The 56,490-nt window shown below is 69.3% G+C and carries 53 protein-coding genes, 1 tRNA gene and 3 pseudogenes (1 of these 57 only partly in view); 21 read left to right on the top strand and 36 right to left on the bottom strand.

The window, feature by feature from the left end:
• Positions 1-52: 52 nt before the first annotated feature.
• Positions 53-1,450 carry a hypothetical protein gene (locus tag AB0C46_RS21050; RefSeq protein ID WP_362829450.1) on the bottom strand — a complete coding sequence of 466 codons (1,398 nt, stop codon included), beginning with the start codon at positions 1,448-1,450 and terminating at the stop codon, positions 53-55.
• Between the two features lie 142 nt (positions 1,451-1,592).
• Between AB0C46_RS21050 and AB0C46_RS21055 the strand changes: the two genes are divergently transcribed.
• Positions 1,593-1,664, top strand: a tRNA-Val gene (locus tag AB0C46_RS21055).
• A gap of 103 nt (positions 1,665-1,767) precedes the next feature.
• On the opposite strand, the gene AB0C46_RS21060 is transcribed toward AB0C46_RS21055, so the two are convergent.
• The 14 genes and pseudogenes from AB0C46_RS21060 to AB0C46_RS21125 all read right to left on the bottom strand — a co-directional run bounded on the left by AB0C46_RS21060 (position 1,768) and on the right by AB0C46_RS21125 (position 11,400).
• A complete protein-coding gene (locus AB0C46_RS21060; protein ID WP_362829451.1) occupies positions 1,768-2,928 on the bottom strand; it encodes a tyrosine-type recombinase/integrase in 1,161 nt (386 codons plus the stop codon).
• Positions 2,928-3,140 carry a helix-turn-helix domain-containing protein gene (locus AB0C46_RS21065; protein WP_099869306.1) on the bottom strand — a complete coding sequence of 71 codons (213 nt, stop codon included), beginning with the start codon at positions 3,138-3,140 and terminating at the stop codon, positions 2,928-2,930. Before AB0C46_RS21065 ends, AB0C46_RS21060 begins: the two co-directional genes overlap by 1 nt.
• Positions 3,137-4,455, bottom strand: a pseudogene (locus AB0C46_RS21070) (replication initiator). The gene AB0C46_RS21065 and the pseudogene AB0C46_RS21070 overlap by 4 nt, the downstream one beginning before the upstream one ends.
• A gap of 153 nt (positions 4,456-4,608) precedes the next feature.
• Positions 4,609-4,899, bottom strand: a complete 291-nt coding sequence (locus AB0C46_RS21075; protein WP_362829453.1) for a SpdD protein — start codon at positions 4,897-4,899, stop codon at positions 4,609-4,611.
• Positions 4,900-4,913: 14 nt separating this feature from the next.
• Complete coding sequence (locus AB0C46_RS21080; protein ID WP_310718372.1) at positions 4,914-5,108, bottom strand: hypothetical protein; 195 nt, start codon at positions 5,106-5,108, stop codon at positions 4,914-4,916.
• Positions 5,109-5,122: 14 nt separating this feature from the next.
• Positions 5,123-5,314 (bottom strand): mobile element transfer protein, encoded by a 192-nt coding sequence (locus AB0C46_RS21085; RefSeq protein WP_362829454.1) that lies wholly within the window; start codon positions 5,312-5,314, stop codon positions 5,123-5,125.
• Entirely contained in the window at positions 5,314-5,499 is a 186-nt protein-coding gene (locus AB0C46_RS21090; RefSeq protein ID WP_362829456.1) for a hypothetical protein, read from the bottom strand. The genes AB0C46_RS21085 and AB0C46_RS21090 overlap by 1 nt, the downstream gene beginning before the upstream one ends.
• A 15-nt stretch (positions 5,500-5,514) precedes the next feature.
• On the bottom strand, positions 5,515-6,213 hold the full coding sequence (locus AB0C46_RS21095) for a DUF2637 domain-containing protein (protein ID WP_362829457.1): 699 nt from the start codon (positions 6,211-6,213) through the stop codon (positions 5,515-5,517).
• 55 nt (positions 6,214-6,268) lie between these two features.
• A complete protein-coding gene (locus AB0C46_RS21100; protein WP_362829459.1) occupies positions 6,269-7,642 on the bottom strand; it encodes an FtsK/SpoIIIE domain-containing protein in 1,374 nt (457 codons plus the stop codon).
• 5 nt (positions 7,643-7,647) lie between these two features.
• On the bottom strand, positions 7,648-7,998 hold the full coding sequence (locus AB0C46_RS21105) for a hypothetical protein (RefSeq protein WP_362829460.1): 351 nt from the start codon (positions 7,996-7,998) through the stop codon (positions 7,648-7,650).
• 174 nt (positions 7,999-8,172) lie between these two features.
• Complete coding sequence (locus AB0C46_RS21110; RefSeq protein WP_362829461.1) at positions 8,173-9,036, bottom strand: hypothetical protein; 864 nt, start codon at positions 9,034-9,036, stop codon at positions 8,173-8,175.
• Between the two features lie 58 nt (positions 9,037-9,094).
• Positions 9,095-9,823, bottom strand: coding sequence for a GntR family transcriptional regulator (locus tag AB0C46_RS21115; RefSeq protein ID WP_362829463.1), 729 nt, complete (start codon positions 9,821-9,823; stop codon positions 9,095-9,097).
• 108 nt (positions 9,824-9,931) lie between these two features.
• On the bottom strand, positions 9,932-10,375 hold the full coding sequence (locus tag AB0C46_RS21120; RefSeq protein ID WP_362829464.1) for an ATP-binding protein: 444 nt from the start codon (positions 10,373-10,375) through the stop codon (positions 9,932-9,934).
• A gap of 284 nt (positions 10,376-10,659) precedes the next feature.
• Positions 10,660-11,400, bottom strand: a complete 741-nt coding sequence (locus AB0C46_RS21125; RefSeq protein WP_093491460.1) for a GntR family transcriptional regulator — start codon at positions 11,398-11,400, stop codon at positions 10,660-10,662.
• 82 nt (positions 11,401-11,482) lie between these two features.
• On the opposite strand from AB0C46_RS21125, the gene AB0C46_RS21130 reads away from it, so the two are divergent.
• Positions 11,483-12,577: a DUF1152 domain-containing protein gene (locus AB0C46_RS21130; protein WP_362829465.1), complete on the top strand. Its 1,095-nt coding sequence runs from the start codon at positions 11,483-11,485 to the stop codon at positions 12,575-12,577.
• 359 nt (positions 12,578-12,936) lie between these two features.
• The gene (locus tag AB0C46_RS21135) at positions 12,937-14,037 is read left to right on the top strand and encodes a pentapeptide repeat-containing protein (RefSeq protein ID WP_362829519.1); all 1,101 of its coding nucleotides are present in this window, start codon (positions 12,937-12,939) and stop codon (positions 14,035-14,037) included.
• 309 nt (positions 14,038-14,346) lie between these two features.
• Here the strand turns inward: AB0C46_RS21135 and AB0C46_RS21140 are convergent, their stop codons facing one another.
• Positions 14,347-16,026, bottom strand: a complete 1,680-nt coding sequence (locus AB0C46_RS21140; protein ID WP_362829466.1) for a hypothetical protein — start codon at positions 16,024-16,026, stop codon at positions 14,347-14,349.
• Between the two features lie 669 nt (positions 16,027-16,695).
• Here AB0C46_RS21140 and AB0C46_RS21145 point away from each other — a divergent pair.
• Positions 16,696-17,433 (top strand): DUF4145 domain-containing protein, encoded by a 738-nt coding sequence (locus AB0C46_RS21145; protein WP_362829467.1) that lies wholly within the window; start codon positions 16,696-16,698, stop codon positions 17,431-17,433.
• Between the two features lie 418 nt (positions 17,434-17,851).
• Here the strand turns inward: AB0C46_RS21145 and AB0C46_RS21150 are convergent.
• From AB0C46_RS21150 to AB0C46_RS21180, 7 genes and pseudogenes are all read right to left on the bottom strand, one after another.
• A pseudogene (locus AB0C46_RS21150) lies at positions 17,852-18,212 on the bottom strand (tyrosine-type recombinase/integrase); the annotation flags it as partial.
• 12 nt (positions 18,213-18,224) lie between these two features.
• A pseudogene (locus AB0C46_RS21155) lies at positions 18,225-18,353 on the bottom strand (DNA-binding protein); the annotation flags it as partial.
• A 504-nt stretch (positions 18,354-18,857) separates the two neighbouring features.
• Positions 18,858-20,279, bottom strand: a complete 1,422-nt coding sequence (locus tag AB0C46_RS21160; protein WP_362829468.1) for an MATE family efflux transporter — start codon at positions 20,277-20,279, stop codon at positions 18,858-18,860.
• A gap of 8 nt (positions 20,280-20,287) precedes the next feature.
• Complete coding sequence (locus AB0C46_RS21165; protein WP_362829469.1) at positions 20,288-21,313, bottom strand: cysteine synthase family protein; 1,026 nt, start codon at positions 21,311-21,313, stop codon at positions 20,288-20,290.
• A gap of 26 nt (positions 21,314-21,339) precedes the next feature.
• The gene (locus AB0C46_RS21170; RefSeq protein WP_362829470.1) at positions 21,340-22,722 is read right to left on the bottom strand and encodes a Y4yA family PLP-dependent enzyme; all 1,383 of its coding nucleotides are present in this window, start codon (positions 22,720-22,722) and stop codon (positions 21,340-21,342) included.
• On the bottom strand, positions 22,713-23,738 hold the full coding sequence (locus AB0C46_RS21175; protein WP_362829471.1) for an ornithine cyclodeaminase family protein: 1,026 nt from the start codon (positions 23,736-23,738) through the stop codon (positions 22,713-22,715). Before AB0C46_RS21175 ends, AB0C46_RS21170 begins: the two co-directional genes overlap by 10 nt.
• A gap of 20 nt (positions 23,739-23,758) precedes the next feature.
• Entirely contained in the window at positions 23,759-24,811 is a 1,053-nt protein-coding gene (locus tag AB0C46_RS21180) for a TauD/TfdA family dioxygenase (protein ID WP_362829473.1), read from the bottom strand.
• Positions 24,812-25,087: 276 nt separating this feature from the next.
• Here AB0C46_RS21180 and AB0C46_RS21185 point away from each other — a divergent pair, with 276 nt between their 5' ends.
• The 6 genes from AB0C46_RS21185 (at position 25,088) to AB0C46_RS21210 (ending at position 31,715) form a co-directional block, all read left to right on the top strand.
• On the top strand, positions 25,088-26,632 hold the full coding sequence (locus tag AB0C46_RS21185) for an ABC transporter substrate-binding protein (RefSeq protein WP_362829474.1): 1,545 nt from the start codon (positions 25,088-25,090) through the stop codon (positions 26,630-26,632).
• Positions 26,633-26,748: 116 nt separating this feature from the next.
• The gene (locus AB0C46_RS21190) at positions 26,749-27,639 is read left to right on the top strand and encodes an ABC transporter permease (protein ID WP_362829521.1); all 891 of its coding nucleotides are present in this window, start codon (positions 26,749-26,751) and stop codon (positions 27,637-27,639) included.
• Positions 27,636-28,481 (top strand): ABC transporter permease subunit, encoded by an 846-nt coding sequence (locus AB0C46_RS21195; protein WP_362829476.1) that lies wholly within the window; start codon positions 27,636-27,638, stop codon positions 28,479-28,481. The genes AB0C46_RS21190 and AB0C46_RS21195 overlap by 4 nt, the downstream gene beginning before the upstream one ends.
• A complete protein-coding gene (locus AB0C46_RS21200) occupies positions 28,478-29,983 on the top strand; it encodes an ATP-binding cassette domain-containing protein (protein WP_362829477.1) in 1,506 nt (501 codons plus the stop codon). The genes AB0C46_RS21195 and AB0C46_RS21200 overlap by 4 nt, the downstream gene beginning before the upstream one ends.
• A gap of 316 nt (positions 29,984-30,299) precedes the next feature.
• Positions 30,300-31,385, top strand: a complete 1,086-nt coding sequence (locus AB0C46_RS21205; RefSeq protein ID WP_362829478.1) for a DUF1152 domain-containing protein — start codon at positions 30,300-30,302, stop codon at positions 31,383-31,385.
• Positions 31,386-31,451: 66 nt separating this feature from the next.
• Positions 31,452-31,715: a restriction endonuclease gene (locus tag AB0C46_RS21210; protein WP_362829479.1), complete on the top strand. Its 264-nt coding sequence runs from the start codon at positions 31,452-31,454 to the stop codon at positions 31,713-31,715.
• A gap of 390 nt (positions 31,716-32,105) precedes the next feature.
• Here the strand turns inward: AB0C46_RS21210 and AB0C46_RS21215 are convergent, their stop codons facing one another.
• On the bottom strand, positions 32,106-33,005 hold the full coding sequence (locus tag AB0C46_RS21215) for a LysR family transcriptional regulator (protein ID WP_362829481.1): 900 nt from the start codon (positions 33,003-33,005) through the stop codon (positions 32,106-32,108).
• Positions 33,006-33,246: 241 nt separating this feature from the next.
• Here AB0C46_RS21215 and AB0C46_RS21220 point away from each other — a divergent pair, with 241 nt between their 5' ends.
• From AB0C46_RS21220 to AB0C46_RS21250, 7 genes are all read left to right on the top strand, one after another.
• The gene (locus AB0C46_RS21220) at positions 33,247-33,693 is read left to right on the top strand and encodes an ATP-binding protein (RefSeq protein WP_362829482.1); all 447 of its coding nucleotides are present in this window, start codon (positions 33,247-33,249) and stop codon (positions 33,691-33,693) included.
• A gap of 189 nt (positions 33,694-33,882) precedes the next feature.
• Positions 33,883-35,187: an MFS transporter gene (locus tag AB0C46_RS21225; protein WP_362829483.1), complete on the top strand. Its 1,305-nt coding sequence runs from the start codon at positions 33,883-33,885 to the stop codon at positions 35,185-35,187.
• A gap of 88 nt (positions 35,188-35,275) precedes the next feature.
• On the top strand, positions 35,276-36,646 hold the full coding sequence (locus tag AB0C46_RS21230; RefSeq protein WP_362829484.1) for a M20/M25/M40 family metallo-hydrolase: 1,371 nt from the start codon (positions 35,276-35,278) through the stop codon (positions 36,644-36,646).
• Positions 36,647-36,694: 48 nt separating this feature from the next.
• Positions 36,695-37,921, top strand: coding sequence for a CoA transferase (locus AB0C46_RS21235; RefSeq protein ID WP_362829485.1), 1,227 nt, complete (start codon positions 36,695-36,697; stop codon positions 37,919-37,921).
• Positions 37,918-38,715 (top strand): enoyl-CoA hydratase/isomerase family protein, encoded by a 798-nt coding sequence (locus tag AB0C46_RS21240; protein WP_362829487.1) that lies wholly within the window; start codon positions 37,918-37,920, stop codon positions 38,713-38,715. Before AB0C46_RS21235 ends, AB0C46_RS21240 begins: the two co-directional genes overlap by 4 nt.
• A gap of 164 nt (positions 38,716-38,879) precedes the next feature.
• On the top strand, positions 38,880-39,431 hold the full coding sequence (locus tag AB0C46_RS21245; RefSeq protein WP_362829488.1) for a DoxX family protein: 552 nt from the start codon (positions 38,880-38,882) through the stop codon (positions 39,429-39,431).
• Positions 39,432-39,619: 188 nt separating this feature from the next.
• A complete protein-coding gene (locus AB0C46_RS21250) occupies positions 39,620-40,120 on the top strand; it encodes a VOC family protein (RefSeq protein WP_362829490.1) in 501 nt (166 codons plus the stop codon).
• Positions 40,121-40,400: 280 nt separating this feature from the next.
• Here the strand turns inward: AB0C46_RS21250 and AB0C46_RS21255 are convergent, their stop codons facing one another.
• Both AB0C46_RS21255 and AB0C46_RS21260 read right to left on the bottom strand, forming a co-directional pair.
• The gene (locus tag AB0C46_RS21255; RefSeq protein ID WP_362829491.1) at positions 40,401-41,249 is read right to left on the bottom strand and encodes an alpha/beta hydrolase; all 849 of its coding nucleotides are present in this window, start codon (positions 41,247-41,249) and stop codon (positions 40,401-40,403) included.
• Positions 41,246-41,905, bottom strand: coding sequence for a MarR family transcriptional regulator (locus AB0C46_RS21260; RefSeq protein ID WP_362829493.1), 660 nt, complete (start codon positions 41,903-41,905; stop codon positions 41,246-41,248). Before AB0C46_RS21260 ends, AB0C46_RS21255 begins: the two co-directional genes overlap by 4 nt.
• A gap of 156 nt (positions 41,906-42,061) precedes the next feature.
• Between AB0C46_RS21260 and AB0C46_RS21265 the strand changes: the two genes are divergently transcribed.
• On the top strand, positions 42,062-42,472 hold the full coding sequence (locus AB0C46_RS21265) for a hypothetical protein (RefSeq protein WP_362829494.1): 411 nt from the start codon (positions 42,062-42,064) through the stop codon (positions 42,470-42,472).
• Here the strand turns inward: AB0C46_RS21265 and AB0C46_RS21270 are convergent.
• The 8 genes from AB0C46_RS21270 to AB0C46_RS21305 form a co-directional block, all read right to left on the bottom strand.
• A complete protein-coding gene (locus tag AB0C46_RS21270; protein WP_362829495.1) occupies positions 42,435-43,091 on the bottom strand; it encodes a nucleoside/nucleotide kinase family protein in 657 nt (218 codons plus the stop codon). The genes AB0C46_RS21265 and AB0C46_RS21270 overlap by 38 nt on opposite strands.
• A gap of 353 nt (positions 43,092-43,444) precedes the next feature.
• On the bottom strand, positions 43,445-44,641 hold the full coding sequence (locus tag AB0C46_RS21275) for a class I SAM-dependent methyltransferase (protein ID WP_362829496.1): 1,197 nt from the start codon (positions 44,639-44,641) through the stop codon (positions 43,445-43,447).
• Positions 44,642-44,942: 301 nt separating this feature from the next.
• Entirely contained in the window at positions 44,943-45,524 is a 582-nt protein-coding gene (locus AB0C46_RS21280; protein ID WP_362829497.1) for an N-acetyltransferase, read from the bottom strand.
• A gap of 151 nt (positions 45,525-45,675) precedes the next feature.
• Positions 45,676-46,329 carry a VTT domain-containing protein gene (locus tag AB0C46_RS21285; RefSeq protein ID WP_362829498.1) on the bottom strand — a complete coding sequence of 218 codons (654 nt, stop codon included), beginning with the start codon at positions 46,327-46,329 and terminating at the stop codon, positions 45,676-45,678.
• A 324-nt stretch (positions 46,330-46,653) separates the two neighbouring features.
• Entirely contained in the window at positions 46,654-47,118 is a 465-nt protein-coding gene (locus AB0C46_RS21290) for a DoxX family protein (RefSeq protein WP_362829499.1), read from the bottom strand.
• A 79-nt stretch (positions 47,119-47,197) separates the two neighbouring features.
• On the bottom strand, positions 47,198-49,195 hold the full coding sequence (locus tag AB0C46_RS21295) for an FAD/NAD(P)-binding protein (protein WP_362829500.1): 1,998 nt from the start codon (positions 49,193-49,195) through the stop codon (positions 47,198-47,200).
• 206 nt (positions 49,196-49,401) lie between these two features.
• Complete coding sequence (locus AB0C46_RS21300) at positions 49,402-51,126, bottom strand: alkaline phosphatase D family protein (protein WP_362829501.1); 1,725 nt, start codon at positions 51,124-51,126, stop codon at positions 49,402-49,404.
• Positions 51,127-51,290: 164 nt separating this feature from the next.
• Entirely contained in the window at positions 51,291-51,935 is a 645-nt protein-coding gene (locus tag AB0C46_RS21305; protein WP_362829502.1) for an HNH endonuclease family protein, read from the bottom strand.
• Positions 51,936-52,141: 206 nt separating this feature from the next.
• Here AB0C46_RS21305 and AB0C46_RS21310 point away from each other — a divergent pair, with 206 nt between their 5' ends.
• Both AB0C46_RS21310 and AB0C46_RS21315 read left to right on the top strand, forming a co-directional pair.
• Positions 52,142-52,900: an ABC transporter permease gene (locus tag AB0C46_RS21310; protein WP_362829503.1), complete on the top strand. Its 759-nt coding sequence runs from the start codon at positions 52,142-52,144 to the stop codon at positions 52,898-52,900.
• Positions 52,901-53,124: 224 nt separating this feature from the next.
• A complete protein-coding gene (locus tag AB0C46_RS21315) occupies positions 53,125-53,706 on the top strand; it encodes a TMEM165/GDT1 family protein (protein WP_362829504.1) in 582 nt (193 codons plus the stop codon).
• Positions 53,707-53,766: 60 nt separating this feature from the next.
• Here AB0C46_RS21315 and AB0C46_RS21320 read toward each other — a convergent pair whose 3' ends face one another.
• Positions 53,767-54,429 (bottom strand): HAD-IA family hydrolase, encoded by a 663-nt coding sequence (locus tag AB0C46_RS21320; RefSeq protein ID WP_362829505.1) that lies wholly within the window; start codon positions 54,427-54,429, stop codon positions 53,767-53,769.
• Positions 54,430-54,628: 199 nt separating this feature from the next.
• Positions 54,629-55,714 carry a peptidoglycan-binding domain-containing protein gene (locus AB0C46_RS21325; RefSeq protein WP_362829506.1) on the bottom strand — a complete coding sequence of 362 codons (1,086 nt, stop codon included), beginning with the start codon at positions 55,712-55,714 and terminating at the stop codon, positions 54,629-54,631.
• 368 nt (positions 55,715-56,082) lie between these two features.
• On the opposite strand from AB0C46_RS21325, the gene AB0C46_RS21330 reads away from it, so the two are divergent.
• Positions 56,083-56,490, top strand: partial view of an MDR family MFS transporter gene (locus AB0C46_RS21330; RefSeq protein ID WP_362829507.1) — the 5' portion only. Its footprint extends 1,671 nt past the window's final position; 408 of the gene's 2,079 nt are visible here — the first part of the coding sequence; its start codon is at positions 56,083-56,085; the stop codon falls past the right edge of the window.

Here is a 56,490-nt window from a genome sequence, read left to right on the forward strand (position 1 = left end):
CCGGGCCGCATACCGGTCCGGCAGGGTCACGCCCCGAGGAGGCTCCGGAGTCTCAGCCGCCGGCCCCGGCCCCGGCCCCGGTCCCGCCCCTGGCCTCCCGGATCTCCTGCACGACCCGGGCCGCCGTCTCCCGCACCGCCTCGGTCTCCATCAGGAAGTGCCACCAGTCCGGATGGCGCCCCTCCAGGCCCGCGACCGCACGGTCCAGCCGCGCCACCGCATCGTCCAGGGGGCCGGCATGCCGCGGATCGGGGGTGCTGCGCCCGGTCATCGCCAGCCGCTGTGCGTCCCGTACGGCGAAGCGGGTCCGGTCGACCTCCTTCTGCCGGTCGAACGACACCGCATCGAGCCGCTGCAGCCGGTCACCGGCCGCCGACACCGCCTCATCGGTGGTGTCCAGCAGTGCCCGTACGGTCGCCAGCCGGCTCGTGGCATCCGCCCAGCGCTGGTCGTCCCGCGCCTGCTGCGCCTCCCGCAGCTTGACCTCGGCCTGCTGGACGGACTGCGTGGCCTGCTCCGGCACCTGCTGCAGGTCCTGCCAGCACGCCGCGCTGTACCGCCGCCGCAGCTCGCTGAGGACCGGGTCGACCTTCCCCGCACGCGTCGTGATCGCCTGCGCCCGGGTCCGCAGCGACACCAGGCGCTTGTCGATCTCCGCGGCCTTTCCCGGCAGCCGCTCGGCCTCCGTCCGTACGCCCTCGGCCTGGCGCACCACCTCGTCGGCGCGCCGGATCGTCTCCTGTACGCCATGCTGCCCGGCACCCTGATTGAGCTTGGTCAGCTCCGGCGCGAGCGCCGCCAGCCGGGTCGCGAGATCATCGGCCTGCAAGCCCTGCGCACGGACCGCGTCCAGCGCATTGCTCGCCGCCAGCAGCGCCTGCCGCGCCCGCTCCACGGCCGGGGCGAGCCGCGCCAGCTGCGTCTCGGCGGACTGCAGCAGCGGCCCCAGCCCCTGCGCGAACCGGTCCAGCTCGCCCTTGACCCGGTCCAGCTCCTGCTTGGCGCGCGTCAGATCGGCCCGCGCCCGTGACATCGCGGCGCCGTCAAGGTCGTCACGGTCAAGATCGTGGGAGTCGACCGCGGTGATGTACCCCTGACTCACCTCGTCGATCCGTCGGCCGAAGCCCTCGTACTGCTCTGCCGCTTTCCGCGCGGACGGCGACGTGTCGACGGCGGTGATCGCCTCTATGGAGATCCGCAGATCCCGGTGCGCGGTGTCCAGCTCGTAGAACGCCGCCGCCGCGGCATCCTTCGCGGCCTGCGCATCGGCCCGCTGGCCTTCCCCCCGCCCGAACCAGCGACGGGTCCCCCCGCCCGCGAACGACAACGGCGCCATCGCCACCACCAAAGGCAACGGCAGCAACATGAGCGCCACCACATCCCGGACCGGACCCCCACGGGCGCGACGGCGTTCTCGCTGCTCATGCGGCTGAGTGTCTGTCGCCGTCACTTCCCTCTCCCGATCGGATCGCCCCAGGACCGAATATCATTCTCCCACTCACCGGAAACGAACACAGCGGCCGGTAAGTTCGCACTTCGAGCACTGGTTTGCAGTGCAGCCCCGCAGGCAAGGTAGTCTGTCGGCTCGGCCAGGGCGCATAGCTCAGCGGTAGAGCGCTGCTCTTACAAAGCAGATGTCGGCGGTTCAAATCCGTCTGTGCCCACTTCCCACGCAAACGACAAAGGCCCAGGTCATCCGATGTGAATTCGGATTCCTGGGCCTTGATCGTTTTCTGCGGCGGAGGCGGTTCGGGGGGCCCGTGCCACTTACGTGCCAGATGCCCCGTCCGAGCCGCCCCGGTCCGGCTTCGCCTGCCGGTTCGGCTTCCCCCGCCGGATCTGCGCGTCCACATGATCGGCAATCGCTTGATCACGACCGTTGACCAGGTGCTGGTAGATCAGCGCCGCCCGTACGGACGAGTGCCCCATGCGGTGCATCAGCTCACGAGTGGTCGCGCCTCCGGTCGCGGCAAGGGTGTTGCCCGTGTGCCGCAGATCGTGGAAGTGCATGTCCGAGAGGCCGGCCGTCCGCAGAGCCGGGAGCCAAGCCCTACGGAAGTTGTTCCGCCGTAACCGACCGCCCCGCTCCCCGACGAAGACCAGCCCCGCGCGCCCCGCCTCGGCGTAGTGGCTGAGGTGATCGGCCAGTTCCTCCACGAGCGACGCCGGAAACGCCACGGTGCGGATACCGGCACTGCTTTTCGGCGTCTTGATCGTCAGCCCTTGTGTCCTGGTCTCTGCCTGAGAGCGACGGACGGAGATCGTGCGCCGGTCCAGGTCGACGTCATGGCGCTGCAATGCCGCCAGTTCACCGAAGCGCAGTCCGGTGAATGCGGCGAGGAGGACCAGGACGCGGAAGCGAGGTGGAACGGCCTCGGCGATTCGGTAGACCTCCGGCACCGTCAGGTAGGGGCGCTCCGCGGTCTTGGCCGCGCCAGCTCCCTTGATGCGGCATGGATTCCGCTGGATCAGGCCGTCATCCACAGCCGTATTCATGATGGCCCGCAGGATCTGGTACGCCTTGACCACGGTGGACTCACCTACACCGTTGTCGAGGAGAGTAGATCGCCACCGCCGGACGTGGGGCGTGGTGATCTGTGTGAGCGGCGACCGCATGAAGGTCGGCATAATGTGCAGCCGAAGCGCACTCTCATTGCGCTCACGAGTGGTGGCCGCGTAGTCGCGCTCCTTGAGCCATGCGGTTGCGTACTCACCGAACGGGATCTCAACGTTCGGGTCATGCCAGCGGTGCTCGACGATCTCCGCCTCTTTGCGGACGAGCCATACCTCGGCGTCCCGCTGGGTCGGAAAGGTCGTGTCGGCAGTGCGAAGCACTCCGTCCGGCCCGGGGTAGCGAGCCTGGAAGCGTCCGGACGGCAGTTTGCGAACGGACCCGAAGCGTCGGCGCTTTCCCCGTGCGTTGGGCATCAGGCCACCGCCCCAAGACGCCTACCGCCGGCCGACACCGGCTGAACCGTGTTCGCCTCGATGAAAGCGCGCAGAGCGCTCTCCGGAATACGCACGTGACGCCCCACGCGAACGAACGTGATGCGCCGCTCGGCGATCAGCCGGCGAGGAAAGCGCTCTGTGGTGCCGAGCAGTTCGGCGACTTCCGGGACGGACAGATACCGGTCGTTCACGGGTTGACCTCTCCTTCTGAGGCGTTGGTGGCGGCTAGGGACGCGGACAGCCATTGCTCGGTGGGGCTGAGGCCGGTGCCGGCGTAGGTCCAGTGGGCGAGGACGAGCGTGGTTTCGCCTTCCTCCTGGCCGTGCGGATGGCGTGGGGTCTCGCCCCGTGCGATGGAGGCTTGGAGGCAGCGCCATTGGGCGCGGGCTTCGCGGAGGGCGCCCAGGGTGGTGGAGTAGCGGCGGGTTTTGGTGGAGAAGTGGCCGCGGAAGCCGAGCATGTGCGCCCAGGCCCGCAGCCGGAGCTCTTCGAGGTCCTTGCGGGCACCGAGCGCCCAGGCGGTGCGGATGAGGCGTTCGGCGTGCGGGGAGATATCGAGGCTGGCGAGTTCGGCGACGAACTTCAGGGGCCGGTCGAGGGTGCCGGTCGCTGTCTCGGCGCCTTTGGTGGCGTACTTGGCGATGTAGGCGGCAACGGCGCGGTCGGTCAGCGCGGTGCCGCCGTCGAGGTCATTGCCTTTGATGGTGCGGACGTCGATCTGGCGGCCGAAGGCGAAGGAGTGCGCGCGGCCGTCGAGGACCGGGCCGGCCACGGTGGCGTGGGCAGCGGCTGCCTTGATGGCGTCGGTCAGCAGCTCTGCGCTTGCCCAGTGCGGGGGAGGGGTGTCGCCGCCCGCGGGGCCGTCGAGGCGGATGACTGCGTGGAAGTGGACGGCGCCGCGCTTTTGGTACTCGGCGACCTTGGCGAAAGAGACGCGGGCGTGTTGGGCGAACTCCCGCTGGGTCAGTCCGGCCCGGCGGGCGATCTCGCGGCGTAGGTAGATCGTGAAGCGGCGCCAGAGCATGCCCGCGTGCGCGTTCCAGAGCACAGCTGACTCGTAGTCGTAGCGGTCGGGGGCGAGCGGAGTACCGAGTGCGGCGTCCTCCTGGTCGTGGTGCCGGCCGCAGCGGCATGGGCAGGTACGGCCACCGGGTGCGGAGGGGCGGTTGTGGACCGGTCCGAAGCTCGGGGCGGTGAAGGTGGCGAAGACACGGGGATGGGAGGTGACCCGGTCCGGGACGCCTTTGCCGCCGCGGAGTCCTGCGGTGATCAAGTGGTAGGTATCGCGCCGGTAGGTCTCGGCGCAGGTGGGACAGCGGGTGGTGCGACGGTTGCCGCAGCGCACCAGGAGGTCCCCGGCGGGCAGGTCGTTCGAGTCCAGGTGGTGGAGGGCGGGGCTGATTCGCCGGTGGCGGTGTCGATGCGGTGTTCGGTGCGGTGGCCGGCCAGACGGATGGGGCGGGTGCAGCCGCCGAGAGTGGCCAGCTGTCGCACGAGACCGGGCAGGGTGCCGGACGCGGCGAGTTTCCCCAGGTATGTGAGCGGGGGAGGGGTGCTGCGGGTGATGATGGACTTCTCCTTCTCGGCTTCTGGTCGAAGAGGGTTGGGCTACCGGGGCGGTGGATGCTTGGCGGTATCGAGGCCGCCCCGGTAGCCGCTTCAGTGGTGACGCTGGCTGGTGAGCAGGGAACGCAGGACCACCGCGGCCACGGCCACCGAGACGGCCGAGACGGCGACGGCGGTCAGCAGCGCCGTGAGAATCACGCCGCCCACCAGGACGGCCGCCACGACTCCTGCACCGACCGAGGGCAGCGAGCGGCGAGGAGCCATCGCGGGCCCGGCGGCGTGATGGCAGGAACAGACCGGCGTTCGGACGTGAGTAGCGAGACTTGAATCCGCGACGTGAGCGGACGGCGTTGGAGCCGTGGGCAGTTGAGGACGAAAGAGCATGAGGGCGTCTCCCTTCAGTGGTGGGTGCCGTTGACGATCTCGACGCCGCTGCGGGTGCCGGAGTCGATGGCGGGGGCCAGGAAGGTGCCGGCGAGGTAGAAACCGAAGAGCGCGATCACGACGACGATCCAGATCCGGACGCCGAGGAACTTCACGGCTCCCCAGGCGATGAGGCCGAGGACGACGACCAGGGGCAGGCTTACGGTCATGGGGCAGCTCCTCTTCAGCGCACCGGGCAGCGGTGCGTACGGGCGGCGAGTTGGGCGGCGGCACGGGAGTCGTAATCGACCGCGAACCCGCAGCGCGGGGCCGTACAGGCAGCGGTGTGCTTCTCGCGGCCCCGGCCGTCGTAGTAGGTGCCGACCTGGACCGGGCCGAAGCGGACCACGCGACGGAAACGCGGCTGGGCAGCCATCAGCGGGCCCCCTTCTCGGCGGCGAATTCGGCGGCATGGCCGATCAGCCAGGCGCGGATCTCGTCGCCCTCCTGGCGGTCGGCGGCGAGGATCACCGGCTCGGCGACGAGCACGGCCTCGGTGAAGCGGTTCTGGCGGGTGAGTTCAGCTGCGCGCTTCAGGGCGCGGAGCGTGGATCGACGCAAAGTGGCTCCAGTTGGTCAGGTGAGGTGAGTGGCGATGGCCTCGGCGAGCGGGGCCGGAACGCCGAGTCGGGCGCGGAGTGTTGTGGTGTCGATGGGTGCTCCCGTGCGGGTGTGGTGCTCGGTGGCGATCTTTCGGGCGTGGGTGATGAGGGCGGCAGGAACGTGGTCAGCCGGTGGAGGGGGCGGTGCGGGCTCGGCGACGAGTTCGGGCGTTCTCGCGGGGACGGGCGGTTCGACTTCGTGCTCCTCTTTCGGTGCCGGTGCCGGTGCCGGTGCCGGTGCGTCGATGTCGTCCGTTTCGGCGATCACGTCCGCGCGATCGGTGGCGGGGCCGTGGGCGAGCAGGGTGCCGCCGAGAAAGGCAGCGGCCGGCCAGCCGGCCACCAGTACGCGGAGCCAGGGCGGAACGTGGCTGAGGTCGAGGAGTCCTGCGGTGGCGATGTTGGCGCCGAGGCTGGCCGCGAGGGCCACCAGGAACCACGACCACCCGGCCGCCTTGGACTGGCCGGACCGCAACCGTTTCCAGGCGGCGACCAGCAGCAGGTCGACGCTCACCGGGTAGGCCCACGCCTTCCAGCCGTCCTGGCCCGCGGCTACCGCGAGGTCATGCAGATGCGCGAAGGACAGGGCGGCGGCGATGACCGCTTGAACCAGTACGGCGTCGACACGGACGGGCGGCTTGCGCACTGCTCGCCTCCTTCCGGTTTCGGGCATGGCAGGGGTAGGGACTCGGCGTGAAGCGGTCACGCCGGCCGGGGTGAGGAGTAGGTCAGCCGTTGGCGGGACGAGGCTTGGCCAGGGTGACCGGGAGCGTCACGGGCTGGGCCGGAACGTGGGGCCGGAAGGGCTCCAGCGTCGGTACATCAGGTACGAGTTCGGCCGTCTCGCGGCAGGTCGCCGCGGCATCGGCGAGGGAGAGGTACGGCGTACGGATGCGGATCCAGCCGCCGGAGGTGTCGCCGGCCACGGCGAGGCCCGGTACTTCAGCGGCGATGGTCGAGGCGACACCTACCGCCTCGGGTGCGATATCACCGAGTGCCATCTTCGCCGAGGCTTCGTCGTTTACGCGGTGGCAGACGCGTCCGGTGAGCTGGGCCCGGAGCATGGTGGCGCCCTTGCCCAGCTCGGCACCGAAGCGTTGACCGCAGACTTCCAGGTAGATCCCGGCGGCCCGGCCGAGCTGAGCCAGCCGGATCAGCTGGGTCACCATCTCGTCGCGCCGCTCCTCGTCCTTTCTGGTCGCCACGAGGAACAGCTCGGCCACCTCGTCCACGAACATCACGATCGGGTGGGGGCGTTCACCTTCCGGCAGCCCCCAGACGTCCGAAGTGATCACTTCATCCGGCGTGCTCAACGCGATGCCCTGACGGGCCTTGATCAGGTCGTACCGGTCCTCCATTTCCTTCACCAGCACGGGCAGCAGGTTCGCCGCTTCTGCCGGATCCGTTGCCAGCGCGGACAGTCGAGGAGCGAAGGGCGCCAGCTCCACACCGCGCTTGCAGTCGATTCCGACGAGCGCCACGGGCTGTGTGGCCAGCCCCGTCAGCAGGTTCCGCAGGAACATCGACTTGCCCGACAGGGTCGCCCCCAGCACCAGTTGGTGAGGGACCGCCCGGTAGTCGCGTACGAACGCGGTCGCGTCCTCCCGAAGCGCCACCGGCACCGTCAGCAAGTTGCTCCCGGTCCGGCGAGGCATCTTCACCTTGCGCAGCACGTCGAAGCCGACCAGCCGCAGTTCAACGACGCCCGGTTCGAGGCTCACGACATGCACGGCGTGAACACCCCAGGCGTGGCGCAACCTCTCCGACGATGCCGCCACGTCCGCCGGCTCTTGCCCGGGAGCGAGCCGAATCCGGACGCGCAGCCCCGTAGAGGTAGGGCGCGGAATGCCCCGCCTCGGCGGCACCGGCCGAACCTCCCGACGCGTGGTCGCCCGCACGGTCAGAGCCCGCAGTCGAGACGGCTCTACGGTCAGCCCACAGGCGTCCATGGTCGAGCCGTACGAGGCCATCAGCCGGACAACCGACAGCGGAAGCCCCACCGTTGACCAGTAGGCCGCCGGGTGTGCCTTCCGGGCGTAGGCCGCTCCACCTATGGCGGCGATCGGCGCGCCCAGCTCCATCAGCGTCGTGACGTCAGGCACGAATATCAGCTCTCCTGCCCGGCCGGGTACGCGCCGGGAGCGACCGCGGCGGCCCGGTAGGCAATGCCGTGACGAGCCTGGCCGTTGAAGACGCTCTCCCAGGGCCGCGCGACCAGACCCGGCAGGGAGACGGGGGCCCCGACGACCAAGCCGTCGGTAACCCCGCTCTCGGGGACGGTCACCGCGATCAGCGACGACTCTCCTTCATCGATGTAGACAACGCCGACCTTCATCAGCGCTTCGCCGCTCACGGCGTCCTTCGCGATCTCGCCCGTCTTGCGGTCCTTGACCTTGGGCTCCGGTGCCTCGGTCAGCAGGATCGTGGCGGACGCGGTCTCGACACGGATTACACGCACAGATTTCCCCTTCGTTGGGTGCCTGCCAGTCGACCTGACAGGTTGACTTAGCAAGTTCGAAGCTAGGGAACCCGGGTTGACTTGTCAAGTGATTCAGGGGGTACTGCCCCCTCCCGCCTCAAGCGTCCCTGGCAACCTCAACCCACAGGGATCATTCGTCAGTGACAAGGGGCATCAAGTAGCGAGCTGGCTGTGCAGCTGCGTCCTCGCAGCTCGGACGAATTGCACTTCCGCCTCATCGAATTCATGAGCTGCTTCAACGTATTGGTGGCTGAAAGTTGGAGGGAGGCGGGAGTGGCCCGCAACGAGGGCATCGAACTCCTCTTCATCGAGCGCTCCGGGCGTCAGATCGCTCCAGGCGTCATGGCAGGACTGCCTTGCGGCTCGTGCTTCGTGAGTCTCGTTTTCATCCGCCTCAGCCAACATGGATGAGGTTGTCGAACGATGACTGAGACGCAGATGGGAGAGCGTGCGCATGAGCCTCTGCGCAGATGAGTTCACGGCTTCTGACTGATGCTCCGTGAGCCGGGAGAGCTTGCCCCACGCTCTTGTAAAGACGGCCTCTTGCCTGAGGCGCATCGCCATCGTCTGAGCAGCATTGGTCATCACTGCTGCAGGTGCAGCTACGTCATCAGGACCTTCAAGCTCGATGATTGTTTGAGCCGCTTTGAGGGCGGCGAGAACGTCGTCAGCAGCGGTCTTGGCAGCCGCGATCCTCTCTGCTGATAGCTCTTCCTCGCTGTCTGCCGCGAATCGCTCACCCACCTCCCTTGGGCGATGTGCGGCAAGGAGAAAAGATGCGTACACCTCCCGTTGGACACCGCGCTGCCACTGGATGTGAGCAGCGTTCGCCTCGGCCCGGACAGCATCCAGTGCGGCGCGGTATGCAGAATCGGCTTGAGCCATCCCGACTTCGTTAGAGGCCTCCGCCGCACGCAAGGCAGCCTTCAGCTGCCACCGACCGACAAGCATGGTGGCGGGAATCCCGATGAGGGCCACTCCTGCCGCTGATAGCGCGCCTATCCCCTCGAGGTCCATGCCGCACATAGTGCCTTACCTGGCTATGCGTTGAGGTGGTCCCAGCTCGGAGGGACTTCTACCCCAGGCGGTACGTGTCTTCGAGTTCCTGCCGATCGCCAGGCAGCAGCACGTCCGTGACCTGGAGCGCCTGCCCCGAGACATCGCAGGCCACGACCAGCACGCTCAACACCGGCTCACCATTCGGAAGAGCCAGCAGTTCGGCCTCTTCCTTGCTCGGCAGGCGGGCCGAGACGCGCTCGGTGACATGGTCGAAGCGGACGCGCTTACGGGACTCGACGTGCGCGCGCAGCCCCTCGGTCAACGGAGTCGAGTCGGCGAGCGCCGTCCCCTCGACCAAGGCTGCGGGGAAGTACGAGGAAGCCAGCTCCACCGGCTCGCCATCATCCTCAACCAGCAGCCGGCGGACGAGCACTTTGCCGCGCTTGGGCACGCCGAGGATCGAAGCCACCCGTGGAGGGATGGGCACTTGGCCCACCTGGACGAGGCGACCGGATGCAGCCGACTCGTCCCGCTCCAGCGCGTCGCGCCCCCGCTGGTCCTTCTGCTCGACCACTTCAGGGCGACCACGAACGATCGTGCCGTACCCCTGCCGGGACTCCAGCCAGCCGTCCCGCTTGAGGAGTTCGAGCGCCCGGACGACGGTCGGGCGGGACATGCCGAAGGCTTGGACCAGCTGATTTTCGCTCGGCACGAGAGTTCCGGCCGGGTACGTACCGTCCTCGATGCGACCCTGGAGCGTCTGCGCAAGCCGCACATACTTCGGTGCAGCCACTTCGTACGCCATAGCCCGCCGCCTACTCACATCAGCCAAGTCAACCTGTCAACCAGACTACTCAAATGAATAGGCAGTGCATACCCACGCCCCCCGCGAGCGCCGCAGAGCCCAGGCCCATCAAGGCTTCCAAGCCTCATCGACCGTGAACGAGACGACCGTCCCGCCGAAGTGGCTGGGGCCGGCGCTCCAGGAGTCCGCCAGCGCGTCGACAAGGTGCAGGCCCCGGCCATGCGCATCATCGGCGGCAGCCTCGCGCATGCGGACCTTCGCGGGAAATCCGGGATTGTGTACATCCACCCGCAGCGCTTCACCGACACGCCACCACTCCACGCGCACCCGCCAGGAGTCCTCCGCCTCTCCGTAGAGAACAGCGTTGGTCACCAGCTCGGAGATCATCAATACGCATTCGTCCACCGAGCAGGCCAGCTCATGCGGATCTGTGAACTTTCTGAACCAGCGCCGAGCCCGTGCCACGGACTCGGGCACCGGGTACAAGGTCATGGCACCGATGTACACGGGCTCAACCCCCGACCCCTCAGGGCCTCCGATGACGTCGCTCATTCCGTCCTACTCCCTACCGGTGCCGCCGCAGTCCAGACAGCGCCGCTTGGACGTAGCACGGGCGCGAGCGTCAGCCGCGGAGGCCGCCAAGGCCGAGCGGGAGCCGACCCGCTTCCAGCCTCGGCCCCGGCATCCACGACACGCGGCCGCGGCGACGTGTCGTAACTCCGCAGTTGTCTGACTCACGCCCGTGCCCCCTTCCGACGAAGTGGCCTTAGCCACTTACTGGATAGTGGCATTAGCCACTTGGGGTCGCAAGCGTTTCGTCAGAGAACCAAGGCTTTCTACCCGATCGGGTATCCCTGCTCGAACGCCCAACGGCTGGGCGGGTACGTCGCCTCGGCGAACTCCAGAGGGCGATCCTGCAGGTCATAGACGACGTGATGGACGATCAGCACCGCTGACCCCGGCTCCAGTTCCAAGTCGGCCGCCTCGTCATCGGTCGCGAGGCGAGCGCACATCCGGTCCTCGGCGTAGCTGCCCTGGCGTCCGGTCATGGTCTCGACGTACATCAGCGTGCCCTCCTGGATCCGGTCGGGATCCCGGAGCTTCGGTGCGCGCTCGCCCACGTCGGGGCCGAACCAGGAGGTGGAGAGCGTGATGGGTCCGGAGTCGTTCTTGGTGACCCGTCGCCGGTGCACCGCACGGGCGCCGGCGGCCAGGTTCAGTGACTCCGCCACGTAGTCCGGCGCCTCCAGCCAACCCGCAGAGGTGATCACCGCATACTCACCCGGCGTGTAGATCTTGCCCGTCTGCTTGGCCCGCCCGTACAGCTCCCGAGCACGGCGGTTCACCGCCAGACCCCGCACGTACGTGCCCGAGCCCTGCCGCTTCTCGACCAGCCCCTGGTGCCGCAGTGCCTCCAGCGAACGCGCAGCCGTCGGGCGTGACACGCTCCAATCCGCGGCCAGTTGACGTTCCGACGGCACTTCGTCACCAGGCCGCAAGTCGCCCCGCAGGATCTGATCGCGAATGTGGTGCGCGATCTGAAGGTACTTGGGCTGGGTCTCCTCGATCTTTGGCATCCGTTCCCCCTTCCCTAAGTGGCTATTACCTCTGGCCACTATAGAGTGAGTGGCTAATACAGCAGCCCGTACGCTGACGCACGTGACGCGCTTGATCGTGGCAGCAGGAGGAGGCGGCGACGCTGTCGCCGCAGCGATGCTGGATGCCGCCCTCTACGGCGGCGAGACTCCGGCGGTGGTCCTTACCTACGCGTGGGACCGTCTCTTGGTCGACCCCATCCCGGGCCCAAGAGGGCCGGCCAACTTCACCGGCCTTCGCCCCCTCACCCGAAGCGTCCAGACGGTCCCCGCCGAAGCGGCACCGATTGCTCCCGCGGGCTCGACGCTTCCCCGACTGGCAGCAGAGCTCCCGCAGACCTTCGCGCTCATCGACCCGCACCACGGCGCCGAAGGCATCGTTCGCCAACTCGAGGAAGTCGTCCAGTACTTGGAGCCCGACTCCATCGATCTCCTGGACGTCGGCGGCGACATCCTTGCCCAAGGCGACGAGCCCACCCTCCGCAGCCCGCTCGCCGACGCCCTCACCCTCGCCGCATGCTGCGAACTCAACTTCCCCGTACGACTCCTGGTCGCCGGCCCCGGCCTGGACGGCGAACTCCCCGCCGACGCCCTACGCCACCGCTTGGGCCCCGTTGCCCTGACACTCACGGCCGAGCACGTCACCCCCGTCAGCCCGGTACTGGAGTGGCACCCTTCCGAGGCCACGGCCATGCTCGCCGCCACCGCACGAGGCGCCCGCGGGCAGTGCGAAGTGCGGGACGCCGGCCTGCCCGTCCCGCTCACCCACGAAGGCCCTGTCGTGTACGAGGTCGACCTCGACGAGGCCCTGAACCGCAACCAGCTCGCTCGAGCCATCCTCGCCACGGAGAACCTGCAGCAGGTCGAGCAGCACAGCCGGGAAATCTGTGGCTTCTCCGAGATCGACTACGAACGCAACAAGGCCAGTTGGCTCGGTAGCCAGCCGGCCCAGAAGTTCGCCCCGGAGGCCGTGCTCCGCCAGCTCGACGACTTCGAAACCGACGCCCGGTCCCGTGGCATCACCCACACCACGTTCCGCCGACTCACCGAAGCATTCGGACTCAGTGGCAACCAGCGCCAGGATCTCAGAGCACTCCTGCTCGGCAACCGCCCGGAGCAGTACCAAGCCCCGCTCTGGCACATCCCGTCCGGAGCTTGAGTAACAACTTTCTCTACTAGTTCAAGGCGGCTCGCTCACGCTCGCCGCTCGCGGCCCGGCCCCCGGCCGGGCCTGCGCTCCTGTCTCCGCCCCGCTCCAGCCCGGCCGGCGCCCGTACCGCGCGCAAGCAATCAACCGCTAGCAAATTACGGCCCCAACGTCGGGCTTACCGGATAGGTCCACAACTGCGTGGTAATGCCGTCGTCCAGGGCGCCCCACATGCGGCTCGACGCCCGCGAGGCGTCGAGCCGCATGTGGGGCCTAGAGATGCATCAAGTCGAGGATCGGACGATACTGGACAATTGGGGGCGGCGATCTCAACAACAGGAGCTATTGCAGACGAAAGCCAGGAGGCTCTTATGAATGCGGAGGATTGGCGCCATGCGCACTGGCTCGATACGGATTGGCGCCCTTGGGACCCCGACCATCTAGCGCGAATTGAAGAGGGAGACGCCGGATCATGGAACAGATGGCGAGATGCGAATCCCCAGGTTAAACCACGCCTCTGGACCACTAATCTGTCACGAAAAAACCTAGCTGGTTGCAATCTGTCAAACGCCGACCTCAGAAGTGTCTCCCTTGTGGAAGCCGACCTCAGAGGCACCAATTTCCAGAATGCTCGCCTCAGAGGAGCATCTATGAGAGATGCAGACCTTAGAGAGGCCGATCTGCGTGGCGCAGATTTGTCGCCAGCCCAGCTGGAAGAAGGAGATGGCGGGGTCTACTACAGTTCCACCATTCTGACAGGGGCTAAACTATCAGATTGCAACCTCGCCGGAGCAGATCTGAGTAACTCAAATCTCAGCTACTGTCAATTCATCGGAACCGATCTATCAAATGCATCTCTCGACGGCGCAACAGTATTCGGCACTTCCGCTTGGGATGTAAAGCTGAATAACACGAGTCAGCGAAACCTGCGCATCACAAGAGAGAATCAACCATACCTCGCCATCGATCGACTTGAACTGGCGCAATTCATCTATATGCTCATCGAGAACGCCAAACTGAGGGACGTACTAGACACGGTAACCGTGAAAACCGTCCTGATACTTGGCCGCTTCAGCGAGGAAAGAATGACATTCCTCAATCTTACCAGAGAAGCAGTGAGAAGCGCAGGAAAAATACCGATACTATTCGACTTTGCGGTACCAGCGAATAAGGACTTGACGGGCACCGTAGAAGTTCTTGCACGACTTGCGCATTGCGTTGTCGTGGATCTATCGGACCCTCGTTCCGTCCCACACGAACTTGCGACCGTGGTTCCCTTCCTCCGTACAACCCCTGTCGTGCCGTTGCTGGATAGCCGCTCATCAACATATGGAATGTTTCCCGATATAGCAAGCTATCCATGGGTTCTCGATGTCCATGAGTATCGAAGCGAAAGGGATCTCAACACCATTCTCCCTAGCGCCTTGAAGAGCGCTGAGAAGAAATTTATAGAGCTGCGCAACGAGCGCTAAGGGAGTTTGGCAGGTCACCGCTGCATTGTGGCGAGCGGGCGGAATGCTGGCATCTTGGCTGGGGCCAGTGGGGGTACCACGAGCCACACGCGTGCGTGGTCGATCAACTGCCCCACCATTGTGGCTGACTGTCGTCGGCTGAGGTTCAGACAGGGGCACACCGAAAGTGCCTTCCGCCAGTCGGGGGCGGCAAACCTGGGCAGTCTCTGAGTCTTCCAAAGCCGCCTGCGGTGGCCAATGACCTCCATCAGGCAAGTGAGGCAGCGCCTCCTCAGCAGGGGAAACGCGGGTCACCCAGATGCTCTCGGCCTAGGGGGTGAGCCCAACGCCGGTGCCATAACGCGATCCATCCACACGGATGTCTAACGCGGCTTGAAATGTCGGGTGGATCGTGTACGCCGTAGTCGCCTCCAAGTTGCTAGCCCTCTCGGCGTATTCGGGGAACGTGCGCACGTAGCGCACAGATCCCTGCCTGCCGGTGACACACCCAATGAATCCGATGTTGTAGAGCAGCGTCACAAGAGGACCGTACCAATCGGCCCAACTGCCGGCTGAATTGTTCCACATCGCCGATGTCATCCAGTCGAGCCAGTCAGAGCCGCGGAAGTACGGATCTGCGAGCAACAAAGCCGCATCGTCTATACGTCTAGTGAACTCCTCTTGCGACATCGGAATAGTGCTGCCGCCGAATATGGCGAAGACTCTATCAATGTCTGGGTATGACATCTTCCACTCATCCCGAAGTGCAAGCAGCCTCTTGTGCGAGTAGGAGTCTTCGGCTGTCTTGATGTCCTCCCATGAGACTCTCTCCCCTCCTGTGGCCGTAAAAGCCTCATTAACGAAAGCGATAATGTCACGCGGCCGCATGAGGGTTCTCTGGAGCATGTAATCAAAAGCGTCCCCGCGTGTGGCATTTGTTCGAGGGAATACATCAGCAATCGAGTCAACCGGCATGCCGCGCTTCGTGGATGCAACTCGCAGCCGGTCATTGATCAGTTCACGCAGTTCACCAGGGCTCCAGCGCATATGGAGAGCCAGAGATCGGAACTTCTCCTCTTGGCCGCCACTTCTGTGACCAAAGTCCAGATTCTCAAAGATATTGGTCCTCAAGGCAACAATAACCTTAAGGTTCTTGACCCGCTGAAGGTCGAGCACCGCCCTAAAAAGGCATCGGACAAGCGAATTCGCGAGTTTTTCGTCGACCCAGTCGCGATCCAAGTCGTCAATCACGACGAATGTGAAGTTCTGGCGACTCTCGAGGATGTCCTCATCCAGAACTTTCAACATCTTGTTTAGTCGAGCCATCTGAGTCTCGTTCACAATGCGCTGGAACCGTTCGGAAAGTTCCCGCCGCGTCTCGGTCGAGAAAGTATCGGCGGAGCCCCCACCCATTGTCGCTGTTGCAGTGGCCGCCGGGTTACCAGTCAAGCCAAGAGTTCCCTTTGCTTCCGTGTTGATCTTTTCTTCGAACTTTTCAGTGATCTCCCGGACTCGCTCATCCGCTTCGACCCAGAACCTATCTTGAAACTCTTCCAGGTAATCAAGGGCTGCGCGCTTTCCTGGGTCGCGCTTTATCTTGTCGCGAAGCGCAGTCAAGAAATTCACTTTGGCCGTGTACGAGTCGACCTTATATCTGTGGCGAATCAGTTCTACGAGAAGCACGTGCTTCCACAGCGCAATAAAAAGCGGGTCGAGGCTAACTTCAAGGTCATCCAAAAACTTCATCACGCCAAGATTGGTGATGTAGTTCAGAGAGAGATCTTCCGGAGCGATTCTGACCACACGTTCAGAGTTATCTTCCTCGAGTCGCTGCAGAACAGCCGACTTACCGCTACCGGTTCGCGCAATCAAGAAGCACCGTGCGTCATCCCGATCTGCGATCGTGTTGTAGTCGTCTGATTCATAGAAGGCTTCCATGAGGAGCGGGTCGGCCTCAGCCTGCTCGCCACCAATGCTGAGGTTGTTACGCCGAGCCGCACCACTAGCCATGGGGTCCCCTCCCGTGTGTGACGTAGGTCGCATTGTAAGTCAACTGGCCACCTTGTCTGGGGCGTTCGGCGTCAAAACGTCGGGGCGGGAGAACAGGACGCCCCAGTCGCCTAAGGGTGCGGTTTCAGAGTCACCCTCGCCGAGCGACCCTCATGGCCCTCGCGGAAGCCCGTATGACCTCCGATGGCCGATCTTCAAAGCTACGGATCAGAAGGCATCTGACATCCACAGCTGACATCAACGACGCCAGACGGAGGCACACACCAGCGCCTCTGTCCAGTCATCGCACCAGTCGACTGCCGCAGCCTGAACAGGCTCGGATCGAACTCCTAAAGCGGATGTCGCAGGTTCGAATCCTGCCGGGAGCACCAGCTCAAAGGCCCCTCACGTACCAATCTCGGGGTGCAGCGTCGGCTGGTTACGGGGCCTGAGTGGGGCCAGGCGCCGTACCCCCGTCGTCATGGATGGCGGGAGCGTGAGGCGACCGCACCACCGAAAGTGGGTTGCGGGGAGCAGCTGCTGCCGCGATGTGGCGCAGGCCGGTGTGGTCGCTCCGCGTCGGTGCCGGCACCGACGTAGCTCAAGAGCGTTTCGTCCGTCGATGACCCATCCAGGCGATCACCGTTCGCGTCGGCCGCCATGACGCTAGCCTGCAGAACCATGGCCCAAATGAGTCGAGTTGGAATCACGCATCCCGTGATCTGCCCGCACTGCGAGAAGCCCACGCTCGCCACAGTCAGAAGCGAGGCAGCAGGCGGTGGCGAGATGGAGCCCCCCTACCTGCTGGAGCTGGCTACGTGTGGCACGTGCCACGACCCCTTCCTGATGATCGAGGAAGACTGGGGCGGAGGGTGGGATGGAGAGCCTCTGGTCGTCTGGCCAAAGCAGCAGAGGACTCTGAGCACCAATGTCCCCGAGGCTCTACGTCGAGAACATGAAGAGGCCCGGCGGTGCTTCTCGTCGAAGGCATACACAGCAACCGCCGTCATGGTCCGTCGAACCCTTGAGGGCGTATGCCTTGATCAAGGCATGTCCACGGGTGGCCGCTCCAAGCCCCTGTTCAAGATGCTTGAGCAGATGAAGGACGAAGGGAAGATCGACGGACAACTGTTTGAGTGGGCTCAAGAGTTGCGAGTCCTTGGCAACCAAGGCGCCCACTTCACATTCACCTCTGTAAGTCGCGAGGACGCCGCCGACGGCCTGGCGCTCGCCGAGGCTCTTCTCGACTACCTGTACGTGTTCTCTGCTCAGTTCACGGCGTTCAAGGCTAGGCGGGCTTCCAAGGCCGCCGAGAGTAGCGCCCATGGAACCCCTGGCAAAGACCGTGCCACATCTGTGCCAGATCAGGCGGGGACTCACGGGGAACAGAAGACCCCCCGGGCCCCGAGCGCCGATTTAGACTTCTAGGCAAAGACACAGCGCGTGGCCAGGCGGCCCCCCTGCGGCGCCAAGCAGCGGTCGGACTCCTGATGCGGGGGTCGGCACCGCTCGTACCAGGCGGCTCCAGGGAGTATGCCAATGATCGGGCACAGTGGTTGAGGCAGGAGTTGGTACCGCGAGGCATACGCGCGCCTGGTCGGTCGGCGCACCCACCGTCGTGGCTGACTGTCGTCAGCTGAGATCCAGGCGGGCAGCGATTCATGGCGTGCCAGATGCGTGCCACAACGAAGGGGCAGCCACGGTCAACGAGGGCGCATACCGGTCCCCGCATCCATAGAGGAGCTGTGGCTGGCCGCCCGCCCACTGACCAGCAGATCTACTGCGGAGATCACCACCAGGCTTACAAAGCAGATGTCACAGGTTCAAATCCTGTTGTGCCCACCAGTCAAAACGCCCCCGCGGAAACTCCTCCACGGGGGCGTTGACGGTAGATCTTGATGGCAGTCCCTCTTCCGGACGATTCCGGACGCCCTCGCCTGTGCCGCAAAAGACGGTCCATGTGTCCCGCCGCCTCCTACGCGAATCCTCCGACACGTGGGTGTAGACGTTCATGGTCACCGCGATCTGCGGAGTGTCCCAGAATCTCCATCACGACGCGCGGCTGCACTCCTGCGGCGAAGAGCAGGGAAGCGCAGCCGTGCCGGGCGTCGTGCAGCCGGATACGCGGCAGACCAGGCGGCCTGCCCGATCCGCTTGAAGGACCCGCTGAGGTTCCGGGGCTCGATCGGATGACCGGTACGCGTCGTGGGGGCGTAGTCACCATCCGTGAAGCTTTCGAGCTGTCGGGAGCGAATGAGGTCGTAGACCTTGCGGCGACTGAAGCGCGGGGCCCGCATGACTTCGGGGACGGTCGGTGCCTCTTGGACGGTGGGCAGGGTGGTGCTCACTACTGCCTCCCGGGCGAGAAGGGCACCACAGAAGCCACGGAATACAAGAAGGCCGGGGCAGTGCCCTGACCTGCGGAGATGCCCTGTCCGTGGCTCGTGGGTGGGCGTGCACGGCGACCCGAGAAGGGTCGTCCCTCGCACGTGACGAAGAAGCGATCGTCTATCGGATACTGCGGAAACCTGGACGCGCTCATGACCGCGCTCACCGGAGCCGGGCAGAGCTGGCGCGGTCCCGTTCTTCGCCCTGAGTTCTTCGCCCTGACGTGGGCGGAGTCGAGCACGACGCGGGAGACATCGAGCAGGTCTGGACGTCGTGCAGTTCCTGGCCGCACCCGCCGCGGAGGCCCTGGCCCCGCCACTGGTGATGGAGGCCGTGCTCCAGCCCGCGTCGTCGAGCCGGTGCAGGAACCGGCGTGCGCCTCTCCCTGCCCAGCTCAACGACCGCACGCCACGCGCTGGCTGCCGGGCCCGATCAGTGACGGAGCCAGGCGTGATGCGTTTCGGCTAGGGCGCAGGAACAGGCTGTTCGATGGTGAACTTCGCATGCACGGAGGTGCTGTAGCGGCGCAGGAGCAGGATGGCGGTGGCGGCGAGGCCGGTGAGCAGGCCGAGCCAGATGCCGAGGGTGTGGAGCTCGGCGGCGTATCCGAGGAGCCATGCGGCGGGCAGGCCGATGAGCCAGTAGCCGATGAGGGTGATGCGGAAGCCGCTCTTGGTGTCGTCGAGGCCGCGCAGGAGTCCGACACCGATGTTCTGGGCGCAGTCGAAGAACTGCAGGACCATGATGACGAGGAGCAGGTGGGTGGCGATCGACACCGCCTGTGCGTCACGGGTGCTGCTGGTGTCGAAGAAGGGGCTCAGCACCAGGTCGGGCAGGGTGACGTAGATGAGGCCCACCACGACCATGACGGCGCCGGCGCAGGCCAGGGCGGTGTTCTTGATGCGCAGGGCGGCCTCGGGCCGGTCGAGGGCGAGTTCACGGCTGACGTTGATGGATGCGGCGTGCGAGAGGCCGACGGCGACCTGGAAGACGATGTAGACGAGCTGGTTGACGGCGGTGTGCGCGGCCAGGGCGGCGCTGCCGAAGGAGCCGGCCATCAGGGCGGTGACGGAGAAGAAGCCGGCTTCGGAGCCGTAGGTCGCGGCGATAGGTACGCCGAGCTGGACCAGGCGGCGGACGGTGGCGCGGTCGGCCTTGGCGATGTTGAGGCTCAGAAGAGGGCCGAGGACGGTGTCCTTCTTCGCTGACAGGTAGAGGGCGAGGAAGGACAGCAGGTAGACCAGGGAGGTGGCCACGCCGACGCCGGGCAGGCCCAGTTTGGGCAGGCCCCAGGTGCCGTGGATGAGCGCCCAGTTGATGCCGGCGTTGACGGCGACGGAGGCGATGGTGATCTGCAGAAGCGCCTGCGGGCGACGCATGCCCACGGTGAACTGGCGGATGCACTGGAACCACAGGCAGGGCAGCAGCCCGGGGGCGAGGGCCAGCAGCATGGTCTGCGCGCGGTCGACGACGCCGGCCTCCTGTCCCAGGAAGGCCAGGGCCTGGCCGATGAGGAGCATCAGCACGGCCCCGGCAATACCGGCGAGGGTCGCCATGGCCAGGCTGGCACGGACGATCTTGCGTACTTCCTGGTCGCCGTCCGGCTCGGCACTGTCCGGCGCGGTGTTCTCCTGGGCCGCTTCGGCACGCGCGGCGGCGCCGGCTATCTGGTTGCCGACGGAGGTGACCAGACCGACGCCCATCGTGCGCAGCTGGTTGAAGATGACGATGGCCAGCCCGCCCGCCGCGAGGTCGGCCGTACCGAGCATGCCCATCATCACGGTGTCGGTGGTGGTCAGTGCCACCTGTGCGAGCTGGGTGAGGACGAGCGGGACGGCGAGGGTGGCCAGGGCGCGACTGTCGCGGAGGAGGGTGGTCAGCTGCATGGCGGCTATCAAATCCTGCGGAGTTTGGTGATCTTCTCGTCGATCTCGCGCTCCATGGCGGGATCGATGAGGTTGCGGGCGTTCATCCACTCGTCGTTGAAGACGGTGTCCATGTACTTCTCGCCGCCGTCATTGACCAGGGCGACCATAGTGCTGCCCGGCGGGAGGGACGACAGGCGGGTCAGGGCCTCGTAGACGACCCCGCCCGCGGAACCGCCGATCAGCAGACCCGTACGGGCCACGGCGCGGGCGGCGGCGAAGGCTTCGACGTCGCCGACCTTGACCCCTTCGTCGATCAGGTCGAAGTCGACGAGCGCCCCGATCTCGGCGCCCTCCGGGGTGCCGGTCCCGGACTGGTAGTAGTCGTGGGCCGGGCCGCCGAAGGCGATGGAGCCCTTGGGCTCGACGCCGACGGTGGTGAAGTCGGGGTGGAGTTTGCGCAGTTCGCGGGTGGTGCCGCAGAGCATGCCGCCGGTGCCCACCGCACCGATCACGACGTCGATATCGCCGTCGAGGGCCTGGTGGAGTTCGTGGGCGACGGGGAAGTAGCCAACGCCGTTGGCGGGGTTGTTGTGCTGCTCGGTGAAGATGGTGTTGTCCTCACCGCGAGCCATGTCCTCGGCCAGCTCCTCGCGGGCGGCGGTGGCCAGTTCCTCGGTGCCGTCGTCGACCACGTAGACCAGCTCGGTGCCGAGCGCATTCATGCCGCGCAGTTTGTCGGCGGCGGCATGGTTGTCGACGACGGCGGTGAAGGTGTAGCCGCGCTCGGCCGCGATGACCGCCAGGCCCAGGCCGGTGTTGCCGGAGGTGGATTCGATGATGCGGCCACCAGGGCGCAGTTCGCCGGCCCGCTCAGCGGCGTCCACCATCGCACGGGCCATGCGGATCTTGGCGGAGCCGGTCGGGTTGTACATCTCCAGTTTGAGCAGGAGGCGGCTGCCGGTCTCGGTGCGGCACAGCTCCAGCAGCGGGGTGTATCCGATGAGGTCGGATATGCGGGAGACCACGGCGGGGCGCGCGAGGGCCTCGTTCATGGGAAGACTCCTGGGCGGGTCGGGGGTCAGCATGCGGGACGGCGGTCCAGGCGCCAGCGCGGGCGGTCGCCCAGGCGGTCCACCACGACCTTGGTGGGCAGCGGCAGGTCGTGGAAGGGGGATTCGTTGGAGTCCATCTGGTAGCCGGCCGTGTTCGGGTAGACCAGCAGGTCCCCGGCCCTGGGCCGCGCGGGGAGGGGGATCTTGCGCCAGGTGACCATGTCCGAATCCAGGCACGACGCTCCTCCCACGGACGTGGGGTGGATGCCGCTGCCGGCGGGTCGGCCGGTGGGGGTCACCAGCTGCGGGTCGGGGAGGTATTCGCTGTTGAACCACTGCTCGGACAGACTCAGGCTGGTGCCGTCGACGGTGACGATCTGGTAGTCCTCGCGGTCCTTGACGCCCTGGACGCGGAAGACGGAGGCGCCGGCGCCGTCCAGCAAGGCGCGGCCGGGCTCCATCATCAGCAGCGTGCCGGTGTCCTTGAGCCGTGCCGCGAGAGTGTCCACTCCGCCCTCGGGGACGGTGGCCAGGATGGTGCGCAGGGCGTCGGCTCCGGCCACGGGTGAGTGGTAGGGGTAGAAGTCGCCGCTGTGGAACGTCTTGCGGGCGTGGTAGTGCTCGGGGCGCTGGTCGGCGAGGAAGGTGTGCCAGTGGTCGGCGGAGCTGTAGTCGACGGCGAAGCCGCCGCCGATGCTGATCCGGTCGGCCTGCAGCCCCAGCACCCGGGCCTTCAGACACCGGTCGACGAGCTCTCCGGCGAGGTCGGCGCGCGGCTGGGTGGCGTAGCCGGACAGGTGGAAGCTGAAGCCCTCCATCCGCACGGCGTCCCCGGCACGCACACACCGGTCCAGCGCGACCTCGATCTGGGCTTCGTTCATGCCGAAGCGGCTGTGTGGCTGGGCGGTCGGCAGCCGGCGCAGCAGCACCCGGGCAGGGCGGACCGTGCCGGTCAGCGCGAGCGTGATCAGCAGGTCGAGTTCGTCCAGCGCGTCCACGGCGATCAAAGAGCCCTGGAGGAGTGCGAGGCGCAGTAGTTCGTCGCTCTTGGCCGGGCCGGTGACGACGATGTTCTCGCCGCGCACCCCGTGTCCGAGGGCCTCACGCAGCTCCCCGGCGCTGGCCACGTCGGCGCCTGCTTGGTGGGCGGCGCAGCGTTCCATCCATACGGCTGCCTTGTTGGCCTTCTTCGCGTAGTACACCCGTCCCTCCACACCGGCGTCGCTCAGGGCGGTGCGGAAGGCGGCGAGGTTGGCGTCGAAGCGGTGCGGCAGCAGGAAATGGAAAGGGCCGCCGAAGGCGTAGGACAGTTCGTGCAGCAGGCCGCTGTCCAGTACCCGGTCGGTGTCCGGGTCGCTGTGGGCGGGAAGCGTCGGCACGTTCGTGGTCGGGGTGTCCGTCACTGCCACAGCGGCACCTGCACTCCCAGGCCCTGGTCGAGGGCGAGTTGGGCGAAGCGGTGGCCCAGGGCGATGTCGGTGACGACGAGTCCGCTGTTGTAGGCGAAGATGCGTTCCTTCGCGGACCGGCGGCCGGCGGTGATGCCTGCGATGACGGGCGGGAACTCGGTGTCGACGGCGGGGAAGTCGCCGTTCTCATCGGCCATGTCGGTGCCCGTCACCTTCATCTGTGCCTCGCTGGTCGCCACGACCCGGTCGGCGCGGTGGAGCGTGGCGGGCGCCAGCCCGTGGCCGACGAGGATCGAGAGCGCACCGGGCTTGAGCCAGCCTGCCTCGACGGCTGCCGGGGTGTGGCTGCCGGCGGTGGCGACGATGATGTCGGCATCCGACGCGGCCGCCCGCAGGTCGGTGACGATTTCTACGTCCCGGTCGGGGAAGTGCCTGCGCAGTTCCTCGCGTACCGCGGCGATGCCCTCGGCGTGGGTGCCGAACAGCATCAGCCGGTCCAGGTCCGGCAGGGTCGTCAGCAGGAAGGGCAGGGCGAGCCGTCCTTGGGTGCCGGTGCCGATGACCAGGGCGCTGCGGGCGCCGGGCCGGGCGCATTCCCGGGCCAGCAGGGCGGAGACGGCCGGGGTGCGCAGCGAGCCGATGCGGCCGCAGTCCATCATCGCGACGGGCAGGCCGGTGACGTCGTCGTAGAGGGTGAGCGCCGTGTAGTAGTGCTGCTCCTCGCGGCCCTTGTCGAGCCCGTGCTTGTACGAGGTCTTGATCGCGACGACGTTGCGGGAGCCGTCCCGGCCGAGCATCGCGTAGGAGACGGAGTGTCCGTCCTCGGGTTTGACGGTCAGCTTGCGGGGGTTGTCCGACTTTCCGGCGTGCAGGGTGCGGTAGGCGCCCTCCACGGTGGCGACGACATCGGCCAGGGATATGTCGATCCCGGCGAGGTCGCTGGTGGACAGGACGCGCAGGGTCGTGTCGTCGGCGGGTATGGAGTGGGCTTCGTCGGCCACGGTGGTCTCGGTCATCTCTGTCCTCGGTGGGGGCTTCAGGCGGCGTGGGCTTCGATGGCGGCCTGACCGTAGCCGTGCTCGTCCTCTTCGGCCAGGGGGCGTGTGCGGCGCGCGGGGACACGGACGGAGGCGCGCTTGAGCCAGCGGTCGGTGCCGTCGTAGCGGGCCTGGAAGGGCACACGGCCGTGGACGACAAGGTCGTTGTCGACGATCAGGACTTCGCCGGGGCTCAGGCTCACGGCGCCCGAGACGCGGGCGAGTTCGTCCGACAGCCGCTCGTAGGCGGCCCGGTGGGCGGGTGAGGCGTCGTCGAGCGGTGTGTAGGCGGGGTCGAAGCGGAGGGTGAGGCCGTCCTGGGCGTGGAAGAGCGTGGGCACACCGGTCGGCTTACCGCCGTCGTAGCCCTGGGCCTCGGTGTAGGCGTCGTCGGGGAGGATCGGCAGCCGCGGGCGGGTCAGCAGCGCGATGTCGGCTTCGGAGAGCCGGACGCTGCGGATGCTGGCTGCGGTGGTGGCGATGTTGTCGTGGTTGCGCATGCAACCGAGCATCAGCAGGTGGGCGCGCCCCGGGTGGAAGGCGTCCTCGGTGTGCGGGCTGAGCAGCACGGTGCTGCTGGCACCGGTCTGCTCGGTCTCATGGCCCGGGGCGGGGACGATGTTGTGCACGAACCGGCCGTCCTGCTGGCCTTCCCAGGCGATGGGGTTGCCCATGACGGTGGCGAGCAGCAGCAGCACGATGTCGTGGACGGCGCCACTGTCGCCTGCGGTGGCCCAACTGGAGGGCGTGGGGCCTATCCCGGCGTCGTCGACATCCAGACCGCGCAGCACGAACAGGCCTGCGTCGGTGTCTACGGGGCGCAGTTCGTGACGGGTGGGCTCGCTCAGCCCGACGGCGATTTCGGCTACCCGGGCGAGGAGTTCGGGGGAGGTGGCCGAGGTGCCGAATTCGGCAAGGATCTTCTCGGCGGCCTGACGCAGTTCCCCAACGCTGGTGGCGTCGAGCTGACGGACGGGTGCGGCTCCCGTGCTCATGTCGAGGTAATCCGTTCCGTTGAAGGCGAGGAGAAAGTCCGATGCGATGCAGCGCATCCATGGCGCAGCTCGCTCGATGAACCGGCACAAGGGCGTCAGGGGGCTCTGCCCCGTGCCGGTGCCCAGCGGACGGTGACGAAGGTACCGACGACTCTTAGGCAAGGCAAACCTAACCTGAATTTGCGTCAGCTGTCCGCGTTCGCGTAACTCTCGCCTACAAAGGGCTGGTTGACGTCGACCAATCGAGGTGCAGGGCTCCGCGCGCCCTTGCGGAGACGGTTGTCATTAGGGTAGGCAAACCTAAGAACCTGGAACTGAGCGGAACGAGGCAACGTGAACTTCAACAGGCGACAGGTCCTGTGGGCCGGTGGCGGTATAGGCGCGGCCGCGCTGCTGGCCGCCTGCGGGGGCGGCAACGACGCGGCCTCCTCCGACGCGGGCGGCAAGCCCAGAAAGGGCGGCACACTGCGTATCGGCGCGCTGGGCCGCTCCTCCGCCATCACCCGCGATCCGCACGGCAATCAGGGCAACGAGAGTGACTACCTCGTCATCGCCCTCGTCTACGACACCCTCACCGCACCGGGCCTCAAGGACAACACCGTCGGCCGCCTGGCCACCTCGTTCAAACCCTCGAAGGACCTCAAGACCTGGCGCTTCAAGATCGCCAAGGGTGCGGCCTTCCACGACGGGACACCGGTCACCGCCGACGACGTCGTCTGGTCCCTGCGCCGCCTGCGCAACACACCGGCCGGCGCCGCCCGGTTGCCCGGCATCAAGGCCGACCACATCACCGCCGAGGGCAAGGACACCGTCGTCCTCGTCTCCGACGTCGCCAACGCCGAACTCCCCATGCTCACCCGCCTGTCGACCTTCATCATGAAGAAGGACACCCCTGAGAAGGAGATCGCCAAGGCGCCGGGCACCGGTCCCTTCAAGCTCGACTGGTACCGGGGCGGCAACGCCCGCCTGCTGCGCAATGAGCACTGGCACGGCGGCCAGGTCTACCTCGACGCCATCGAGGTGACCATGTTCGAAAGCCCCCAGGCGATGGCGAACGCCATGATGTCCGGTCAGATCGACGTGGCCTCCAACGCCGGCGCCGTCGCGGCCCGCACTGCCGAGGCCCGTGAGGACATCAAGGTCATCCGGCGTCCCAACGACATGGCGATGCCGATCGTGATGCGCACCTCCAGCGGGCCGTTCGCGGACCCCAAGGTCCGTGCGGCGATGAAGCTCGTCGTGGACCGCAAGGCGATGGTCAAGCAGGTCCTGTCCGGGTACGGCACCGTCGCCAACGACATCATGGGCACCGCCGACCCCGACTACGCCAAGAGCATCCCGCAGCGCCAACGAGACCTCGCCAAGGCCAAGAAGCTGCTCCAGGAAGCCAAGTTCGACTTCTCCAAGACCTACGAACTGGTCACCACCGAGGACATCTCCGGACTGGCCGAGTCCGCGACGCTCTTCTCCTCCCAGGCCCGTGAGGCCGGCATCAAGATCAAGGTCGTCAAGCAGGAGTCCGGCACCTTCTACCAGAAGACCTGGCTCAAGGGTGACTTCTACACCAACTACTGGGGCACGAACGACTCCGTGGTCTTCTTCGCTTCCAAGACGATGACCACCAAAGCCGGTCAGAACGAAGCCGACTGGTCCGACAAGGCCTTCGACGCCGCCTACCACAAGGTCATCGCCACGGCCGACCCCAAGGCCCGCACCGGCGCGCTGCGTGACCTCCAGCAGATCGAGCACGACACATCCGGCTACCTGCTGTGGGGCATGGCCGACGGCATCGACCTGGCCGCCCCCAAGGTCCACGGCCTGCCCAAGCTCCCCGGCTACGGACGCGTCCAGCTCGAAAACGTCTGGCTCACCCCGTGACCGACCCGACCACCCGCCGGGCCGAGACCGCTGCGCACCCCGTGGCGGCCTCGGCCGCGCGCCGCACCGTTCAGGCCGCCTTGCGCGCCGCCGCAGTCGTGGGCAAACGTCTCGTGATGCTGGTGGTGCTGCTCGCCGTGGTGTTCGCCGCGGTCGAGCTGCTGCCCGGCGACGCCGCCTCAGCCACCTCCGACCGTGGCGAGGGCGCCGCGGGCATCGCCGCCCGCCGGCATCTGCTCGGGCTGGACCGTCCGGTCTGGGAACGATTCTGGGACTGGATCACGGCTCTGCCCACCGGAGACTTCGGCACCTCCGCCCGGGGCGAGCGCGTCACCGACCTGCTTGCCGACCCGCTCCCCAACACCATCGTGCTGGGCACCACTGCCTTCGTCCTCACGGTCATCGCTGCTCTGGCGATCGGCATATGGGCTGCCGCCCGCCCCCACGGTGTTCTCGACCGCGTAGTGGACCTCACCTCCACCGCCGCCTTCGCCCTGCCCGAATTCGTCGTCTCCATCGGCTTGTTGCTGGTGCTGTCCCTGTGGACCGGCTGGCTGCCCGCCGCCACCGTCACCGGTGGCGACGGCTCTCCCGCGAGCTGGACCATGCTGGTGATGCCGGTGCTGGCGCTGACCGTGCCGCAGACCGGCTGGAACACCCGCATCGTCCGCGCGGCCCTCGCCGACCAGGCCGCGACCCCCCACGTGGAAGCCGCCCGCCTCGACGGACTGCCCAACCACCGTGTACTGCTGCGCCACGCCCTCCCAGGAGCCTGGCCCGCCATCGCCACCGGCATCGCCACCTCCACCGGCATGCTGCTCGGGGGAACCGTGGTCGTGGAGACCTTGTTCAACTACCCCGGCATCGGCACGGTGCTGGCCGGTGCCGTCGCCGACCGCGACACCCCCGTCATCGCCGCAGTCGTCACCTGCGCGGCAGCACTCATCACGATCATCCTTCTCCTGGCCGACCTCGTCCGCGCCCGCACCCTGGGAGCCCGATCATGACCGCCACCGCGGTCCTCAACCAGCGGGCCGCACGCCGCCCCTGGCTACGGATCCTGCTGCCCGTCGCGCCCGCTGTCCTGCTCGTCCTCGTCGCCGTCCTGGGACCGTTGCCGGCCGCGCACCCCGTCGACAAGCCCGTCACCGCGCCCTACGCCGCCGCCGGTGACGGAGCCCCGCTGGGCGGCGACCAGCTCGGCCGCGACGTCCTCAGCCGCCTGCTGCACGGAGGCAGCGCCCTGATCGGCAGCGCCCTGATCGTGGCGCTCGTCGTCACCTTCCTGGCCACCCTGCTCGGCTGCTTCGCCGTGCTCAGCCCCCGTCTCGGGCGCCTCGTCGAGCGCATTGCGGACACCGCCATCCTCCTGCCACCGGTCCTGGGCATCATGCTTCTCGCACTTGCCTGGCCCGGAGGCGGACGGCTCGCCGTCACCCTGGCCGCCATGGCCCTGGGAACCCCCTACGCGGTGCGCATCGTGGCCAGCGCGGCCGCGCCACTCGCCACCGCCGGGTTCGTCGAAGCGGCCACCGCGAGCGGCGAGCGCAGCGGGTACCTGGCACTGCGCGAGATCCTCCCCAACCTCCGCGCCACCATCCTGGCTCTGTTCGGCCTGCGCTTCGTCGACGCCGTCTACGTCATCTCCATGGCCGGCTTCCTCCAGCTCGGCCCCCAACCACCCGAAGCGGACTGGGCACTGATGATCCGCGAGAACGGGCCCGGCATCCTTCTCAACCCCTGGGCGGTCGTCGCGCCCAGCCTGGCCATCGGGCTTCTCGCCATCAGCGTCAACCTCGCTGCCAATGCCCTGGCACCGGCCGCGGCCCGCAGGGCAGCCCTGCGATGACCACCACCGGCCACCCCGCACCCACACCCCAGGACGCCGCCATGGCCACGCCCGACACCCCACCACCCGTCACGGTCACCCACCTCGAAATCAGCCTGTCCGAGGGCCCGACGCTGCTCAGTACCACCCACCTCACCCTGGAAGCCGGCAAGATCGCGGCACTCACCGGCCCGTCGGGCTCGGGCAAGACGACCTTGCTGCGCGCCCTCATCGGAGACCTTCCGCAAGGTGGCGAAGTCACCTCCGGCCGCGTCGAGGTCTTTGACCAGGACGTCTTCGCGCTCGCCCCGGAGGCACTGCGGGCGCTGCGCCGCAACCGCATCGCCTACGTCGGGCAAGACCCCGGCTCCGCCCTCAACCCCCGCATGACCGCGGCACGACTGATCGCAGAGGTCGCTGCCGACCCGGCCCCCAAGGCTGCCGCGGCACTGATGGCCCAGTGCCACCTCGACGAAGCGCTCGCGCATCACCGTCCCGGCGCGCTGTCCGGGGGCCAGCAGCGCCGCCTCGCCCTGGCCCGAGCGCTTGCCCGGGAGCCCGACGTACTCCTGCTCGACGAGCCCACCGCCGGACTCGACGGCGCCCTGCGCGACGAGATCACCGACCTGCTCCGGCGCCTCGCCGGCGACCGGGGTCTGACGATCGTCCTCGCCTGCCACGACCCGCACGTCGTCGAAACCTGCGCCGATACCGTCATCACCCTCAGCGGTCCCGCCCCGGCCGGCCGGCCGGACCAGTCGCCGGCCCGCCTTCGCCTCCCCACACCACAGGCCGCACCGGGCGGCGGCCTGCGTGCCCATGGACTACAGGTGGCCTTCACCCACAAGGGCCACACCCACGAAGCACTCAAGGACGCCGACTTCCACGCCCGCCCAGGTACCTCGACCGGCATCATCGGCCCCTCAGGGTCCGGCAAGACGACCCTCCTGCGCGTCCTCGCCGGACTGCAGACCCCCGGCGCCGGAACTCTCACCTGGAACGGCAAGGCGCTGCCCCCCGCAGCCCGCAAACGCACCCGGGACCATCAGCGCCGCATCCAACTCGTCCCGCAAAACCCCCTCGGCGCCCTCAACCCCGCGCGTACGGTGGGCGCTTCGATCGCCCGGCCACTGCAGCTGCACCGCGTCGTCGCGAAAGCGGACGTTCCGGACCGGGTACGCCTGCTCCTCAACGACGTCGGCCTCCCCGGGGAATTCGCCCGGCGCTATCCGCACGAGCTGTCCGGCGGACAGCGCCAACGCGCCTCCATCGCCCGCGCCCTGGCCACCGAGCCCGAGCTGCTGCTCTGCGACGAGGTCACCTCCGCACTCGACCCCGCGACCACGGACAGCGTGATGGCGCTGCTCACCCGGCTGCGCACCGAGAACGGCCTCACCCTCGTCCTCGTCAGCCACGAACTGGACGTCATCGCGGCCCACTCCGACACCGCCCACCACATCGACAGCGGGCACATGCACGCCGCAGTGCCCAGCTCCAGCCTCGGCCTCGGCGTCCCCGCGTAGCGCCGCTCCACCGCCTGCCCCGCGCGGCACGGGAAGGCATACACCTCGGAGTCCGCATCGCCCGCACGGGCATCGAGCCGGCGGAGGGCCCCTGCCACGAGGGGCGCTCCGCGGAACGGATCTGCTCATCCACTGCGGACGCCGGATGGGCCCATCCGCGTGATCGGCATCCGCCATCGCTTGATCACGACCGTGGGCCCGATGCTGTGCGAGCAGTACGGCCTGCACCGACGACCGCCCATAGGAGGCCTCAGCTCGCGGGTCGTCGCGCCGCTGGTCCCGGCCGGGTGGTACAGAAGCCCGTACGCTGACATATGTGACGCGCTTGATCGTGGCAGCAGGAGGAGGCGGCGACGCTGTCGCCGCGACGATGCTGGATGCCGCCCTCTACGGCGGCGGGACTCCGGCGACGGTTCTCACGTATGCGTGGGACCGTCTCTTGATCGATCCTGTCCCGGGCCCCAGAGGGCCGGCCAACTTCACCGGGCTCCGGCCCCTCACCCGCAGCGTCCAGACCGTTCCCGCCGATGCCACACCGATTGCTCCTGCGGGCTCGACGCTTCCCCGGCTCGCCGCGGAGCTCCCGCAGGCCTTCGCGCTCATCGATCCGCACCACGGCGCCGAGGGCATGGTGCGCCAACTCGAAGAAATCGTGCAGTACTTGGCGCCGGAATCCATCGACCTCCTGGACGTGGGCGGCGACATCCTCGCCCGGGGCGACGAGCCCACACTCCGCAGCCCACTCGCCGACGCCCTCACCCTCGCGGCATGCTGCGAACTCAACTTCCCCGTACGGCTCCTGGTCGCCGGCCCCGGCCTCGACGGCGAACTCCCCGCCGACGCCCTGCGCGACCGCCTGGGACCCGTCGCCCTGACACTCACCACCGAGCACGTCACGCCTGTCAGCGCAGTGCTGGAGTGGCATCCCTCCGAGGCAACGGCCATGCTCGCCGCCACCGTACGAGGCGCCCGTGGCCTGTGCGAAGTACGGGATGCCGGCCCACCGGTTCCGCTCACCGACGAAGGCGCCACCGTGTACGAGGCCGACCTCGACGAAGCCCTCGACCGTAACCAGCTCGCCCGCGCCATCCTCGCCACGGAGAACCTGCACCAGGTCGAGGAGTACAGCCGCGAGATCTGCGGCTTCTCCGAAATCGACGACGAACGCGACAAGGCGGGGCGGCTCGGCAGCCGGCCCGCGCAGAAGCTCGCCCCGGAAGCCGTACGCCACCAGCTCGACGCGTTCGAGACCGACGCCCGGTCCCGCGGAATCACCCACACCACGTTCCGCCGGCTCACCGAAGCCTTCGGACTCAGCGGCAACCAGCGCCAGGACCTGAGGGCGCTGCTGCTCAGCAGTCGGCCGGAGCAGTACCAGGCGCCGCTCTGGCGTATTTCGTAGGCGTAGAACCTTGGCCGAGGATCTCGGTGGGACGATGACTGACTACATGAGGCGGGGGAACAGCGCATGGAGCGCGACGGCCTCAAGGCCGAGGTCATCGGTGGCAGGGGCGACCAGGCGGTCGATGTACTGGCGGTGGACGCCGCCGGCCAGGCGATCGCAGTGCAGTGCAAGCACACCACCCGTGGCCGTAAGGTCGACTCCCGCGTGCTTTATCAGATCAACGGAACTGCTGACGCGGTCTATAAGGCCAGAGAATCCATGGTCGTGACCAACGGGTCATTTACGCGGGACGCGGCCGAGTGGGGGCCAAACACGGCATCCTCTTGATCGATCGCGACACCCTCGTCAAGTGGTCGGAAAATGCTGACCATTTGTATCAGATCGTTGATCTCACGCTGCCGATGTGAATGGCTGGCTCCGTTCGGCCGCGGAATGTGAACCGTGGAGCGTCTTCTGGGCGGCTGGGCGGCTGGGCGGCGGGCGTAGCGGATGTCGGCCGTTCGCATCCGTCTTTGTCTGCTCGCCAAGTGCCAAGTATCAAGTGCCAAGTGAAATGCAAAGGCCCAGGTATCCGCGGGTGAATTCGGATTCCTGGGCCTTGATCATTCTTCGCTGTGGGCGGTAGAGCACCGATACGCCGCTGCCTGTCGGAGCTGGCCGCCCCCTTCGGAGTGGCCTGCGGGTCTGCTGTCGGGCGCCGCGGCTCGGTTGCTGTTGCTATACCTCCGTTTCTCCTAGTCGATGGATGAGGTGGTCGGCGAACTCGGTCACCACTGCGGGGAGTTGGCGGCCGACCATGGCCTGGACCTGGATGGTGCGCAGGTGCATTTCCGGGTTGAGGATGGTGATGGACTTCAGGCCTTCGACGCGCAGGCGTTCATGGACGCTGATGTGGCCGATCAGCGATACGGCGTTGGCCTCTTTGACGAAGGCCGACAGGGCGCTGGAGCTGGAGCTGACCAGCAGGGGTTCGAAGGCGATTCCCTCGATCGAGCAGCAGAGGTCGAAGAGGCGCCGGTTCGTCGTGCCTTCTTCGGTGAGTGCGACCGGATAGGGGAGGAGCTCATGCAGGTGGATCTCGTCGCGCTGGGCCAGGGGGTGGTCGGATCGGACCAGGGCTTGGATCGGGGCCCGCTGGGCGTGTATGACGCGGACATCGGGAGCCGGGGCCAGGCTGAAGGTGACGGCCAGGTCGACCGAGCCGTCCTGGACCATTTGCGTGGCCAATGAGGGGGTTACCACGGGCAGGTGGAAGGTGGTGCCCGGATGGTCCTTGCGGAAGGAGGCCATGGCGGACGGGAGGAATTCCTGTGCGGCGCCCTGTGAACTGGCCACCCGGACAATGGTTCCCAGTCGGCCGCGGCCGCGGATTTCCGCGAGCACCTGATCGGTTTCCAGTGCGGCGCGGCGCGCATAGGCGGCCAAGAGGGTGCCGGCCTCGCTCGGCACCATTCCGCGCGGGCGGCGCTCGAACAGCGCCACACCGATTTCCTGCTCGAGTTTTCCGATCTGCCGGCTGATGGCCGAGCCTGCGACCAGCAGTCGCCTGGACGCCTCGTTGACCGAGCCGGTGCGGACCACTTCGAGGAAGTACTCAAGAGCCGGACTGTTCAGCATGCCTTCAGCATATGGCGGCATTGTCTTTCGGGCAACGATTTGTTCTATAAATTGCGATTGCGTGAATGGTCGGGCCGTGCCTACCTTCGTCATATGCCCTGCGGGCTCACCCGGCCGGGCGGACCGTAAGACGAAAAGCGCCCCCTCATACGGCGACCTCATCGATCAGCGGTCGGCCCAGGGTCCCCTTAGCCGCTCAGGTGTGCATCCTCCCCGCAGGCAGCCGAGGCAGGGGAAAACGATGAATGCGACAGCCCCCATTGAATACTCCGGCTCGCATGCGACGCCGCGGCGGGACGCGGAATTTCTCTTTCCGCTGCCGCACATCCCGGAGGCCGTAGGCCTGGTGCGCCGACGCGTGCACACCGTACTGGCCGGCTGGAATCTGCCTCCCGCCACCATCGAGGACGCGGTCCTGGTGATCTCGGAACTGGTCACCAACGCGGTCACTCATGCGCTCCCTCCGGCCGTGCTCCAGGTGTCGCGGACGGTGGCCGAAGAGCCTCGTGCGCTGCGTATCGAGGTCACCGACGCGGGACCCGCCGGGTCCGTACCCCGGCCCGCCGACGGCCGGTACCCGGCGGAGCACGGTCGTGGGAACGCCATCGTCACCGCCCTGTCCGCCCGGCACGGTACCCGTGTCGACCCCGGCGGAATCACACGGTGGGCGGACCTTGCCGCGGTGTGAGGGCGTTCATCCGGTCGTTGCTATTTAGGCAATCAGGTGTTCTAGAAGTTGCGATTGTGCGAACGATCCGGTGCCTCTAGCGTCATCGCTCAACGAGTCCACGGATGCATCTCTTCCGCTTCGGACACGCCCATCGGCGGTGCCACCCTGCGCGACAGTTCGCCTGCTCGACCCGAGGGAGTAACACTCATGACGACCGCTAGAGAGACAGGTCAGATGAATGTCGAGAAGCCCGTCACCAAGAGCCGCGCGAGGAATGCCGTGCTCGCGGCCACGGCTGGGAACACACTCGAATGGTACGACCTGACCTCGTACGGATTCTTCGCGGTTTCCATCTCCAAGGCATTCTTCCCCTCCGGTGACCCGACGGTGTCCCTGATGCTCGCCTTCGGCACGTTCGGGGTCTCGTATCTGGTCAGGCCATTGGGTGCGCTGATCCTGGGAACGTACGCGGACCGCACCGGCCGGAAGGCCGCGCTGCTGCTCACCATTCGGCTCATGATGATCGGCACTCTGCTGATCGCCGTGATGCCCACCTATGAATCCATCGGTATTGCCGCACCGGTACTGATTCTGGTGGCCCGTCTGCTGCAAGGGTTCTCGGCGGGTGGTGAGTTCGGCAGCGCGACCGCATTTCTGGCCGAACAGTCCGCCGACCGGCGGGGATTCATGGCGAGTTGGCAGTTCGCCTCGCAGGGCCTGGCGACATTGATGGCCGCGACCTTCGGCACCGTCCTCAGTCTGAGCCTCTCCGGAGCGCAGTTGGATTCCTGGGGCTGGCGCATTCCGTTCCTCGTCGGCCTGCTGATCGGCCCGGTGGGTTACCTGATCCGCCGCCATGTCCCGGAGACCACCGCATTCGTCGACACCGCCGAAGCGGGCGAAGTCGCGGCGACCCCGGTCCGCCAGGTACTCCGGAACCAGAAGCTGCCGGTCCTCCTCATGGTCGGCGCGCTGGTGATGTCCACCGCGGTGACCTACGTGATCGTCTACATGCCGACCTACGCACATGAGGTCCTCGGTCTGCCGTCCTCCGCCGGCTTCATCGGGGCAGCGGTGTCCGGCGTGGCACTGACGACCATCACGCCCCTGATCGGTCATCTCTCGGACCGGGTCGGCCGCATCAAGGTGATGCTCATTGCCGGGACCGCGATGATGCTCAGCATCTACCCGCTGTTCCTGCTGCTGTCGGGCAGCCCGTCGCTGCTGGTCATGGGCGTGGTGATGTTCGTTCTCGGCGTCTTGAAGGCCTGCTACTTCGGTGCGCTGCCCGCCTTGATGTCCGAAGCCTTCCCGACCGCCACCCGCGGTACCGGTCTGTCCCTCAGCTACAACATCGGCGTGATGTCCTTCGGCGGCTTCGCACCCGTGGTCATCACCTGGATGATCGCCACCACCGGCAGCCACCTCTCGCCCAGCTTCTACATCATGGTGGCCGGCGCCCTGAGCATCGCCTCCCTGCTGGCCAGCCGCCGCTTCCTCGCCCTGCGCTGACGCACCGGCCGCCCTCCGCACCGCCCGACGAACCCCCCGCCTGACGGGCGCCACGCCCGACAGCGCCCAGGAAAGAACGAGGTCAACGATGACGGACGCTTCCACGATCCGCGCCGAACTTCCCGCCACGCCGCGCGAACTCGTAGAGCGGCGCAAGGACGAACTCATCGCGGGACTGATGGAGTACGTCAGCCAGCCCAGTGTGAGCGCGACCGGCGAGGGGTTCCCCGCCGCGACCGATGTCGCCGTCGAAGAGGTCAAGCGGGCCGGCCTGACCCCGTCGGTGCTCACCGGCAAGGGCCGGCCGCTGGTGGTCGGCCACCGTGCGGGGCCGGCGGGAGCGCCGCACGTCCTGCTCTACGGCCACTACGACGTCCAGCCGACCGGGCCCCGCGAGATGTGGGACTCCGAACCCTTCACACCCGTCCTGCGGGACGGGCGGATCTGGGGGCGCGGCACCGGTGACAACAAGGGGCAGCACTATGCGCACCTGCAGGCGCTGCGGCTGTTCGACGAGCACATCGGCGCGCTCCCCTGCACCGTCACGGTGCTGCTCGACGGTGAGGAGGAGATCGGCAGCCCCACACTGGCGGACACCCTGCGCGCGCACCGGGAGCTGTTCGACTGCGATCTCGTGGTCTGGAGCGACCGTTCGGTGCATGAGTCCGGTGAGTGGTGTGTCTCGCACGGAGTCCGCGGCATGCTCCAGCTCCGGATCGGCGCCACCGGTCCGAGCCGCCCGCTGCACTCCGGCAACTTCGGCAATGTCGCGCCCAACCCGGCCTGGCAGCTGGTCCAGGCGCTGGCCAGTCTCAAGGACCCCAGCGGCCGGGTCCTCGTCAAGGGCTTCGACGACGGCCGGGAACCGCTGTCCGACGCCGACCGCGCCGCGTTCGCCGCCCTCCCGCTCGACCTGCAAGAAGTCCTCGGCGAAATCGGACTCACCGAGATGGACCCCGCGTTCAACGGGCTGTCCTTCTACGAGCGGCTGGCCGACCGTCCCACGCTCACGATCAACGGGATCACCACGGGGGATGTGGACCGGACCATCATCCCCGACACCGCGGAGGCGGGCGTCGACATCCGGCTGACGGCGGGCCAGGACCCGCAGACCATCTTCGAGCGGGTGGCCGAACATCTGCGGGCCCATGCCCCCGAGGTGACGGTCACCATGGTCGGTGGCGTGCCCGCGTCCCGGACCTCGATCGACAACCCCCATACGCCCAAGGTGGCGCGTGCCATCTCCCGGGTGACCGGCCGTGACCCGCTGCTGATCCCCGCATACGGCGGCACGCTTCCCGACTGGATCTTCACCGGGATCCTCGGCGTGCCCAGCATCGGCCTGCCGCTGGCCAACGCCGACCAGGCCAACCACGCGCCCAACGAGAACCTGCGCGTCGACTACTTCCTCGACGCCACTGCCATCTGCATGGAGCTCCTGCTCGAACTGGGCGTCTGACGTCCGGCCGCTCGGCGAAACCCACTGGAACAGAGGCGTGACACCGCAATGCGCAACACACCCCACCCCCAGCCCTGGCTCGTCCACGAGGGTGCCCTCACCGGCCTGAAGGTCCTCGATCTGTCCCGCATCCTGTCCGGGCCGTTCTGCACCATGATGCTGGCCGACCTGGGCGCCGATGTGATCAAGGTCGAGGACACCGTCTCCGGCGATGACACCCGCGCCTGGGGTCCCCCCTTCCAGGGCGAGGACGCGGCGTACTTCCACAGCGTCAACCGCAACAAGCGCGGTATCGCGGTCGACCTCAAGGACCCCGACTGCCTGCGCCTGATACAGGAGCTGGCCACCACGGCCGATGTGATCGTGGAGAACTTCCGGCCCGGCACCGCGGCCCGTCTCGGCCTCGGCTACCAGGACGTCCGCGAACGCAATCCCGCCGTGGTGTACGCCTCGATCAGCGGGTACGGGCAGACCGGGCCGTACCGGAACGAGCCGGGTTACGACGCGATCGCGCAGGCGGTCAGCGGCGTCATGAGCGTGACCGGCGAACCCACCGGGCCGCCGGTGCGCTTCGGGGTGTCCCCGGCCGACCTGGCCGCCGGGATGTGGGCCGCCATCGGTGTCCTCGCCGCCCTCCGCAACCGTGAGCACACCGGCACCGGCGAGTGGGTCGATGTCTCGCTGCTGGACGGCCAGGTGGCCTGGCTGAGTTATGTCGCCGGCGGATACTTCGCCTCCGGTAACGTCCCGCAGCGGTACGGCTCGGCCCATCCGACGATCGTGCCCTACCAGGCGTTCCCCACCGCCGACGGTCACCTCATGGTCGCCGCAGGAAACGACGGGCTGTGGCGCCGCTTCGCCACCGCGATCGGGCTCGCCGACCTCGCCGACGACCCGCGGTTCGCGACCAACCCCGACCGGGTCCGCCACCGTGCGGAGCTGCTCCCGCTCATCGAGCGGGCGCTGAGTGCCCGCGGCGCCAAGGAGTGGGCCGTGCTCCTGACCGAGGCGGAGATACCGGTCGGGCCGATCAACACCGTCGACGAGGCCCTGCGGCACCCCCAGGTCGTCGCGCGCGGCATGGTCGCCGACATCGAGCACTCCGACGCCGGCACCCTGCGCACCATCGCCTCGCCCATCAAGCTGACCGACTACCCGGCGACCGTGCGCACCCCGCCGCCCCGGCACGGGGAGCACACCGCACCCGTGCTGACCGCGATGGGGGTCGACCCGCGGCAACTGGCCGATCTGCGCGCGCGAAAGGCCGCGAAGTGACCTCCGTACCCGCCCCCGACCTCACCATCGCGACGTTCCGGTCCGGGGCGGTCGCCGAGATCCGGATCGGTGACGGCAGCCGGCGCAACGCCCTCCCCGGTGAGGCCTGGGCGCGGCTGGCCCGCCAGGTCAGGGAACTGGGGGCCTGCCGATCGTTGCGGGTGCTGGTGATCAGCGGGCACGGCGACACGTTCTGCGCCGGCTCCGACATGACCGACTGGGTGGATGCGGACTCCGCCTACGTCGAGGAGTCCTTCGCACGCATGGAAGAGGCGTTCACCGCGATCGAGGAGTGCCCCGTGCCGGTGGTCGCCGAGATCCGCGGGGTCGCCGCCGGTGCGGGGTGCCAGCTCGCCCTCGCCTGCGACCTGCGGCTGATGGCGGATTCCGCCCGGATCGGCATGCCGATCGCCCGGCTCGGCATCCTCGCCAGCCCCGCCTTCGCCGCACGCATGGTCGCCCTGGCCGGACCGTCCGTGGCACGGGAGTTGCTCTACACCGGCCGGCTGGTCGACGCCCGCACGGCGGTGGCGCTCGGACTGGCCGACCACCAGGTGCCCGAGGCGCAACTCACCGACCGCACCGGCCGGCTCACCGCCGCGGTCGCCGCGCAGCCGCCGGCGGCGATCCACGCCGCGAAGCTGGCGGTCGGCGCGGTGCTGGGACCGCAGCGGACGGCCGCCGCCGTCAATCCACGGCCGGCGGTGGCACGGTCGCACTTCGGCCAGGCGATCGCCGCGTTCCTCGGGCAGCAGCCGGCGGCAGCCGCACCGGATCCGCCCATCGCGCGCTGACCAGGGATGACGTGGGGCGGGTGCGAGGTGATGACCTCGGGCCCGCCCCACGCGCTGTTGTTCGCCGTGGGGGTGCTGTGTATCGTCGGCAGTGACTTGAAGTTTCAAGTAATTGTTCGCGGCCTCGCGGGGCCGGTCCCCGACATGCGAAAGGGCGGCTCCTGATGACGTCCCCCCTCGGCACTCTCGCGTCCGCCCGCCTCGGTACCCCGGCACGCCAGGCGCCCTCTCTGCACGGCTACGATGCCGGGCTTCTCCTGCTGCGACTCGCGCTCGGACTGACCATGGCGGCCCACGGCGCCCAGAAGCTGTTCGGCTGGTTCGGCGGACCGGGGCTGGACGGGACCGCGCAGTTCTTCACGATGAGCGGCTATCCGGCGGGCAGGACGATGGCCGTGGTCGCCGGGCTGAGCGAGACGCTCGGCGGGCTCGGGCTGGCGGCCGGGCTGCTCACACCGCTGGCCGGTGCGGCGGTCGTCGGCACGATGATCAATGCCCTTGCCGTGAAGTGGGGCGGCGGCTTCTTCGCCCCCAAGGGGGTGGAGTACGAGCTGCTGCTGACCGCGGGTGCGGCGGCCCTGGCGCTGACCGGGCCCGGCCGCTGCGCCCTCGACCGCTTCCTGCCCGGTCTGCGCACACCTCGGCCGGTCCACGGCGTGGTCGCGCTGCTGCTGGGTGTGGTGCTGGCCGGCGGGGTGCTGCTGGTCCGGAAGTGACCTCCGGGGCGAGCCCCCGGAGGCGGCCGCCTCGCCCAGGGCGCATCGAAGGATGCCGCGAACGGGACTTCTGCCGGCCGGATACCGGCCGGCAGGCCCTGGGCAGGGCGGGGTGTGCGAGGTAGAGCAGGAGTAGGGGAGGGCGGCACCACGGCGGTGTCGCGCCGGGAGATCGGAGAACAGGCTCCATGTCCGTACGACGTCTGAACCACGCGGTGCTCAACGTCCGCGATGTGGCGCGGTCGGTGGCGTTCTACACCGAGGCCCTCGGGCTGACGGTGGATGTCGAGATACCGGGGCGGGCCGCGTTCCTCAGCGCTCCCGGCTCACTCAACGATCACGATCTGGGGCTGTTCGCGGTGGCGCCGGACGCGCCGGGGCCCGGGGCCGGGCGGGTCGGGCTGTACCACCTGGCCTGGGAGGTCGGCACGCTCGGCGAACTCGTCGCGGCCCGGACGCGGCTCACCGGACGAGGCGCCCTGGTGGGATCCAGCGATCACCTCGTCGCCAAGTCGCTGTACGCCAAGGACCCGGACGGCAATGAGTTCGAGGTGATGTGGCGGGTCCCGCGGGAGGACTGGCCGGGCCCGGACCGGCCGGACCGGCTGCTGCCCCTCGACCTGACGGCGGCGCTGGAGCGCTGGGGACCGGACCGGGAGACGGGCGCCGCCGCCGGCTCGGCCACCTGAAGGGGACCGCGGCCGGAGCAGCCACCTGAGGGGCGCGGCCGGAGCAGCCACCTGAGGGGTGTGGCCGGAGCGGCCACCGAGGGGGAGTGGTCGGCTCGGCCGCCTGAGGGGCGTGGCTGGAGCAGCCACCGAGGGGGCGCGGCCGGCTCGGCCGCCTGAGGGAGCGGCCCTTCCCCGGCGGAACAGGACGTGGAGTGGTGCGTGCGGGATCCAGCGGCGCCCGGGCGGCGCGAGAGGTGCGGAGTTTCCGCTGCCCTGAGGGGGAGCGGTCCGTGGCGGGTCAGTAGTCCAGGGACGAGAGGAAGGCGTGCAGCTCCTGGTCGAAGAGCGGGGTGTTCTCCAGGTTGACCATATGGGCCGCACCCGGTATCCGGACTCTTCGGGCGCCCGGGACGGTCAGGGCTATCGCATGGGCGTTGGCGGAGATGTCTCTGCTGTCGAGGTCGCCGTCGAACACGACCGTCGGCACCCGGATCTCGCCGAGGCGGTCGGCGGCGCCGACCTCAAGGGGCATTCCGGCACCCATGCCCTCGGCATGGACCTCCACATTGGCCGCGGCCGAGGCGCGCATCCGTTCGCGGAATCCCGGGTGCACCGCGGACGGCTCGCGGTGGGGCCCGTCCACCCACATCCGCAGGAAGTGCTCGACATACCGCTCCGCGCCATCCGGTGCGCCGATCGCCGCCACCTGCTCCTTGATGTGCTCCAGTACAAAGGGGTCGGTGAAGGCCCGTCCGCTGATCCCGGGGGCGGCGAGCGCGAGGGCCATCACCCGGTCCGGGTGGGTGAGGGCGGTGTCGAGCGCGACCCGTGCGCCGTGGGAAAGGCCGACGAGGACGGCGCCGGGGACCTCGAGTGCGTCAAGCAGGGCACACAGATCGTCGTGGTTGGCGTAGTCCCCGGTCACGGTGGAGGACAGGCCATGGCCGCGGGAGTCGTAACGGATCGCGCGCAGGCCGGAGTTGACCAGCCAGGTGAACTGCTCGTCCCACATGTGCTGGTCGAGCATGCCGCCGTGCAGCAGCACCACCGCGGGGCCCGAGCCGGCCGTCTCGTAGAACAGCTCGCCGTCGTCGATCGGCACGATTCCGTTGTCGATCTCGGACCAGGCGGTGATTCTCTGCGTCATTCTCCTGACCGTCCTTTGTGCGTGAGAGGGGCTGTGGCGGGTCTGATGTCGTGACCTTCGGGATTGCCGTTACTGCCCTTACTGCCGTTACTGCCTTCACTGCCACGACTGTCCCGACTGCCCTGACTGTCGGTTTCCTCCCGTTGAACGCGCGAGCCGTTCGCCAGGTGCCGGAATTCCTCGCCGAGTCGGTCCAGTACGTGCAGCGCGGTGCGGACGTCCTCGGCGGGCAGGTCGGCCAGCCGCTGCCGCAACTCCGTCGCCTCGAACTGCTGGATCCCGCGTATCGCCGCCGTGCCTTCGGCGGTGAGTCGGATCAGGGACGAGCGGCGGTGGGCGGGATTCGGGGCCGTCACGACCAGGCCCAGTTCCGCGGCGTGGTTCACCCAGCGCTGGACCGGCTGGCGGTCGAGCCCCATCGAACGCGCCAACTGCGGGACGGTGCGGGGGCCTTCGGTGCGCAGGGCGTCCAGCAGTGCGTGTTCGCCGGCGGTCAGGCCCGTGTCCGCCAGCTCGCGTTCCACCGCGCGCACGACCGTGCGGTGCAGTGGCCACAGGCGCCGGATGACGTCGTACAGCAGATCTTCGGTGGCCGCCGGGTCTCCGGCGCCGTCCCCGGCGGTTGGTCCGCCGGCATCCCCCTCAATGACACTCATGATGTCATGATGACAGCGGTGATGTCGTTTGGGAAGGGGCCCGCCGCGGAATGGAGTTGAGGAGACGGACGGGTGTGCTGAGGTTCATGTGGCCGGTGAGCCCGGTGAGCCCGGTGAGTCCAATGAGGCCGGTGGGCGAGGAAGGGTGAATGGCGGATGAAGGTCGGTCTGTTGCGTGCGGTCGGGGTCGCCACGGCGGTCTACGGGGTGGCGGTGGCCGCGGTGCCCGATCTGCTGGCACGGCCCTCGGGCCTGGTCGATGAGGAGGGGCGGACCGAGTGGGCAACGCGAACCTCGCTGCGTCCGCTGGCCTGGCGGGATGCGGTGAGCGGGCTGGCCATGGCGATGGCTCCGGAGGGCCCGGCGCTGCGCACCGCCGCGTATGTGCGGATCGCGGCCGACTTCGGGGACGCCGTCCTGCTCGGTGCGACACTGCCCGGCCGCGACCGGAAGCTGGCCGCGGTGGCGGTGTCCGTGGGGTGGGGCGCGCTGTCGGTGGCCGGGCTGCTCGCCGGCCGGCGGCCGGAGATTATGCGCCGGCCGGTGGCGGGGCCTCTTCGGGGGTGAACGTGACGACGAGGTCGGCGCGGTCGCGAGTGGCCGCCACGACACGGGCGTTGGCCTCGTCCGAGGCGTGGACGAACCGCTCGGCGTCGGCGCGCGGGCGCCCGAAGCGCTTATGGCGGTCGACCAGCCGCCGGATCCGCTCCGGGGTGTCCAGGTCGACGTACCAGACCTCGTCGAGCAGTGCGCGGACCCGCGCCCAGGGGGCGGAGTCGAGGAGGAGGTAATTGCCCTCGGTCACGATGAGCGGGATGTGGGGCGCCACGGGGATGCTGCCGGCCACCGGCTCCTCGATGCGGCGGTCGAACGCCGGGGCGTAGACGGCGCTGCCCGGCTCCGGTGTGCGCAGACGCGCCAGCAGCGCCGCATATCCGGCCGGATCGAAGGTGTCCGGCGCGCCCTTGCGGTCCGTACGGCCGAGGCGGCGCAACTCCGCCTCGGCGAGATGGAAGCCGTCCATCGGGACGAGCGCCGCCTGTCCGGCCAGCTCCGCCACGAGGTGGGCGGCGAGGGTGGACTTGCCGGCGCCGGGCGGGCCGGTGATGCCGAGCAGCCGGCGCCGGGCGGGAGTCGCGGAATCGGCGAGCCGACGGGCGCGGGAGAAGAGGTGCCGGGGATCCATGGTGCGTCCATCGTGCCCGATCGGCGGCACAGCGGCCGGATGCGCCCCCGTTCGGATGCGCCCCCGTTCGGTGACCCGAGGCCGGTGGCCCGAGGCCGGGGCGGCCGCCTTCATGACGACCCGGTCGGGCCGGCTTCGCGCAGGTCCTCCAGGAACTCCGGCATTTCCCCAGCCGGGCGGCGCTGATCGCCGCCGTGGGGGAGCAACACCAGGCGGAGATCGTGGAGTTCGGGCACAGTCGCTGCCAGCCGAGCGCGGCGGCCGCCGACGGGCCGGCCGCCTGTATCGCGCACATCGGCGAGGTGCTCCCCTAGAGGGTGCGGCCGCAGGTGAGGTGACTGATCGGGCGGCGCTCAACGGGCGCCGGACGCGGTCCGGTCAGCGAGGCCCAGGCGCCACAAGGAGGTGACCTCGGCCGCGCGGGCCACATGGAGCGGGTCCGAGGTGTCACGGGCGCGCGGATGGCGCGGGGTGATGTCGAGTCGGTCCAGGACCGTGAGACCGGCCGCGGCGACGGCGTCGAGGAGTGCGGCGTGTGGACGCAGTCCGAGGTGTTCCGCCAGGTCGGAGAGGATCAGCCAGCCCTCGCCGTCCGGCGTCAGATGGTCTGCGAGGCCGTTCAGGAAGCCGTACAGCATGCGGTTGCCCGGGTCGTACACCGCGTGCTCCACCGGGGAGGTCGGTTTTGCGGGCACCCATGGGGGGTTGCAGACGACCAGCGGGGCGCGGCCGGCCGGGAACAGATCGGCCTCGATGACCTCCACCTGCCCGGCGACGCCCAGTCGTCCGGTGTTCTCGCGGGCACAGGCCAGCGCACGCGGATCCTGGTCGGTGGCCACGACCCTGCGCACTCCGCGACGGGCGAGCACCGCGGCCAGGACGCCGGTGCCGGTGCCGATGTCGAACGCCAGCTCCTCGGTGGGCAGCGGTGCCTCGGCCACCAGGTCGACGTACTCGCCGCGGGCCGGGGAGAAGACGCCGTAGTGCGGGTGGATGCGGTCGCCGCCGAGCGCCGGGATCTCGACACCCTTCTTGCGCCATTCGTTGGCGCCGATCAGGGCGAGCAGCTCACGCAGCGAGACGAGCATGGTGGTCGGGTCCGAGCCGTCCGTGGCGCCGGGCGCCTCCCCGCGGACCGTCTCGCCGGGGCCGTACGCCCGGGTGCAGGCCTCGCGGACGTCGGGGGCGCGGTGCAGTGGGACGGCGAGGGTCGCGTCGAGGGGGACCAGCAGCATGCCCAGGATGCGGGCACGGTGATTCTGCGCGGCCCGGTGCACATGGAACGCCTGGCTAGCGTCGGCGGGCGGCGTCTTGCGGGGGCGGCGGTCGATACGGCGGGCCATCGCCGTCAGCAGCTGACGGGCGTTGTGGAAGTCGCCGCGCCACAGCAGCGCGGTGCCCTCGCAGGCGAGCTTGTAGGCGTCGTCGGCCTTGGTCCGGTCGTCCGCGATGACGATGCGGCGCGGGGGCGGGGCGCCGTTCTCGGAGCGCCAACGGGCGGAGCGGGGCTGGTCGGCCTCGGTCCATTCGACGACCGGCGGGTGGTTCACCGCAGTGTGCCTCTGTGTGTGGTGGGGGCCCTCCCATGGGTGCCGCCCTTGGGAGCGGCGCTGGTCCGGCGCCGGGGGAGCGGTGAGGCGCTCGCAGGAGACGGTGGGCGGGGTGGGTGTGACGGTTGACTTTACTCCGTATTGGGACGGCCCTCGGCCCGCACCGGGGCGGGACGGGTCGGAGCGGCCGGGGCGGGCCGCCACAGAGGCCTCCCGCCGATGGTGCCGAGGGGGAGGCGGCACCGTCCCGTAGCGCCCCCGCCGGGCGCCGCGGGCCGAGGCGGGCAGCGCCGGGCCGAGGTCAGCCGATGCCGAAGGATTCGGCGTAGCGCACCGTGCCGCGCGGGGGTGTGGAGCCGTCCAGGGACAGCGCCAGGAAGGCCTCGTCCGGCCAGGGCTGCGGCGGCAGAATGCCGAACCGGGCGGCCGGGACGAACCCGAAGCGCGGGTAATACGGCGGATGGCCGAGCACGATCGCGGTCCGCTCGCCGGCCACCCGCGCCGCCTCCAGGAGCGCCCGGATCACCGCATCGCCCGCACCGCACTTCTGGTACCCGGGCAGCACCGCGCACGGCGCGAGCGCCACGGCGGGGACCTCGTCGACATGACAGCGGGTCAGCAGCGCATGCGCGGCCGGGGTGCCGTCCGGCGCGTCGGCCACGTAGGACAGGCCCGGGAGCCAGGCCGACGGGTCGCCGCGCAGCGCGTCGACGAGATCGGCCTCCTCGGCCGTCTCGAAGGCGGCGAGGTTGATCCGGCGGACGGCTGCGGTGTCCGCGGGGGTCTCGGGGCGGGGGTGCCAGGGGCCGGGGGGCACGGCCGGGTCCCCGGAGTCACTGTCGCCGGACTCGTGCGAGCCGTGGGATGCGTGGACGCCGCTCATGCCCGTCATCGTCGCACCTGGCTCGGACAATCGGCCAAGGGATTTCCGCTCCGCCGCCGTCAACAGGCCGTCGAGAACAGGCCGCTGTCGACAGGCCGCCGTCAACAGGCCGTCGGCGGGCGTCCGTCGGCCGACGGACGTCCCCGGCCGGTCAGTGTGCGGTGTGGCGGTCCGGGCGGCGCATCAGGAAGGCGGCGGCCGATCCGGCGGCGAAGAGGGCGACCACGGAGAGGGCCGTACCCATCCAGGAGGTGCCGAGCCAGTGTCCGCCGAAGTAGCCGAGGCTCACGCTGTAGGCGGCCCAGGCGAAACCGGCCAGTGCGGACCACGGGAGGAACTCGCGGACCGTACGGTGCGCGACACCGGCGCCCAGGCTGACCACGGAGCGTCCGGCAGGGGCGAAGCGGGCCAGGACGACGATGCCGCCGCCGCCTCGTGTGAGCGCCGTACCGAGTCGCTCCTGTGCCGTGGTCAGCCGGCGGGAGCGGCCGATGGCGCGGTCGAAGCGGTCGCCGCCCCGCCGGGCGAGCCGGTAGGCGACCATGTCCCCGAGCACGGAGGCGGTGGCCGCACACAGCACCAGGGACAAGATTTCGGCCACGTGGGCACCGGTGTGGACAGTGGCGGCGACCTCGACGCCGCCGACCGCGTCCGCCGCCGGGCCGGTACCGGCCGCCGTCGTGGCCGCGGCGATCACCAGGACCCCGCTGGGAAGAATCGGGACGAACACATCGAGAACGATCGAGAGACTGACGATCACATACACCCAAGGGGTGCCGCCGAGGGACCCCAGGCTTTCCAACAACGTCCTACTCCCGGTCCGAACCCCGCCGCGACGTCGCTCGGTGCGGCAGGGGCGGCGCTACAGCCATACAGCGTACGCCTGGCCGCTGTGGCCGAAAGGGTGGGGGTGCGATGCGAGGGGGGAAGCGGCATTACGTACGGGACACCCGGCATACGCGGTATGCCCGGTGCACCGGGAATGGCCGGTGCCGGTCGCCGTCCGGCGTGTCCGTCGTCCGGCGTGTCCGTCGCCCGTGGACGCGGCACGGCCCGTACGGCGGAGATGCCGTACGGGCCGTGAGGGGGCGGGGCCGGGATGTTCCGGTGCCCGCCGGGAAGTGGTGCGTCAGGCGGCGGAGGGCTCCCGCTGAGCGGTCGGGGCCGCCTCCTGGCCGCGGTCACCGAAGAAGACCCGGTCGAGTGCCCACGAGCCGGGGCCGGTGAAGAAGAGCAGCAGGAATGCCCAGCAGTACATCGCGGAGGCCTCGCCACCGTTCTGTATCGGCCACAGCGCCGAGCCCTGGTGCGCGGAGAAGTACGCGTACGCCATCGAGCCGGAGCTGATGAACGCGGCGGCGCGGGTGCCCAGGCCGAGCATCACCAGAAGACCGCCGGCCAGCTGGATCACGGCGGCGTACCAGCCCGGCCAGCTGCCGGTGGGGACGGTGCCGCCCTGCCCCATGGCGCCGCCGAGGACGCCGAAGAGCGAGGACGCGCCGTGGCAGGCGAAGAGCAGGCCGATGACGATGCGGAAGAGCGCGAGCGCGTGTGGGGTGGATCTCTGTGTGAACGAAGTGAGCGGTGTGGCCATGTGGGGACTCCTACGGTTTCTGGGGACGAGGTAACCGTGAAGGGCACAGGTTAGGGACACCTAATCAGTACTTGCAAGTTCAACCTCTGGCCATATGGGACCTTTGGCCGGAAGCGGCCACACCTGCCGCCGAAACCACACCGGTCGCCGAGGCCGTGCCCGCACCCACGCCGTCGCCGCCCCCTCCCTCGGCCGCCGCCCGCAGCGCCGCCCGCGCCACCGCATCCGTATCGGCCAAGGTGACCGACCCCACCCCGGGACGCGCCCCGGCCGCCGTCACCCAGTGCACCCCCTCCGTCGGCACCCCGACCGCGAACCGCCGCGGATGGCGCCTCCCGCCGGCCTCGATGAGGTGGTACGGGCTCGCCGTCACATCGAGCCCGCCCGTTTCGTAGCCGTCCACGGTGTGCGGCCGGCCGCCGCCCTCGGCCAGCAGCCGGGCCAGCAGCGGGTCCGCGGTCCGCCGGACATCCGGCTCCGGCAGCCGCGCCTCGATCAGTGCCGCCGCCGTCACCGCTGAGCCCGGCACATCCGGCGAGTGTGCCGTGAAACCGGGCTCGCGGCCGTCGGCGGAGCCGAGCCGGACGGTCATCCGGGGACCGACCACCTCCAGCACCCCGGCCTCGATCAGTGCCGTCATCTCCTCGATCCGGCGCCGCGGCGGCCCGATGGACAGAAAGGCGTTCAGCGGGGTGTACCAGCGGTCCAGATGGTCGCGGCGGGACGCACCGGCCAGCCCGCCGTGGTCGACGATCTGCCGCAGCTCGTTGCGCAGATCCCGCAGCACGTCCAGGGCCGCCTTGACCGGACCGGACACATTGTCCTGGCGGGCGTGTGCGACGTCCTCCCGCAGATGGTCCAGCAGCCACTCCCGGAAGGCGCCGCGGCCGGCGAACGACCGCTCCGCGTGCGGCCGGGACACCCGGTTCCAGTCCCAGCGCTCGGCCGGTGCGATCCCGAACGCGTCCAGGGCGGCGGCCTCTTCCGGGCTGCGGTGCGCGCTGCCCAGGAAGCGCTGCCGGAAGCCCTCCTGGAAGAGGAGGCCCGGCGCACCGCCCGCACCCCGCCGCGCCAGCAGCGCCTCGTAGTAGACCGTCTCCACCTCCTTGGCCACCAGGGGCCAGACCCCCGCCAGGAAGTCGGGCAGCTCACCGGAGTCCACGCGCTTGCGGAAGGCCGCTATCACGTCCGGTGTGAGCAGCATCGGCAGATGACGGCCGTGCGCGCCCTTCGCGTTGTCGCCGCGCGCGTGGTACGGGATGCCGCGCCGGGAGCCCGCGTACAGCCGGGGTTCGCGGCCGGACGGCAGATAGGTCAGCGCCCCGTCGGCGCCCCGGACGAACCGGCCGCCCCGGGCCGTCGTCAGCAGCGCCATGTGATCGAAGAAGTTGAGGCCGAGACCGCGCAGCAGTACGGGACGGCCCGGCGCCAGCGTCTCCAGGGCGGCGGAGAGATCGGCGGGATTGGCGGGCGGCAGATAGCGCAGCCCGTGCCCGGCGGCGTAGTCGGCCAGGCGCCGCTGCTCCGCGTCCGCGACGGTCGGCAGATGACCCTGGGCGAGGACCACCGCCCCCAGGCCGTGCAGCGTCCGGCCGTCGTCGAGGGTGAGGGACTGCGAGCCGTCGGGGGCCTCGGCCAGCCGCACCGCGCAGGCCGGGTGCGTCACGACCGTCACCTCTTCGGGAGCCGTACGCACCGTGTGGCGGAAGACCCACTCCAGATAGCGGCCGTACAGCGCACGCCCCGGATAGTCGTCCGGGCCGACCTCGCACCCCTCCCAGGCATACAGGCTCGGCCCGGTGCGTATCGGGCCGGCGCACTCGACGCTGTCGTCGGTGAACAGGGTGACCTGCGAGGCCACGGTGTTCATCAGGAGCTCGGGCGGCTGGGCGGTGCGCCACACCTGGCCGGCGCCGGGCGGGGCGGGATCGATGACATGGACGGTCAGCCGGGAGCCCGGGGCCAGTTCGGTGGCCGACGCACAGATCCGCTCCAGCACGCTCGTCCCGCGCGGCCCGGCGCCGACGAGGGCGATGGCGGGCCGGGGGCGGTGGTCGGCGATGTGGTCGGCGGCCAAGAGGAGCTCTCCCTGGGGCGGCGGACGGCCGGCCCGTGCGGGCGCGGCCGCCCGGGAAGCGGGCGACGAGCAGACGTGCGCCCCATCATCACCGCCCGACCCCGTGGCGGAGCACCCGGGTGGGCAAAAAAATGCGGTGGATTCGCAGGTCGGACGCCTGGCCTCCGGCGCCCCGCCGACGGCTCACGGACGCCGGATCGCCCGCATCATCCGGACTTCGGCCGTTCGGTGCCCGCTGCCGGATCGCCCGCACCACCGCTTTCCCCGCCAACGCGCGCATCGGCCAACGCAGCACGCCAGACCGTGACGAGCCGGACGTTCCCCTGCTTCTCCCGGCGGGTCTGGTCCAGGGCGAGCCGCGCCGCACGGCCCGCCAGCGTCAGCGTCATCAGCTGATTGCCGAACCACGGGCCGCCCGTGCGCCGCCACTTCACCGCCGGCCGGGGCAGCCGCCCGTGCCGGGCCAGCAGCTTGCCCAGCCAGCGGCCGGACCGGCTCCAGCCGAAGCGGAAACCGGCCTGCAGCGAGCCGGGAATGCTGTTGTGGACGGGGGAGCAGGTCAGCTGCAGTACCCGGCTCGTGGGGTGCGGACCGGCGCCGCGCCAGTGCGGCTCCGCCACATACGCATGGTGCACGTCCCCGGACAGCACACAGACCGTCGCCGGGGCGTGCGGGCCGGAGCCGGCCTCGGCGATCAGCTCGGTGAGGGCGGTGAACGATCCGGGGAAGGCCGCCCAGTGCTCCAAGTCGGCGCGCTGGCGCAGGAACTCGCTTCTGCGGGCCCAGCGGGGGCCGCGTTCTCCGGCGCACAGGGCGGCGTTCCAGCCCTCCCCGGCATGGATGAGGTGCGGCAGCAGCCAGGGCAGTGAACTGCCGAGCAGCAGATGGTCGTAGCTGCCGCGCCCGTCCAGCACCGCCTGCCGCAGCCATTCGGCCTCGGTCTTGTCGAGCATCGCGCGGCTGCCCTCGTCCAGGACACGGGTGGCCCGGGTATCGATCATGACCAGCCGTACCCGGCCGAAGTCGCGGCGGTAGCTCCAGCGTGCGTGGGCCGCATAGGCGTCCGCACCGGCCGCGAACTCCCGCACCAGCTCCGTTGCGTCCGGCACCGACCGCACGCGTGCGTACAGCTCGTCGGCGGCCAGCTCCGCGGGCGAGAGATTGCCCAGATGCTGGTGCACCCAGTACGACATCAGGCCGCCGAGTATCCGCTCGCGCCACCACGGGGTCGCGCGCATCCGGGTCAGCCAGGATGCCGAGGTGTTCCAATCATCAATTACATCGTGATCATCGAAGATCATGCAGCTGGGGACCGTGGACAGCAGCCAGCGCACCTCCGGGTCGAGCCAGGACTCGTAGTAGAGGTAGGTGTATTCCTCGTAGTCGGCGACCTGTTTCCAGGGCGGCTCGGTGAGGTCGCGGCGCCCGGCCAGCACCTGCGCGGTCGCCTCCGAGGTCTGGTCGGCGTAGACCTGGTCGCCCAGCAGGAGCAGCACGTCGGGGCGCTGCCGTCCGGAACCGGCGGCCAGTGTGGCGGCGAGGGTGTCCAGGGCGTCCGGGCCGACCGGGTCGTGCGCCGCCTTCGAGGGCGTCGCGGACCAGCGGCAGGAGCCGAAGGCGAAGTGCAGGGGCTCCTGTGCGGAGGCGGGGAGCGTACGGATCGTGCTCGCGGGGAAGCGGCTGTCGGGCAGCGGCCAGACCTGGTGCTCGTCGTCCAGCAGGACCCGGTAGGGCGTCTCGCTGCCGGGCGTCAGACCGGTCACCGGGACCAGCGCGTAGTGGTGCCCGGCGACCTGCCAGGTGTGCTGTGCGCCGGCCGCGCCGTCGTCGCAGCGGACGTGCACCACGCACGGCCGGTCGGTCTCCACCCATACCGTCGCGCTGTCCGCGTCGACATACCGCAGCAGCGGCCCCAAGCGCAGTCCGGCCATCGGGTGCCTCCCCTCGTCGTGGTCAGAGGATAAGAGCACAACCGGCGCGGTGGGTGACCGGGACGGCGGCGCGCCCGCCGGCCGGTGATTTTCCGGCCGACGGGCGCGCGGGATCGGCACCCCTGAGGAGCGGGCGCAGGATCGGTCCCCCTGAGGAGCGGGGGTCAGCAGCCGTCCAGGATCTTCTTCAGCGCGGCCTTCTCGGCGGAGTCCGCGGTCATGCCGTACTCATGCTTCACCCACACCCACATCCGGGCGTACTCGCAGTGGTACGACTTCTTCGGCGGCAGCCACTTCGCCGGGTCCTGGTCACCCTTCTCCTGGTTGAGGTTGTCGGTGACAGCGATCAGCTGGGAGTGGGTGAGGTCGTTGGCCAGGTCCTTGCGGCGCTCGGTGGTCCACTGCGCGGCGCCCGACTTCCAGGCCTCGGACAGCGGTACGACATGGTCGATGTCGAGGTCGGCCGGGTCGGTCCAGGTCGCGTCGTCGTAGGCGGAGACCCACTTGCCGCTGGTCGCCTTGCAGCTGCTGTCCTGCTGTACGTCCGTGCCGTCACGCTTGAGCACCGCTTCGCGGGTGTTGCAGTTCTTGCCCTGGTCGATCCAGTGCGGGAACTTGTCGCGGCTGTAGCCGTCCTGCGGACCCTCGGCCTGTTCCTTGATGTCGGCGAGGTACGTCCGTGCGGTGCCGGCGTCCGGCGGGCTGGGCGGTGCCGCCTGGGCGGACTGGCAGCTGAGCGCCAGTGTGCAGACCAGGGCCGCGGCCGAACCCGCGGCAAGCGAAACGCGACGCGCGTAGACCTTTTTCATCGAAACTCCCGGAATGTGGGGGGAAGTTGACGTGCGGTGCGCGCCCATGGTGTCGATGTGGGGTTTCCATGGGGTGGGCACCAGGTAACAGGGTGACGACATGCCCACGTCAGTTCAAGGGCTGACAGGACGCCATAAATGCACAACGGCGCTCCGGTTGTGTCGCTCCGGCGTGTGCGCCCCTATGGCGCCCCTACAGTGGGCGCGTGCTGCTGCCGGTCAACACCACTCTCGGGATCGTCCTCGGCGTCCTGCTGATCGCCGCCGTGGCCATCGCCGCACTGGCCCGCCTCGGCCACGCCCGGGCCATCGCCGTCGCCGGACTGCGCGCCGCCGCCCAACTGGCCGCCGTCTCCTACCTCATCGGCTGGGTGGTGCACGCCCTTCCCCGGCTGATGGGCTTCCTCGTGCTGATGTTCGCGGTGGCGGTACGGACCGCCGGCCGCCGGATCACCTGCAACCGCAGCTGGTGGTGGGCCGCCGCGCCGATCGCCGTCAGCGTCGTCCCGGTCGTCGGTCTGCTGCTGCTCACCGGTCTGGTGCCGCCGCGCGGACTCGTGCTCATCCCCGTCACCGGCATCCTGATCGGCGGCGCGCTGACCGCCACCGTCCTGGGCGGGCGGCGGGCGCTGGACGAGCTGGAGACCCGGCACGGCGAGTTCGAGGCGGGCCTCGCGCTGGGGCTGCTCGACCGTGACGCACGGATGGAGGTCGCCCGCCCGGCCGCGTCGGACGCCCTGCTGCCGGGGCTCGATCAGACCCGGACCGTGGGGTTGGTCACACTCCCCGGCGCGTTCGTCGGCATGCTGCTGGGCGGGGCCTCACCCGTACAGGCCGGTGCGGTGCAGCTGTTCGTGCTGGTGGCCCTGCTGGCGGTGCAGGCGACCGCCTGTGCGGTGGTGCTGGAGCTGGTCGCGCGCGGAAGGCTGCACCGCGTACCCTTGACGGCAGCAGAAGGGGAGTAGCTCTCTGCCGGACCGTCGACATACTGCCCGCCCGTTGCCCGACCACCACCCCTGGTGGAGCGCGTTCCGCGCTGTGACGACGTGGCGAGCCGGCGCCCGGAGCGCGGTACGCAGCAGTGCCGCGCCAGCGAGACCTTCGGCCGCAGTGTTTGACGCTGCCGTGCCGAAGCGACCCCTTTCCCGGGCCCCTTTGGTGCGGCCCGACCGATCGAGGTATCCACCCCGTGTTCAGCTTCACCGTCGCCGCCGTCGTCTTCGGCGTCGTCTTCCTTGCCGAACTGCCCGACAAGACCGCCCTCGCCGGTCTGATGCTCGGCACCCGCTACCGCGCCTCGTATGTCTTCGCCGGTGTCGCCGCCGCCTTCCTGGTGCATGTCGCCCTCGCCATCGCCGCGGGCAGCGTGCTGACCCTGCTCCCGCACCGCCTGGTGCAGGGCGTGGTCGGTGTCCTCTTCCTTGCGGGCGCCGCCGTGCTGCTGTTCAGGAAGGGGGACGACGAGGAAGAGGTGAAGAAGCCCGCCGACCAGAGCTTCTGGAAGGTCTCCGGGGCGGGCTTCATGATGATCCTGGTCGCCGAGTTCGGCGATCTGACCCAGATCATGACCGCCAACCTCGCGGCCCGTTACGACGACCCGCTCTCGGTCGGCGTCGGCGCCGTCCTGGCGCTGTGGGCCGTGGCCGGCCTGGGCATCCTGGGCGGCCGCACGCTGATGAAGTATGTGCCGCTCAAGCTCATCACCAAGGTCGCGGCGGGCGTGATGCTGCTGCTCGCGGGCTTCAGCCTGTACGAGGCGATCGCGGGCTGAGGACGGGCGCGGGGCGGGTCGTCGCCGGGGCCCGCCCCTCGGGGGAGCCCGGAGCCGCTCTCAGGCCGTGACGTGCACCGCGATCATGCCGTCCGCCAGCGCCTCGACACGGACCCGGGTGAGGTCGGGCACCTGCACGGTGGGTGCGAACGCGGCGGCGCGGTCGCCGATGCCGACCACCCGCATCCCGGCGGCCCGGCCCGCCTCGATGCCCGCCTCGGAGTCCTCGAACACCAGGCAGTCCTCGGGGGCGAAGCCCAGCTCGGCGGCGCCCTTGAGGAAGCCCTCCGGGTCGGGCTTGCTGGCGCTCACGCTCTCCGCCGTGATCCGCACGGCCGGCACGGCCAGTCCGGCCGCGCCCATCCGGGCGTCGGAGAGCGGGATGTCGGCGGAGGTCACCAAGGCGTGCGGGAGGGCGGCGAGGGAGGCCATGAACGCGGGGGCGCCGGGGACCGGCACCACACCGTCCAATTCGGCGGTCTCCTGAGCCAGCATCCGGCGGTTGTCCGCCAGGTTGAGCTCCATCGGGCGGTCCGGGAGCAGCGCGGCCATGGTGGCCCAGCCCTGCCGGCCGTGGACGACCTGGAGCACCTCGTCCGCGTCCAGCCCCTGCTCGGCCGCCCAGCGGCGCCAGCAGCGCTCGACGACGGCCTCGGAGTTCACGATCGTGCTGTCCATGTCCAGCAGCAGGGCGCGGGCGGTGAGCGTGGTGGTGGCCGTCATCGGCGGGCTCCTGGGCGCTACGGGCATACGGAGGGTGCGGATCGCGCACATGCAGAAGGAACAGAGCGGTCCCGCCCGCCGGTCAGGGAGTGCGGGCGGAACCACTTTGTTCCTTCACGATACAAAACGCAGCCGCTGCCGACAACCAGGCTGGTCAGCGCCTCGCGCACCAGGCCGGTGAGCGCCCCGCGCACCGGGGCTACGGCTCATGCGTCCGGGACTCCAGGGACGCCCGGGTCGGTGCGCCGTAGACGCCGTCCGGATCGCCCGCCACCCCGTAGGCCCGCTGGTAGCGCGATACGGCGTCCCGTACGTCCGCGTCGTAGCGGCCGTCGTCCGGCCCGGGATACCCCGCCAGCTGCCGCAGCCGCCCCTGCAGCTCCACCACTTCCGGGCCGCCGGCCCCCTCGCGCAGCACGATCGGTCCCGTGGGCGGGGCGCTGGGGCCATGGGTGGCGGGGGAGTCCGAGACGCTGCCGGAGGCCCGGGTGGGGGCGGGGGGATGCGGGGCCGGGGTCCGGTGGGCCCGCGCGGTGGCCTCGGGGGCGGTCGCGTCCGGCGACGGGGAGCGGGTCGCGGTGGGGGAGGCCGCCCTGCTCGGTGCGGGGGCGGATGCGCCGCCGGTCGGGAGGGCGGCGCTGGGAGAGGCGGCGCCGCGGCCGGGCGCCGTAGCCCGGGTCTGGGTGCCGCCGGAGAGCGCATCGGTACCGATCAGCACGGCCGTGGCGGCCACCGCGGCACCGGCGGTCAGCAGGACGGCGGGCAGGACGCGCTTGCGGCGCAGTGAGGGGGAGCTTCCGGTGGCCGACGCAGTGGCCGACGCGGTGGCCGGCTGCACCGTTGGCGCCTCCGTCGGTCTCTCCGTTGGCTCCTCCCACGCGTGGAACGTCCGGGAGGCCGGGGCGGGGCGGCGCCGCATCCGGGGCGCCAGGGGGTCGGCGGGCCCGGCGGACGACGGGCCCGCCGGGCCCGGAGCGAGGGGTGGGTCGGTGGCGGACGACGGGCCGCCGGCGCGGTGCACCGCCGCGTCCACCCCGGGTAAGTCGTCGAGCGGGTCGCCCCGGCCGAGGCCCGTGCCGCCCGCCCCGCCGTCGTCCCCGGCGCCCCCGCCGCCCGCCTCCCCGTGCTCGTCCTCGTCCCCGCCCTCGTCTTCGTCGGGCAGTGACACGTACGGCCGAATGCGCAGCGGATCAAAGTCGTCCGCCTCGACCGCCGCGCACAGGCAGGCCGGCCGGCCGCCGCCGCGTACGGGGGCGCAGCAGTACGGACAGGTCTGTGCCGTCACGGGTGTTCCCCTCCCTGGAGGCATCGAACCGGCAGCGATTATCCAGACGCCCCACCGGTCCGCGCAGGCGCTCGACGACATCCGCCCGGCATCCCCCGGGTGTTCCCCGGGCGACCCCCGATTCCGGGCACCACTCGGCGGGCCATATCCGGCGGAACCGCCCAGGATGGAAGAAGCCCGAAGGAGGGGCACAACGGGAAGGGCGGCCGGCGGTGGCCCGGGACGGGACGGACGGCCAGGCACCGCACGGGGCTCTCCCCGGGGCCCCGCCACCGCACCAAGGACGCTCCGGGCCCCGGCACCGCAAGGGACGCTCAGGAACGGGCCCCGGCACCGCAAGGGACGCTCAGGAACGGAGGGAAACGCTCATGGCGCAGGACACCGGCGCTCCGGCCGTCCCGGGCGAGGACCGGTCCCGGCGTACGGTCCTCGTCGCGATCGGCGCGCTGTTGCTCGGCCTGCTCATCGCGGCGCTCGACCAGACCATCGTCGCCACCGCGCTGCCCACGATCGTCAGCGACCTCGGCGGGCTCAACCACCTCTCCTGGGTCGTCACCGCCTACCTCCTGGCCTCGACGGCCGCGACTCCCCTCTGGGGCAAGCTCGGTGACCTGTACGGACGCAAGAAGCTCTTCCAGACCGCCATCGTGATCTTCCTGATCGGCTCGGTGCTGTGCGGCATCGCGCAGGACATGGGCGAGCTGATCGCCTTCCGGGCCCTCCAGGGGCTGGGCGGCGGCGGGCTGATCGTGCTGTCGATGGCGATCGTCGGCGAT

This window comes from Streptomyces sp. NPDC048637 (genome assembly GCF_040650675.1).
Classification (GTDB): Bacteria; Actinomycetota; Actinomycetes; order Streptomycetales; family Streptomycetaceae; genus Streptomyces.

Excerpts from the sequence above, each read along its gene's own strand:
- AB0C46_RS21175 (WP_362829471.1), bottom strand. The coding sequence starts at position 23,738 with ATGACCGAGACCACCGTGGCCGACGAAGCCCACTCCATACCCGCCGAC.
- AB0C46_RS21270 (WP_362829495.1), bottom strand. The coding sequence starts at position 43,091 with ATGGATCCCCGGCACCTCTTCTCCCGCGCCCGTCGGCTCGCCGATTCC.
- AB0C46_RS21200 (WP_362829477.1), top strand. The coding sequence starts at position 28,478 with ATGACCACCACCGGCCACCCCGCACCCACACCCCAGGACGCCGCCATG.
- AB0C46_RS21080 (WP_310718372.1), bottom strand. The coding sequence starts at position 5,108 with ATGACCGTAAGCCTGCCCCTGGTCGTCGTCCTCGGCCTCATCGCCTGG.
- AB0C46_RS21290 (WP_362829499.1), bottom strand. The coding sequence starts at position 47,118 with ATGGCCACACCGCTCACTTCGTTCACACAGAGATCCACCCCACACGCG.
- AB0C46_RS21120 (WP_362829464.1), bottom strand. The coding sequence starts at position 10,375 with ATGAGCGACGTCATCGGAGGCCCTGAGGGGTCGGGGGTTGAGCCCGTG.
- AB0C46_RS21245 (WP_362829488.1), top strand. The coding sequence starts at position 38,880 with ATGACGTCCCCCCTCGGCACTCTCGCGTCCGCCCGCCTCGGTACCCCG.
- AB0C46_RS21220 (WP_362829482.1), top strand. The coding sequence starts at position 33,247 with ATGAATGCGACAGCCCCCATTGAATACTCCGGCTCGCATGCGACGCCG.
- AB0C46_RS21280 (WP_362829497.1), bottom strand. The coding sequence starts at position 45,524 with ATGAGCGGCGTCCACGCATCCCACGGCTCGCACGAGTCCGGCGACAGT.
- AB0C46_RS21215 (WP_362829481.1), bottom strand. The coding sequence starts at position 33,005 with ATGCTGAACAGTCCGGCTCTTGAGTACTTCCTCGAAGTGGTCCGCACC.
- AB0C46_RS21260 (WP_362829493.1), bottom strand. The coding sequence starts at position 41,905 with ATGAGTGTCATTGAGGGGGATGCCGGCGGACCAACCGCCGGGGACGGC.
- AB0C46_RS21160 (WP_362829468.1), bottom strand. The coding sequence starts at position 20,279 with ATGCAGCTGACCACCCTCCTCCGCGACAGTCGCGCCCTGGCCACCCTC.
- AB0C46_RS21255 (WP_362829491.1), bottom strand. The coding sequence starts at position 41,249 with ATGACGCAGAGAATCACCGCCTGGTCCGAGATCGACAACGGAATCGTG.
- AB0C46_RS21190 (WP_362829521.1), top strand. The coding sequence starts at position 26,749 with ATGCTGGTGGTGCTGCTCGCCGTGGTGTTCGCCGCGGTCGAGCTGCTG.
- AB0C46_RS21115 (WP_362829463.1), bottom strand. The coding sequence starts at position 9,823 with ATGGCGTACGAAGTGGCTGCACCGAAGTATGTGCGGCTTGCGCAGACG.
- AB0C46_RS21230 (WP_362829484.1), top strand. The coding sequence starts at position 35,276 with ATGACGGACGCTTCCACGATCCGCGCCGAACTTCCCGCCACGCCGCGC.
- AB0C46_RS21110 (WP_362829461.1), bottom strand. The coding sequence starts at position 9,036 with ATGGACCTCGAGGGGATAGGCGCGCTATCAGCGGCAGGAGTGGCCCTC.
- AB0C46_RS21145 (WP_362829467.1), top strand. The coding sequence starts at position 16,696 with ATGAGTCGAGTTGGAATCACGCATCCCGTGATCTGCCCGCACTGCGAG.
- AB0C46_RS21135 (WP_362829519.1), top strand. The coding sequence starts at position 12,937 with ATGAATGCGGAGGATTGGCGCCATGCGCACTGGCTCGATACGGATTGG.
- AB0C46_RS21305 (WP_362829502.1), bottom strand. The coding sequence starts at position 51,935 with ATGAAAAAGGTCTACGCGCGTCGCGTTTCGCTTGCCGCGGGTTCGGCC.
- AB0C46_RS21225 (WP_362829483.1), top strand. The coding sequence starts at position 33,883 with ATGACGACCGCTAGAGAGACAGGTCAGATGAATGTCGAGAAGCCCGTC.
- AB0C46_RS21165 (WP_362829469.1), bottom strand. The coding sequence starts at position 21,313 with ATGAACGAGGCCCTCGCGCGCCCCGCCGTGGTCTCCCGCATATCCGAC.
- AB0C46_RS21265 (WP_362829494.1), top strand. The coding sequence starts at position 42,062 with ATGAAGGTCGGTCTGTTGCGTGCGGTCGGGGTCGCCACGGCGGTCTAC.
- AB0C46_RS21235 (WP_362829485.1), top strand. The coding sequence starts at position 36,695 with ATGCGCAACACACCCCACCCCCAGCCCTGGCTCGTCCACGAGGGTGCC.
- AB0C46_RS21250 (WP_362829490.1), top strand. The coding sequence starts at position 39,620 with ATGTCCGTACGACGTCTGAACCACGCGGTGCTCAACGTCCGCGATGTG.
- AB0C46_RS21075 (WP_362829453.1), bottom strand. The coding sequence starts at position 4,899 with ATGCTCTTTCGTCCTCAACTGCCCACGGCTCCAACGCCGTCCGCTCAC.
- AB0C46_RS21085 (WP_362829454.1), bottom strand. The coding sequence starts at position 5,314 with ATGGCTGCCCAGCCGCGTTTCCGTCGCGTGGTCCGCTTCGGCCCGGTC.
- AB0C46_RS21300 (WP_362829501.1), bottom strand. The coding sequence starts at position 51,126 with ATGGCCGGACTGCGCTTGGGGCCGCTGCTGCGGTATGTCGACGCGGAC.
- AB0C46_RS21125 (WP_093491460.1), bottom strand. The coding sequence starts at position 11,400 with ATGCCAAAGATCGAGGAGACCCAGCCCAAGTACCTTCAGATCGCGCAC.
- AB0C46_RS21180 (WP_362829473.1), bottom strand. The coding sequence starts at position 24,811 with ATGCGCTGCATCGCATCGGACTTTCTCCTCGCCTTCAACGGAACGGAT.
- AB0C46_RS21060 (WP_362829451.1), bottom strand. The coding sequence starts at position 2,928 with ATGCCCAACGCACGGGGAAAGCGCCGACGCTTCGGGTCCGTTCGCAAA.
- AB0C46_RS21210 (WP_362829479.1), top strand. The coding sequence starts at position 31,452 with ATGGAGCGCGACGGCCTCAAGGCCGAGGTCATCGGTGGCAGGGGCGAC.
- AB0C46_RS21320 (WP_362829505.1), bottom strand. The coding sequence starts at position 54,429 with ATGACGGCCACCACCACGCTCACCGCCCGCGCCCTGCTGCTGGACATG.
- AB0C46_RS21140 (WP_362829466.1), bottom strand. The coding sequence starts at position 16,026 with ATGGCTAGTGGTGCGGCTCGGCGTAACAACCTCAGCATTGGTGGCGAG.
- AB0C46_RS21195 (WP_362829476.1), top strand. The coding sequence starts at position 27,636 with ATGACCGCCACCGCGGTCCTCAACCAGCGGGCCGCACGCCGCCCCTGG.
- AB0C46_RS21095 (WP_362829457.1), bottom strand. The coding sequence starts at position 6,213 with ATGCCCGAAACCGGAAGGAGGCGAGCAGTGCGCAAGCCGCCCGTCCGT.